Source organism: Atopostipes suicloacalis DSM 15692 (assembly GCF_900129085.1).
In the GTDB taxonomy this organism is placed as follows: Bacteria; Bacillota; Bacilli; order Lactobacillales; family Carnobacteriaceae_A; genus Atopostipes; species Atopostipes suicloacalis.
This window is the reverse complement of record NZ_FQUF01000015.1, coordinates 1-57,671: the sequence shown is the minus strand read 5'-3', so window position 1 is coordinate 57,671 and position 57,671 is coordinate 1. Positions and strand designations below refer to the sequence as shown.

Here is a 57,671-nt window from a genome sequence, read left to right as displayed (position 1 = left end):
ATTTTACTGTCGGTATAACAAAAAGTCATTTCATCCGTATAATGATTTTCAATTAACCAAGACAGACCAAGAGAAACGGCCTTAAATTCAGCATGATGGTTATTCCATTTACCATTCAAGGGATGAGTCAGTTGTTTTTGTCCGCTACTAGTGACTATTAAAATTCCTATACCAGCTGGTCCGGGATTTCCAGCGACTGCAGCGTCTGTAAATAATCGTATCATAAAACCACCTATAATATTTTTTAGAAAGAATGAGTCAATGAATAATAAAAATAAAGAATCATTAAAATTAAATGTTCGTTTTGAATTAGCATATGAAGTGATAAGTTATTCTATTCTTGTTATTTTAATAGGCCTTGCCTATATTTTTGCGTCCAACTTATTAGCTTTTAATTGGTATACGGTAATTTTTGGAGTATTAGCTATTTATATATATATTTTAAAAAATAAGAGTTACTTATTGATCGAGCAAGATGTCTTATCTCTTTATTATTATAACTTTTTTAAAAAGAAAACGATAGATATGAAAACAATTGATGAATTTACTTTTTATGAATCGAGCCGAAAAGTAGAAATCCGATCCAATAATAGAACGATACTAATTCTCTATTTAAAAGATAAAAATAAGAAAAAACTATTGGATTGGTTAGTTCAACATTATCCAAGTATTCCATGTTTGTTTTTTAATGAAAATGAAACAATCGGCTAGAGATTCTCTAACCGATTGTTTTTTATAAAGCCCCAAAAAATATGCTTCTATATTTTTGCTCGTCTCTCAATTTATATAATTGAAAAAATACCTTACCTTCTATTCTTGGTTTTCCTCGGTAGTTGTTTGTTTACTATCTTCTTCTGATAAAACAGTAACATCTGTCGCTTGCAAACCACGTGCACCTTCCACTGCTTTAAATTTTACTTCTTGTCCAGCTTTCAGCGTACGGTAGCCTTCCATTTCTATTCCAGTAAAGTGAACGAAAATTTCTTCTGTTTCATCATATTCGATAAAGCCATATCCTTTTACATTACTGAACCATTTAACTATGCCTGTATGTGTCATAGTAATCCCCCAAATCCAATCCGTATGTGATATGAATTACACTTTAAGTATAAAGGAAATACCTGAATCAAGTCAATTTTGTTCTTCTAAGGGCCTAACAAGCACCATTAAGTCACCTCACATTATAGAGTATTAGAATTCATTTAAAACATACTAAGAATATGTTAAAATAGTAAGGATATTTAGAGAATAATATAGAAATATTAAGAAGGGAAGATATTTTTGAAGGAAATAAAAATAGAAAATCTATCCCATTCAATTGGAGCAAAAGAATTATTTAATCAAATCAATTTTTCAATCATCAATGAGCAAAAAGTTGGATTGATTGGCCGAAATGGAAATGGAAAGTCTACTTTTTTAAAGGTACTTGCTGGTAAATTAGATCCCGAAAAAGGAAAAATTTTAAAACCTGGAGATTATCAGATTGGATACTTGAGTCAGGAGCCGGATTTAAATCCTACTCAAACCGTGTTAGAAACCGCTTTTGAAGGAAATACACCTATTATGAATGCTGTTCGTAGTTATGAGCAGTTACTTCTTGAATTAACCGAAGAACCAAATGATAAAAAAATTCAAACTCAATTTACAAAAGCACAACAGCAGATGGATACCAATGATGCATGGAATGCTGATTCATCCGCTAAACGGATTTTGTCTATCTTAGGTATTAAAGATATGGAACAAAATATTGGCTCCATGTCAGGAGGACAACAAAAAAGGGTAGCCCTTGCCCAAGTTCTGATTCAAACCCCTGATTTATTAATTTTAGATGAACCTACCAACCATCTGGATTTTGAAATGATTACTTGGTTAGAAAATTATCTAATGAATTATAAAGGTGCTTTAATAGTGGTGACTCATGATCGTTACTTTCTAGATCGAATCGTAGACAAAATTGTTGAATTAGAAAATGGCCATTTACAAGAATATTCAGGAAATTATCAAAGTTATGTATCAGAAAAAGCCGAACTAGAAGAACAACTAGCGTCTTCAGAGCAGAAGGCAAAGCAGCTTTTTAAACAAGAGCTTGCTTGGATGCGCGAAGGGGTTAGGGCACGAGGAACAAAACAAAAAGCCCGAATTGAACGTTTTGAAAAATTAAAAGGTCAAGTAAGCCAATCGGGTCAAAATTTTAACTTGAATATTGATCTGGCTTCTTCACGATTAGGAAAACAAGTGTTTGAATTATATGATGCTTCGTATTCCATTAACCATCAAGTTATTTTAAAGGACTTTGATTATATTATTCAAACACATGATCGAATCGGCATTACTGGTGCAAATGGTTCTGGTAAATCAACTTTCCTTAATCTTTTATCCGGAAAAATAAAACTAGATACTGGAGAACTTGTAGTAGGAGATACTGTACGGATTGGTTACTTCCAACAAGATAATATCAATGTTCCAGAGGATAAACGGGTCATTAATTACTTACAAGAAATTGCAGATGAGGTAGCAAAAAAGGATGGATCACATGCGAATGTTTCACAGCTCTTAGAACAATTTATGTTTCCAAGACCTCAACATGGTGCGTATATCCGATCTTTATCTGGTGGAGAAAAGCGCAGACTTTATCTTATACGTATATTAATGGAACGTCCAAATGTTTTATTATTAGATGAACCAACCAATAATTTGGATATTGACACATTAAATGTTTTAGAAGAATATATAGAAAATTTCCCAGGAGCCGTTATTGTTGTATCTCATGACCGTTACTTTTTAGATAAAATTACGGATAAACTACTTGTTTTTGAGGGTCAAGGTTTCGTTAATGAATTTTTTGGGACTTCTGATGAATATTTTGAAAGTATCGAAAAAGAAAAAGCAAAACAAAAGACAAAAAAGAAAAGAGACTATAAAGGTACTCAAGAAAGCCACCAAGAAAAAACAAAAACTAAATTAAGCTATTTGGAAGAAAAAGAGTGGGCAACAATTGAAGAAGATATTATGGATTTGGAAATAAAAATCGAAGCGCTGGACGAAGAAATTAATAATGCTGGTAGTGACTATGAAAAAATTGAGAAGTTCTATCAAGAAAAAACATCCTTGCAAGAAAAATTAAATGAAAAATATCAGCGTTGGGAATATTTAAGTGAATTTGTTGATTAAAATTATGGAGGTAGAGATCTGTGAGACAATATTTAGAGTTAGCTCAACAAATATTAGATGAAGGTGTGACAAAAGAAGATCGTACAGGAGTTGGAACAAAATCAATTTTTGGACATCAAATGCGTTTTGATTTAAATGAAGGTTTTCCTTTATTAACTACAAAGAGGGTCGCTTTTGGATTAATTAAATCTGAATTATTGTGGTTTTTAAAAGGAGATACAAATATTCAATATTTACTTAAACATAACAATCATATTTGGGACGAATGGGCCTTTGAACGTTATGTGAAAAGTGAAGATTATCAAGGTCCAGATATGACAGATTTTGGCTTACGTGCACAAAATGATGAAGCTTTTAATCAAGTCTATCAGGAAGAAATGCAGAAATTTACAGAACAAGTGTTAAAAGATGATTCTTTTGCAAAACAGTACGGTAGTTTAGGAAATGTCTATGGCGCGCAATGGCGTTCTTGGCCTACAGGAGACGGAGGAACAATTGATCAAATCCAAAAGGTGATTGATTCAATTAAAAATAATCCGGATTCTAGAAGACATATTGTTTCGGCATGGAATCCAGATGAAATAGAAGATATGGCTTTGCCTCCTTGTCACACCTTATTTCAATTTTATGTAGCGGATGGAAAACTGAGCTGTCAATTGTATCAACGTAGTGCGGATGTATTTTTAGGGGTTCCTTTTAATATTGCTAGTTACGCATTATTAACTCATCTAGTTGCCTATGAAACAGGGCTAGAAGTAGGAGAATTTGTACACACACTAGGAGATGCTCATTTATATTTAAATCATCTTGACCAAATAAAGCAACAACTTTCAAGAGATACAAGGCCTCTCCCTCAGTTGGAATTAAATCAAGATAAAAAGAGTATTTTTGAGTTTGATGTGGAAGATATTAAAGTAACCAATTATAATCCTCATAAAGGAATTAAAGCACCAATTGCTGTCTGAAACAGCTAAATAAAAGAAAATAAAGGAGTTTAGATATAAATGGGTGATAAGATAGAAGATCAATGTTGTCAAGATCTCACGACCCCTTATATGACTTTTGTATGGGCAGAAGATGAGAATGGTTTAATTGGAAATGCCGGTGATCTTCCTTGGAATTTACCAGCAGATATGAAGTTTTTTAAAGAAACGACCATAGACGGTGTAGTAGTTATGGGGAGAAAAACATATGAAAGTATCCCGAAACGTCCATTAAAAGATAGAATAAATATCGTATTAACCAGCCAATTAGATTATGAAGCTGACGGAGCTATTGTATGCCATAGTAAAGAAGATGTGTTAGATTATATCCAAGAAAAACAGTTAAACAAACCGATCCATATTATTGGAGGAGTCTCCATTTTTAATTTGTTTAAAGATGAAGTGAATATTCTTTACCGAACAATTATTGAAGAATCATTTGTAGGAGATACTTATATGCCAGAGATGGACTACAAGTATTTTCGAGTTATTGATGTGACGGAAGGGATAGTGGATGAAAAAAACATTTACCCACATCGCTTTTTCGTATATGAACGGAAAAAACTAATGAATTTATTCAATTAAAACTACTGGAGATGATTTTATGGACGAGCAAAGAAGAACTAAAAATAAAGAGAAAAATTCTTCAGTCAATTGGTGGAAATGGGCTTTTTTAGGGCTTATACTTGTGCTTATATTGTTTTTTGTTCAATTAATGGGTTCCTTTCAGTCGGTATTAATCAATAAGCCAAATGATACAGAAGTCGCATATACCGATCAAGAAATGGTTTTTACAACTTCAACCAATCGCGAAGATACAGAACAATTTATAAACACTTTCCTCACTACAGCTTTAGATGAAGAAGATAATCATTTTTATGTAGAGCTAAAAGATCAGTTACTCGTTCATGGTCAATTAGAAGTCTTTCAGTTAAATGTACCTTTTACGCTAGCTTTTGATCCTTATGTCCTTGAGAATGGAAATGTTCAGTTACGAGCAGATTCTGTAGAACTTGGTACTTTTTCTTTACCTGTAGGAGCAACAATGAGTTTGTTTGCGAATCAATTAAAAGTTCCTGATTTTATCGCTATTGATAGTGAAAAAGAAATGATTGTGATTAATCTAAATGAATTGGAGACAGAACAAAATATTGGGATCCAAATGGTACGAATTGACTTGCCAGAGGATGAAATACAAATGAATCTATATCTTCATGAAGAAATGATTATTGATAATTTTAAGAATATAAACCTTAATTCTTCAAAAGAATCGAATTAGAATTTTTATAGCTAGTGGAGTAGAAAGGATACTTTGAATGGAAAAGGCATTATTTGCTGGAGGCTGTTTTTGGTGTATGGTTCAACCGTTTGATACATTATCCGGGATTCAATCCGTTGTATCGGGGTATGCGGGTGGTCATATTGAAAATCCTACGTATGAGCAAGTTAAAAGCCAAAAATCAGGACATACAGAAGTGGTTCAAATCACTTTTGATCCAAGTATTATAACGTTTGATGAATTAGTAACGATTTATTGGCAGGTAACGGATCCAACAGATGCTTTTGGGCAATTTATGGACCGTGGAGCTAGTTATCGGCCAGTCATTTATTATTATTCAAATCAGCAAAAAGAAGTGGCTAAACAATCAAAAAGAACTCTTGAAGAAAGTGGAAAATATCAAGGCCCTATCGTTGTTACTATAGAAAAGGCGCCGACATTTTATAAAGCAGAAAATGAACATCAGGATTTTTATAAGAAAAATCCAAAACAATATCTAAAAGAACATAAAGAACGTGCGTCTTGGATGAAAAACAATGAAAAATGAAATTTTTATTTAGAAGATGTAGGTGGGGAAAAATGGAGATTAGTTTTTATCAATACTTAATGACTGAAAGAGATCCTTATAAAAAAGATGATATTATATTATTTGCAAATGAAGCATTTAATGATCGTATTTTTCCAAAACAATCAGAAGATTATGATGAAGTGAGTCGTCATTTAGAAATGAATGGGGATTATTTACCTTCTTTAACCATTTTTGATGAAGCTTGGGAAATTTATCAAACAAGATATCAGGAGAAATAATATTTTAAGCGTGACATGTTTTAAATATTTGTTATCATGGGAATGAATAATTAAATAAAGGGGAATGCATGAATGAGTACACATATTGGAGCAAAAAAGGGAGATATTGCAAAAATTGTTTTGTTACCAGGAGATCCATTACGAGCAAAGTACATTGCAGAAACATTTTTAGAGGAGGTCAAACAGTACAATACCGTTCGAAATGCATTTGGTTTTACAGGTACATATAAAGGGGTTCCTGTCTCCGTACAAGGGACCGGAATGGGCGTTCCATCAATTAGTATTTATGTCGAAGAGCTAATTAGAGATTTTGATTGTGAAATACTCATTCGAGTTGGCTCAGCAGGTGCTATTCAAGAAGATGTCCATGTTCGTGATATAGTTTTAGGACAGGGAGCAACAACAGATTCAGGGATAAACCGTCAAACCTTTAATCAACAAGTTGATTTTGCTCCTATTGCTGATTTTAACTTACTTAAGACGGCCTATGAAAAAGCATTAGATAAAAAGTATGAAGTAAAAGTAGGGAATGTTTTAACTTCGGATCGTTTTTATAATGATGAATTAGATAAGGAAAAACTTGCAGATTATGGTGTGCTAGCGGTTGAAATGGAAGCTGCTGCACTATATACTATTGCAGCTAAGCATAAAAGAAAAGCGTTAGCTATTTTAACAATTAGTGACCATATTTTAACAGGTGAAGAAACCACAGCACAAGAACGTGAAAGAACGTTTGATGAGATGATGATTGTTGCTTTAGAAACAGCAGTAGAGCACATTTAATAAAATTAATATAATATAGTGAGGAAGATATTGAGATGGGCAAACAAGGCAAGAACAATAAAGACTTTAATATAAGTAAAATGACTTATATTATCACGCTAATATTTGCACTACTTATTGGTGCAGGAGGCGCATTTATTGGAGGAAATTATTTCTCTAATCATGCAAATGAATCGGAAGAGAACTTAAACGAATTAGATTCTGAATCTGACGCATATACTCAGTATCTTTTTGGTGATTCTGATGAATTATCATCAATCAATAAAATGTTAGCCATCTTACAAACAAGTTATTATGAAGAATTAGATTCCGAAGCTCTTATCGAAGGCGCTTTAGAAGGAATGGCTAAAGCAACTGGTGATCCGTACACAGAATATTTTAATGAACAAGAGACAACAAGCTTCGAAGAAGATGTTTCGGGTTCTTTTCAAGGAATTGGTGCTGAAGTAATGAAAGATGGTGAATTTGTTCGAATCATCTCACCCATTGCGAATTCTCCTGCTGAAGAAGCTGGATTACAGCCTAATGATTTCATTGTTGAAGTAGAGGGAGAATCAGTAGCCGATCTGACAATTAATGAAGCGGTCGATTTGATCCGAGGGCCAGAAGACTCAGAAGTCGAACTCCTTATTCAAAGAGGCGACAATCAATTTACCCTGTCCGTCACTCGGGCAACAATTCCTGTAGAAACAGTCTTTCATGAAATAGATGAAGAGGATCCTACGATTGGTTATGTGAATATTGTGAACTTTAACATGCCAACCTATGAAGAAACCGTAGAGGCCATTCAAGATTTAGAAGATCAAGGCGTTTCAAAAATTATTTTTGATGTCCGTGGAAATCCAGGAGGCTTGCTCACTACCGCTATGGAAATTTCGAATATTTTTGTTCCAAATGGTGAACCAATAACCATGACACAAAATAGGGAAGATGATGAACCCGTTGTTTTAGAGGCTTCTGAAGATTTTGGAGACTTTAAATATGAGGGCGAAGCTATTTTACTTGTTGATGAAGGAAGTGCAAGTGCTTCAGAAATTCTTGCCGGTGCGATGAGATCTGTCGACATTCCAATTTATGGAACAACGACTTTTGGAAAAGGAACGGTACAAAGTGTCGTCGACTTAGGTGATGTAGATGAGTTGAAATTTACAAGTGGGAAATGGCTGACAGCAGATGGCGATTGGATTAATGAAAAAGGGATAGAACCAGATGTTGTAGTAGAACGTCCTGAGTATGCACAACTATTTGTAATAAGTCCCAACGATACATTTAAGTTGGGCCAAGCATCTTCAGAAGTTTCAAACTTAAAGAGTGTACTGCTAGCATTAGATTATAAAGTTTCAGATACAAATGTGTTTGATGATTCTGTAGTAGAAGCCATCCGTTCTTTCCAAGAAAAACATGAATTGGACGTAGATGGGACGATCACGAATGACACAGCTAGAGCTATAACAGATGCCTTAAGAGAAAAAATTGATGAAAATGATACGCAATATGAAGAAGCAGCCAAAGCGCTGAAATAATTAAACGTTTAAAAAAGCTAGCAAAGTATCTTTTAGAGATATTTTGCTAGCTTTTTATATGGATATATCAAAACAATTAATAATATATTAAGATGCTCATAGCTTCGTCTCTTGGGCATCTTTTTAAGTAAAATTTATCTATTATTTAATGAAAACACTTACAAAATAAATAAGCTTAAAAACTTTATAAATCTTGTTGCCATTGAATTAAAAAATGTTATAATACCAGGTATCATTAAAATTTTGTTAGTTTTTAGAGAGAGGAGAATTAGATTGGCAGAAATTTTTTCAAGCAATTATTTTTATTTTTTTATCGTTATGTTGGTATATGGGGTGGGTGATCTTTTAGGCGTCCTTACGAAGGCAAAAATTTCTTCAGTTTTTGTGGTCATGGTTACTTTTTTGGTACTATTTATGACTGGGATTTTTCCAGCTGATATCATCGACAGAGCGGGATTAACTTCTGTGGCGAGTATGGCTGCTGCATTGTTAATTTTTCATATGGGCACAACGATTAATTTAAAACAACTCATTAATGAATGGCGTACAGTGGTTACTGCGATCTTATCCATGCTTGTAGTAGCTTTGGTCTTATTTTTATTGGTTCCAATCATTGGTTATGAAAATGCTATTGTAGCTATTCCAGTATTAAATGGAGGAATTATTTCTACACAAATTATGAGTGAAGCAGCATCAAACGCAGGATTAGCAGTTCCGGCAGCCCTTGCTGCTATTTTATATGCAGTAAAAAAGTTTGCAGGTTCTTATCCAGCTTCCATGCTTGGCGTAAGAGAAGCGAATACGATTTTAGAAAAGTACCGTGCAAATCCTGACGATCCAATGTTTAAAAATATTGGGAATGAAACAACAGAAAATAAACAAGGGTTTGCAAATCGAAATGAAAAATACTTTACAGATTTTGTTTGTATTATGGTCACTGTTTTCTTTGGTTGGGTATCAGTTGCGTTAGGAACATTGATCCCTCAAGTAAATATGTCAATATGGGCTTTAATATTAGGTGCTGTATTAGGGTATTTCAATTTAGTTCCTGCTCGTATTTTGGATAAAGGGAAATCTACCGGAATCATTTCTGTGTTGACTTATGCGGTAATTATTCCATCTCTAGCGAATATTAACTTAGAACAGTTAGCAAATTTAGCTTTTCAAGTCATTGTAATCTTAGCGGTAACTATTATTGCCTTGATTGTCTTTTTTGCAGTACTTCCAGGTTATAAAATTATTGGTTCAAAACCTTTAGCTGCAGGAGTAAGCTTAACACAATATCTTGGTTTTCCAGCAACTTTTTTAATTTCTAATGAAGTGGCAAAGGCTGTGACGGATGATCCAAAAGAACAAGAAATTGTATTAAATCGAATTATGCCAAGTTATGTGGTTGGTGGCATGACGACAGTTACTGTCTTTTCAATTATTATTGCTGGTATTTTTGTAAACTTTATTTAATTATAAAACTAGTAAAGAAAGGAAATTTAAAAATATGAAATTTGACCCCTATATGTACCGTTATCCCTCCCGTCGAAATTTAGTCTATGGAAAAAATGGAATGGTTGCTTCAGGAAGCCCATTAGCTTCACAAGCCGGCTTAGATATTTTGAAAAAGGGAGGAAATGCCATTGATGCTGCTGTTGCGACGGCTGCGGCTTTAACCGTTGTCGAACCTTCAGGAAATGGAATTGGTGGAGATAATTTTGCAATTATCTGGTATGAGGGAGAAATTTATGGATTGAATTCAAGTGGATTTGCTCCAGAAAAAATCTCTCGTGAAGCCTTGCTTGAAAAAGGAGACCTTATTTCTTTATTTGGTTTAGATTCACTAACCGTTCCTGGAGCACCAGGAGGATGGGCGGCTTTATCTGAACGATTTGGAAATTTACCTTTAAGTGAAACTATGGAACCCGCTGCAGTTTTAGCGGAAGATGGTTTTCCGGTTGCAGCAAATGTAGCGGCTTTATGGAAGAGATATTATAATATTTATGAAGCGCAGTTAGAGCGATATCCCGTTTTAAAGACTTGGTTTGATACATATTGTCCCAATGGTCGTCCACTGGATGCTGGAGAAGTATTCAAATCACCAGCACATGCGAAAACACTCCGTGCTATAGGTGAAACAAATGCAGAAACTTTTTATAAAGGGGAAATTGCAGATGCGATTGATGCATTCTCTCGGGAAAATGATGGCTATTTACGAAAAGAAGATTTAGAAAAGTTTGAGCCAGAATGGGTTACTCCTTTATCTACAAATTATAAAGGATACGATGTTTGGGAATTACCACCCAATGGTATTGGAATTATTGTATTGATGGCTTTAAATAACCTTGAACAAATGGACCTTCAAGGAAAAGATGACGTAGAGACTTATCATGCACAAATTGAGGCATTGAAATTAGCTTTTGAAGATGGTGATGCCTATATTGGTGACCCATCCGATAAAGAGATTGAGGTTGATATAGAAACTCTTTTATCAAAAGAATGGGCGAAAAAGCGCACAGCACAAGTTACCGATCAAGCGTTAGAGCCTAAGCCAGGTGAACTTCCAGCGAGTGGAACAGTCTATTTCAGCGTAGCAGATAAAGAGGGAAATATGGTGTCCTTTATTCAAAGTTGTTACACAGGATTTGGTTCTGGTTCTGTTGTTCCTGGATATGGGATTAGCTTACACAATCGAGGAAATCAGTTTTCTCTTGAAGAAGGTCATCCAAACGAAATCAAACCAGGTAAACGTCCTTATCATACGATTATTCCCGGCTTTATCACAAAAGATGAAGAAGCAGTTGGACCATTTGGAGTGATGGGAGGACCTTTACAACCACAAGCACATATGCAAGTGGTTAGTAGTATGGTTGATTTTCATTTGAATCCTCAAGAAGCACTAGATGCTCCACGTTGGCAATGGACAAGCGGAAAAACAGTTCAAGTTGAACCTTCCTTTCCTTTCTATATTGCAGAATCACTAAAACGCCGAGGTCATGATATTCAGCTTTTAAATGAGACAATTATGATTGGTCGAGGCCAAATTATTCTAAAACAAGCAGATGGTGTATATGTAGGAGCGACTGAAGGTCGAACAGACGGCTATATTTCTGTTTGGTAGAATTTAATTTTATATAATAGAGAGGAGTCTTTTTTGAGTTAAATCAAGAACGACTCCTTTTTTAAATTGTAAATAATTTCCAGTTTTTTATATTGCGACCGTTAGTTATTAGATAGAAGAAAGTTTTTAAGAATGTTATTTTCAAGGAAATGTGTTATTATGGTAGTTGTAGGAAATGAACGTTCATATTTTATTCCACAGATATGGGAGCGGATGTAATGGGAAATCATCAATCAGATTTACCTCCACGTAGTGAGAGACATGGGGCGAAAAAAAATAATCAACAAAATAATTCATTATTAAAGGATATCGTTTCGACGCTATTATATATTGCTTTTTTATTCGGTATATTCTTTATTATTAACCGTTATTTTTATACGCCAGTGTTAGTAGATGGAGATTCTATGGAACCAACATTGCATAACGGTGATTATTTATTTTTGAATGTCTATTCAGATATTGATAACTTTGATATCGTTGTATTTCCACCGCCAGATGAAGAGGATGAAGATACACGTTACATTAAACGTGTGATTGGAGTTCCTGGGGATACAATAGAATACCATAGTGATATTCTCTATATAAATGGAGAAGAAGTAGAAGAAAACTTTCTAGATTATTCGGTTGAAGGAAAAGATTATTATTCATCTGGAAACTTCTCGTTACAATCTTTATTAGGCATTGAAGAAGTTCCTGAAGGGAAATACTTTGTTTTAGGTGATAACCGATTAAATTCTAGAGACAGTCGAAGTTTTGGTTTAGTTGATGAAGAGGTAATTCTTGGAAAAGTAGCCTTCAGATATTGGCCATTTGAAGATATAGGTTTTGTTGAGTAAATTATAAATTAAAATTTAAAACCGTGTTGGCATATTATAGCTGACACGGTAATTTTTTGACTAAGAGGGTGGTAATAATGACAAATATTCAATGGTATCCTGGACATATGGCAAAAGCTAAAAGAGAATTAACAGAGAAATTGCCGCTAGTTGATGTCGTGTTTGAGCTAGTAGACGCACGTGTCCCTGTTTCTTCAAGAAATCCAGATGTGGTCCAATTAATTCAAAATAAACCTCAAGTTCTTATTTTAATGAAATCCGATTTAGCGGATCCTAAAGTAACGAATCAGTGGTTAAATTATTATAAACAACAGAATATAAAAGCTGTACCTTTTAATGGTAAATCTAATCAAGGGATTGACAAAATCATTGAAGCTGCACGCAGTGTGTTAGAAGAAAATGCATTAAAAAGAGAAGAGAAAGGCTTAAAAGAACGAGCGATTCGTGCAGTGACTGTTGGGATCCCAAATGTTGGAAAATCAACGTTAATTAACCGATTTGCAGGTAAAAATATAACAACGACTGGAAATCGACCAGGAGTAACTAAAGCTCAACAATGGATTAAATATAAAAATCAACTAGAACTATTAGATATGCCTGGGATTTTATGGCCCAAATTTGAGGAGCCTTTAATCGGTCAAAAACTCGCTTTAACAGGAGCTATCAAAGAAACGCTTTATTATAAAGATGATATTGCGATTTTCGGGATTAATTATCTAACGAAAAATTATCCAGGAGTTTTGGCTAAAAGATATAATTTTGATTTGATGCTTGAAGAAGAATTATCTGCACCGGATCTTTTACTCCTTATCACAGAAAAACGCGGTTACTTCGACGATTACGATCGTGGGGCAGATATGCTGTTAAATGAACTTCGAGATGGAAAATTAGGCAGACTCTCATTTGAGACCTTAGAGGATATGAATATTAATGAAAATGACAATAAATGAAATCAAAGAAAGATTACAATATGTCACTGATTATGAAGATGAATTTCTATTAGCTTGTCAGGCGGATGAACGTAAAGGTGTTCAGCTAGCCGTCAAACAATGGCAAAAAAGACAAGTAGCAAAACAAAAACTTTATGATCGATACCAGAGAATGAATCAATTAGAAGAAAATTATGCGACTACTTATTCACTTATCGCTGGAATTGATGAAGTCGGACGAGGACCTCTTGCCGGACCTGTTGTTGCAGCAGCGGTAATTTTAGATCAAGACAAACAAATTTTGGGCTTGAATGATTCAAAAAAATTATCCTTAGCTAAGCGAGTTGAACTTTTTACAAAAATAAAAAAAGAAGCAGTCGCTGTAGGGATAGGTGTTGTTTCTGCAGAGGAAATTGACAAGTATAATATTTTAGGTGCTACAAAAATAGCGATGAAGAAAGCAGTTTCCAACTTAAACAAACAACCTGAACTTTTGTTAGTGGATGCGGTCCAACTTCAGACGCCAATTCCACAAGAAACAATCATTAAAGGCGACTTAAAAAGCAATAGTATAGCCGCAGCCAGTATTATTGCAAAAGTTACCCGAGATGAGATGATGGTTGAATACGGTAGAGAATTTCCTGGATATGGTTTTGCAAATAACGCAGGATATGGTACGAAAGAACACTTAGAAGCAATGAAACGCTTGGGGATTACTCCTATTCATCGTCGTTCTTTTTCACCAGTTAAAAAATATATTTAAAAAAGTTAAAATAAAAAAAGAAAATCGACTTTTTTTGCTAATTATATATATAGTAGATAATTTCAAAGAAAGAGTGATTTTCATGCAAAAATTTATAACTGTAAAAGAGTGGCTCTTTGCTTTAGGTATTTATCCCTCTTTACAAGCGATTGAAAAATTTAGTTTGTTTTTTGAGATGGTAGAGTCTTCAGCAAAAACAAAACATCCTGAAGAAAATTTACCACCTTCACTATTTAAATCCGGAAAAATTAAGAAGCTTTCACAAAAAAAGAAAGCTTCTTTTACGTCTTTTTTAGAGACATTGGATCTATCTAAAGAAATGAAAAAATATGAAGAACAAGGCATCCGATGGGTTACTATTTTGTCAGAGAATTATCCTTTTACTTTAAAACAAATTTTTTCACCACCTGTGGTCTTATTCTTTAAAGGGAATTATGAGTTGATTGAAAAACACACTTGGCTAGGAGTTGTTGGGGCTCGTTCTTGTACGAATTATGGCTTAGAGGCTACTGAGCATATTTTAGACTCACTTATTTTAAAAACGGATAAAGAAATAGGTGTGATAAGTGGACTAGCAAAAGGGATTGATACAAAAGCTCATCAAGTAACTCTAAACGCAGCTGGAAGCACAATTGGTGTCATTGGGACTGGTTTAGATCGATACTATCCTTTTGAAAACCGGATGCTTCAAAGAAAAATGATAGAAGAACATCTTGTCGTGAGTGAATATCCGATAGGCTCTAAGCCATTAAAGTTTCACTTTCCTGAAAGGAATCGTATAATAGCTGGGCTGAGCCGCGGAATATTAGTTATTGAAGCGAAAAAAAGAAGTGGCAGTTTAATTACTGCCTATAATGCTTTAGATGAAAGTCGGGATGTTTTTGCTGTTCCAGGATCTATCTTTGATCAAACAACAGAAGGTTGTCATCGCCTTATTCAATTAGGTGGTATTCTAACTAAAAATAGCGATGATATTTTGAAAGAATGGATGTATATATAGTAGAAACTTTTTCAAAATAAAAATAAAGTAGTTGACAAGTCTTATTCATATGTCCTATGATATGTAACGATTTTATAAAAATGAATAAATAATATTAAACGAATAAAAAGATTTATGTAGAAAGGAGTTTTTATTTGGCTTATAAATATCTAGTTATTGTGGAATCACCAGCTAAAGGGAAAACCATTGAACGTTATTTAGGAAAAAATTATAAGGTTATTGCTAGTAAAGGCCATGTTCGTGATTTGCCTAAAAGTCGGATGGGAATTGATTTCGAAAATAATTACGAGCCAGATTATATCACGATTCGAGGGAAAGGGCCGGTCGTTAAAGATTTAAAAAAATATGCAAAAAAAGCAGAAAAAATATATTTAGCCGCTGACCCGGATCGTGAGGGTGAGGCGATTGCATGGCACATTAGTCATGCTCTAAAGTTAGATAATGAAGATAAAAATCGAGTAATATTTAACGAGATTACTAAAGATGCGGTTAAAGATGCCTTTAAGAGTCCGCGCGCTATTGATAAAGATTTAGTGGATGCCCAACAAGCTCGACGCGTTCTTGATCGAGTGGTTGGATATGAAATTAGTCCAATTCTTTGGAAAAAAGTAAAAAGTGGCTTAAGTGCAGGCCGAGTACAATCCGTCGCCTTAAAAATAATTATTGATCGCGAAAAAGAAATTCGCAGTTTTAAACCAAAAGAATATTGGTCAATAAATGGTGAGTTTAAAAAAGAGAAAAAATCTTTTGAAGCATCATTTTACGGTATAAATTCTAAGAAAAAAGATTTACCCAAGCAAGAACAAGTATCTGAAGTTATGGATAAAATCGATAAGGATCGTCCTTGGACGGTAGCTGAAATTAAACGAAGTAAAAGACGTCGAAACCCTCAAAAACCTTTTACAACCAGTACGCTTCAACAAGATGGAGCCAATCGATTGAATTTCCGAACAAATAAAACAATGCAAGTTGCTCAACAATTGTATGAAGGGGTTTCAATTCAAAGAAATCAAACAGTTGGTTTAATTACGTATATGCGTACAGATTCAACTCGTATTTCGGATACAGCTCGAAATGAAGCGGTAAGTTTTATTGAAGAAAATTATGGAAAAGAATACGTAGGAACAAGTAAAAAAACTGCCAATAGTAGTAATGCTCAAGATGCACATGAGGCGATACGTCCGACAAGTATAAGTCGTACTCCAGAGTCTATTAAGAAATATTTATCTAAAGATCAATATAGATTATATCAGTTGATCTGGAATCGATTTATTGCAAGTCAAATGAAGCCAGCCGTATACAATACAATGCGTGTTGACTTGATACAAAATGGTGTGACTTTTCGCGCAAATGGCTCTCAGTTGGCATTTGCTGGTTTTACAAAAGTTTATAAAGATCGTGCAGCTGAAAAAGATAATATTTTACCTGATTTAAACGAAGGTGAAGATGTTGATTTAGTTAAGCTTGACCCTAAACAACATTTCACACAACCTCCTGCTCGTTTTTCTGAAGCTACCTTGGTTAAAACGCTAGAAGAAATAGGTGTAGGACGTCCGTCAACCTATGCACCGACATTAAACACTCTTCGACGCCGTTATTATGTAACGATGAAAAGCAAAAGGTTTGAACCTACAGAACTAGGGGAAATTGTCAATGATTTAATTGTTGAATATTTCCCACAAATTGTCGATGTTACATTCACGGCAGATATGGAAGAACGTTTAGATGAAATAGAAGATGGCAAACAGGACTGGATTGAATTGATAGATAACTTCTATAAACCTTTTCATAAAGAAATTGAGAAAGCAGAAGAGGAAATGGAAGAAATCGAAATTAAAGATGAGCCTGCTGGTTTTGATTGTGATGTCTGTGGGCACCCAATGGTTATTAAAATGGGACGTTACGGGAAATTTTATGCATGTTCAAATTTCCCAGAATGTAGAAATACCAAACCAATATTGAAAAAAATTGGGGTAACTTGTCCAACTTGTAAAAAAGGTGAAATTGTAGAACGTAAAACAAAACGTAATCGTCTGTTCTATGGATGTGAACGATATCCAGACTGTGACTTCTCTTCATGGGATAAACCAATTGGAAGAGACTGTCCAAAATGTGACGAATACCTAGTAGAAAAACGTACACGTAAACAAGTCCAAGTAGTTTGCTCAAATTGTGATTATGAGGAAGAACCACAAAAATAATTAAAATGGCTGAATAAAAATTCTTTATTTAAAAGATAAATAATAGAATGATTTATTCAGCTTTTTTTATCTGTGATAAGAGAGAGAAGTCGATAATTTTTCATTAAAATTTCATATGGTTTTATCTCTCTTTTAAACAATGTATAATAAAATAATGAATAGAAGGACTTTTATATAAAAGAGATAAAATTGGGAGGTGCTCGTTTGCTTTCAAATGAAGAATTAATTCAAGAGTTTAGTGCCTATTTAAAGTATGAAAGAAATTACTCGAGCTTAACAGATGATGCCTATTTAGAAGATATTAGGGATTTTGTCGAGTTTTTAGAAGAAACAGGCGATTCGAACCTATTAGAAATTGATCTGACGGATACAAGAATTTATTTGAGCGCATTGACCGATGAAAAATATAGTCGAACATCTATATCTAGAAAAATCTCTAGTTTACGTGCTTTTTATCAATATCTTTTGAACCATGATTTTATTGATGAGAACCCATTTTCCTACCTTTACTTAAAGAAGACGGGTTTACGTTTACCGAATTTTTTCTATGATGAAGAAATTGAACTTTTATTTGAAGCGGCGTCTGGAACGAAACCTCTGGATTACCGTAACAAGGCGTTATTAGAAGTTTTATATGGAACAGGGATTCGTGTTAGTGAATGCCAGCATTTAAAATTAGAAGACATTGATCTAAATTTAGGGGTTATGCTTGTTTTAGGAAAAGGAAACCGTGAACGTTATGTTCCTTTTGGTGAGTATGCAAAAATAGCTATTGAAGAATATATTGAAAATTGTCGTTCTCTACTAATGGAAAAATACCATAAAAAACATGATTATCTATTTATTAGTCAATATGGCGAACATATTTCAGTTTCAGGGATCCAATATGCATTGAATCAATTAATTAAAAAAACGAGTTTAACTTCTTCTATTCATCCTCATAAACTGAGACATTCTTTTGCGACACATTTACTGAACAATGGAGCGGATATGCGAACGGTTCAAGAATTATTAGGACATAAAAGCTTATCTTCTACTCAAATTTATACTCATGTAACAAAAGATCATTTATTAAAAGATTATAAACAGTTCCATCCTAGAGCTTAAAAGTTATAAAGCTCTATATTAAAAGGAAATTTATTAGTTGGAGGAGATTTAATGGTTAAGTTTCATGCAACAACAATATTAGCTGTTCAACACAATGGAGAGGCTGCAATGGCTGGTGATGGACAAGTCACAATGGGAGAATCCGTTATTATGAAAGGAACAGCCCGTAAAATTAGAAAAATTTATGATGATCAAGTTATTGTAGGTTTTGCTGGAAGTGTAGCGGATGCGTTTACCCTTGAAGATAAATTTGAAGGAAACTTAAACAAATATAGCGGAAATCTAGAAAGAGCAGCTGTTGAGCTGGCTCAAGAGTGGCGTTCTGATAGAGCAATGCGTGAACTCGAAGCTTTACTTATTGCTATGAATAAAGATAAGATGCTTTTAATTTCTGGTACAGGTGAGGTTATTCAACCTGACGATGATATTTTAAGTATTGGATCTGGCGGAAATTACGCTTTAGCCGGAGCTCGCGCCTTAAAACGACACAATAAAGAGCTAACCGCTGAAGAGATTGCCCGAGAAGGCTTACAAATCGCTTCTGAAATCGATATTTTCACAAATGAAAATATTATCACTGAAAAATTATAAGAATTGGAGTGTCTATATTTTGCAAAATACAAAAGAATTAACACCAAAGGAAATTGTGAAACGTCTAGATCAATATATTATTGGTCAAGGTGAAGCAAAAAAAGCAGTATCGATTGCATTAAGAAACCGATATCGTCGTCAATTAATTGAACCAGAAATGCAAAAAGAAATTACCCCTAAAAATATTTTAATGATTGGGCCTACTGGTGTAGGGAAAACAGAAATCGCTAGACGCTTGGCTGATATTTTATATGCGCCTTTTCTTAAAGTTGAAGCTACAAAATTTACAGAAGTCGGATATGTGGGGCGGGATGTAGAATCTATGGTACGAGACCTAGTAGAAGCTTCCATTCAGCTTGTTCGCCGCGAAAAACGGAGTGAAGTACATGCACGCGCAGAAAACGAAGCAGTTAAACGTATTGCTAAAGCTCTAGCTCCAGGAATCCGCAAAGAAAAAACACAACAAAGCTCAAATCCTTTCGCACAATTTTATCAAAGCATGGGGTTAGATCCTAATCAAATGAATTTGGGAGCAGAAGAACCTGAGGAAGAAGTTACAGAAGAAATTTCTTCAAAAAGAAGTGAATTAGTCGATCAAATAAAGCGCGGAGTATTAGATAGTCGTGAAGTCGAAATTCAAGTCGAAGAAAAACAACAAAAAGCTACAGGACCAATGAACGATCAGTTCGAACAAATGGGAATTGATTTATCGGATACACTTGGTGCCTTTAAATCACCAAACAAAATAAAACGTACTATGACAGTTAAAGAAGCTGTTGGAGTTTTAACAGAGGAAGAAGCCGATAAATTAATTGAAAGTGCGGATATTGAATCTGAAGCTATTCAGTTAGCTGAAAACAATGGAATTATTTTCTTAGATGAGATTGATAAAATTGCTTCTAAAGATGAAGGAGGACAAGCACAGATTTCTCGTGAAGGGGTTCAAAGAGACATCTTACCTATCGTTGAAGGTTCTGTCGTCCGAACAAAATATGGTAATGTGAAAACAGACTACATTTTATTTATCGGGTCTGGTGCTTTCCATACTTCTACACCAAGTGATTTAATCCCAGAATTACAAGGTCGTTTCCCGATTCGTGTAGAATTAGATGATTTAACTGCAGATGAGTTCATCAAAATCTTAACGGAACCTAAAAACTCATTAATTAAACAATACCAAGCACTGTTAAGTACTGAAAATGTGGATGTTAACTTCACAATGGATGCAGTAGAAGAATTAGCTAACATTGCTCAAAAAGTGAATGAAGAGACAGATAATATTGGTGCTCGTCGTTTGCATACCATTTTAGAGAAGTTATTAGAAGAATTATTATTTGAAGCAAGTGATATGCAAATGGGAGAAGTCAATATTACGAAAAAATATGTTCAAGATAAAATTGGACATATCGCTGAAGATCATGATCTATCTCAATACATTCTATAATAATGGTAAGGTGAAAAGAGTCGCTAGTTTATTCAAAAACCTTGGATAAACTAGCTTTTTTATTGATTCCATCAAAAAAAGCGCTAAGGAATCAGCAAAGTTCCTTAACGCTATAAAATCTAGATAATTAATCTTTTTTTGAACTACGTAATCCAAAAGGAACTTTACTTTCTGTTCCGTCTCTAAGTCGATTAATATTTTCTCTATGAAGATAAATAATTAATAAAGCAACTATCCAAATAATCGTAGAGAAAATAGGGTCATTTATGAAAAAAGAACCAATGGCAGCAAAGAATACTGCCAGAATACTTGAAATACTTACAATGCTTGTTGTAAATAATAAAATTAAAAATACTCCTACAAAAATCAATAGAAAAATTGGGTGTAAGGCTAGCGCAACTCCTGCAGAGGTAGCTACTGCTTTTCCACCTTTAAATTTAATATATAATGGAAAGACATGACCTAGGATTGCAAAAATTCCAATAAATATAGGGTGAATGTCACTTCCTAACCAAATTGGCAGATAGGTAGCAAGAGTTCCTTTCATTACATCAATGATTAAAGCAAGAGTCCCAGCTTTTGCGCCTAAAATACGAAAGGTATTGGTTGCTCCTGTATTTCCACTTCCATATTCGCGGATATCTTTATGATATAATAATTTTCCAATCCAAACGCCCGATGGAATAGAGCCTAATAAATAGGCAATTATCATTAGAACAAGAATATTCAAATTAATCTCTCCTCAAAGTAAGGGGCTAAATATTGATAAATAACTCCTCAAAGCGATATATATAGTTTACCATGATTTAAACCGTACTTTAACAATTATTTCAAAAAAAGAGGGAGAAAGCTTATTAAGCCAGTTGTTAGAATAAAAGTTGACAATTTTATGGTATAATTGTAAAGTATGCTTGTTGAATGAGAACAAGCGTTTCAATTAGATTAAATAACTGAATAAATTAATAGTTAAATTTGTAGAAGGGGTGCATCATTAAATGGCACAACAAAAATATTCCGATTCTTCTATTCAAATTTTAGAAGGTTTAGACGCTGTAAGAAAACGTCCTGGTATGTATATAGGGTCAACTGATTCACGAGGTCTTCATCATCTAGTATATGAAATAGTAGACAATTCAGTGGATGAGATTCTTGCAGGCTATGGCGATACCATTGATATTACAATTTTTGAAGACAATAGTATTTCTGTAAAAGATAATGGAAGAGGTATGCCAACAGGAACACATCAGTCTGGAATTCCAACCTTACAAGTCATCTTTACTATCTTGCATGCAGGTGGAAAATTCAGTGAAGAGGGTGGCTATAAAACTGCAGGAGGACTTCATGGTGTAGGAGCCGCTGTAGTCAATGCATTATCTGAATGGCTAATCGTATCTGTTCAAAGAGAAGGCTATGAATATACTCAAAAATTTAAAAATGGTGGAAAACCAGACGGAAACGTTAAGCGTAAAAAAATTAAAAGCAAAGCCACCGGTACAACCATTCACTTCAAACCCGATCCAGAAATCTTTAAATCAATAAAATTATCTTATGATACAATCTCTGAAAGAATGCGCGAATCTGCGTTCTTACTTAAAAAGACAAAGATTCGTCTGACAGACACTCGTTCAGATGTAGAAGAAGAATTCTATTATGAAGATGGGATCAAATCTTTTGTTGAATATTTAAATGAAGATAAAGATACATTAACTCCCATCGGTTATTTTGAAGGAGAAAATAATGGAATCGAAGTAGAATTTTCTTATCAGTATAATGATGGATATACAGAGAACTTCTTAAGTTTCGTAAACAATGTACGGACACGAGATGGCGGGACACATGAAATAGGTGCAAAAACAGCCCTTACAAAAAGCTTTAATGATTATGCTCGCCAAGCAAACTTATTAAAAGAAAAAGAAAAAAACCTAGAAGGCTCAGATATTCGTGAAGGAATCGCGGTTATTCTATCCGTACGTATCCCTGAAAATATCCTTCAATTTGAGGGCCAAACAAAAAACAAACTAGGAACCTCTAGCGCTCGTTCAGCTACTGAAGCTGTTATATCCGAACAATTAGGCTTTTATCTCGCCGAAAATGGAGAGATGTCCCAACAAATTATTCGAAAAGCTCTAAAAGCACGAGAAGCACGAGAAGCCGCAAGAAAAGCAAAAAATGCCACCCGAGATGGGAAGTCAAGACGTCAAAGAGATGCTTTAATCTCTGATAAACTCACTCCCGCCCAAGGTCGAAATGCGAAACGGAATGAGCTTTATTTAGTTGAGGGAAATTCAGCAGGAGGATCTGCAAAACAAGGACGAGACCGTAAGTTCCAAGCTATCCTTCCATTAAGAGGGAAAGTCATCAATACAGAAAAAGCTTCAATAACGGATATCTTCAAAAATGAAGAAATCGCAACAATGATTTATACCATTGGGGCAGGGGTAGGTCCGGAATTTGATATTAAAGACTGTAACTATGATAAAGTAATTATTATGACAGATGCGGATACCGATGGTGCGCATATTCAGACTTTACTCTTAACTTTCTTTTATCGTTACATGCGTCCGTTGATTGATGCAGGAAAGATTTATCTTGCTCAACCTCCTTTATACAAGGTAACTTCTGGTTCAGGAAAGAAACAAAAATCTTCCTATGCTTGGACGGATGAAGAGCTAAGTCAAACGACCAAAGAATTAAAAAAATATTCTTTACAACGATATAAAGGTTTAGGAGAAATGAATGCTGATCAATTGTGGGAAACAACAATGGATCCAGAAAGACGTACCTTAATTCAGGTGACTATTGATGATGAAGCTCAAGCAGAACGTCGTGTTTCTGTATTAATGGGTTCAAAGGTTGCTCCACGTCGAGATTGGATTGAAGATAATGTTGAGTTCACAATGGAAGAAGAAGGCAGCATTCTAGACACGGAAGAAGTTCTCGAAGAGAATGAAGAAGACTTTCAGCAAGAAAGGTTAGATGTTTAATGGCAGAAAGCTCAGGAATTCAAAAAATAACACTCGAAAATGTCATGGGGGATCGCTTTGGACGGTATTCGAAATATATTATTCAAGAGCGAGCGATTCCGGACATTCGAGATGGTTTAAAACCTGTTCAACGTCGAATTATATTTGCGATGCAAGAAGAGAACAATACTCATGACAAAGCCTACCGTAAATCAGCAAAAACAGTAGGGAATGTGATTGGTAATTATCATCCGCATGGAGACACTTCAGTTTACGATGCAATGGTTCGTTTAAGTCAAGAATGGAAAATGCTTGAACCTTTAGTCGATATGCAAGGAAATAATGGGAGTATGGATGGAGATCCTGCCGCTGCCATGCGTTATACTGAAGCTCGCTTATCAAAAATTGCGAACGAATTAGTAAAAGACATTAATTTAGATACAGTGGATTTTATTTTAAATTTTGATGATACAGATGAGGAACCTACTGTTTTACCTGCTAAGTATCCAAATTTACTCGTAAATGGTGCAACAGGGATTTCAGCAGGATATGCAACGGATATTCCCCCTCACAATTTAGGAGAAATCATTGATGCTACGGTACATCTAATTGATCATCCGGAAGCCCATCTAAAAACATTAATGAAGTATGTCAAAGGCCCTGACTTCCCAACCGGTGGGATTGTACAGGGAGCAAAGGGCTTAAAAAAGGCCTTTGACACGGGGAGAGGGCGAATTGTTATTCGCTCGAAGACAGAAATCGAAAAGATGCGCGGTGGGCGCGAACAAATCGTGATTACAGAGATTCCTTATGATGTGAATAAAAGCAGTCTAGTCAGTAAGATTCACGATATACGCATTAATAAAAAGATTGATGGGATAGCGGATGTCCGAGATGAAACAGACCGCGCAGGGTTAAGGATTGTTGTCGAGCTGAGAAAAAGTGTTAATGCAGAAGGTGTATTAACGTATTTACTTAAAAACACTGACTTACAGATTTCTTATAATTATAATGTTATCGCTATTGATGACAAGCAACCTAAACAATTAGGCTTAAGAGACATTTTAAATAGTTATTTGAATTTTAGAAGAGAAGTAGTTACTCGTCGTACGAATACTCTTCTTAAAAAGGATACAGAGCGAGAACATATAGTAAAAGGACTAATCAAAGCAATCTCTATCCTAGATAAAGTAATTACTACAATACGAGAAAGTAAGAATAAATCCCATGCAAAAGTCAACTTGATTAATGACTTTGAATTTAGTGAAAGACAAGCCGAAGCTATAGTGAATCTTCAACTTTATCGTTTGACCAATACAGATATTACAGAGTTAGAAAAAGAAGCGAAGGATTTAGAAACACGCATAAAAGAGTACAATGAAATATTAAACAATAAAGAGAAACTTGATCAAGTCATTAAAAAAGAGCTAAAAGATATTAAGAAGAATTATGCAACTCCACGATTAACTCAAATTGAAGATGAAATTGAAGAGCTAAAAGTAGAAAAAGAAGTCTTAATATCTGAAGAGGAAGTTATCGTTACCTTGACAAGAGAAGGGTATTTAAAACGTACAAGTTTACGCTCTTATCAATCCTCTTCACCTGATGATATAAGTATTCGAAATGGAGACCATGTCCTATTTGCTGAAAAATTATCTACCTTAGATCAAATGATTATTTTTACAAGCAAAGGAAAAGTGATCAATCGTCCGATCCATGAACTTCCCGATATTCGTTGGAAAGATCCTGGTCAACATCTATCTCAAAGTATTTCTTTTGAGCCGTCTGAAAGAATTGTTGTGGCTTATAGTTATAGGAAATTACCGAAAGAAGATACTTTTGTTTTAATTACCCGAAATGGAAATATCAAACAAACAAAAATATCTGATTTTGCACCTAAAAGAAGTTATAAAACTCAAAGCTTTACAGCTATTCGTTTAGAGGATAAAAGTGATGAGTTAGTAAATGTATATGAAGCGAATCATGAGACAACTTACGATGTATTTTTAGTCAGTCATCGCGGTTATGGTTTACGTTATTCACTTGCTGAAGTATCTACTTATGGTACGAATGCAAAAGGAGTAAGATCTATGAATCTTAAAGACGGAGACTATGTAATTTCGGGCTGCATTTTTGAACCTACTGAGAAAAGCGTTCAAGTAATGCTGGTAACACACCGAGGAGCTGTAAAGAAAATGAACGTGATTGATTTTGATATTATATCAAGAGCAAAACGTGGATTATTAATTCTTCGAGAGTTAAAAGCAAATCCTCATCGAGTTGCTTTAATGTTTAGCGTTATGAGTAATGATGAAAAAATTACGCTTGTTACAAATAAAGATCATGAATTTACTATCCAACCTAAGGATTATGGAATAAGTGATCGTTACAGCAATGGTTCTTTTGTTTTGGATGAAGAAACGGATGGTCATCCTGTCTCTTATCGAAGAGATGACTTAATTTATGAAAAGACTGAAGAAACCGATAATAATTAAATCGTTCTATAAAAGAGGGTGCTATTGAATGGTTAATCATTCATTAGCACCCTCTATTTATTCACAAAGATTGTGAAGGTATAAACGACTCCACCCATTCTCAATAGATTATCATTTAATACGCTTACATGTTGTAGTATTAGCATTTTGTTATAATTCTTATTAAGAATTAATGGCAAAACGGGTTGAATTTACCCCCTACTATGTGATAAAATTAATATGTTGTTAGAGAGACAAACGGATTCAAAAAAATAAATAAGGAGTTGTAATTATGCAAAAGTCAATAGATTCTACCTCTTATGATAAAGCATGGGATGGATTTAAGGGTAGTAAGTGGAAACATAATATAACTGTTCGTGATTTTATTCAAAAGAACTATACCCCATATGATGGTGATGATACCTTCTTAGAAGGCCCAACAGAGAACACTTCTCAATTATGGGATCAAGTAATGGATTTAGATCGAAAAGAAATTGAAGCTGGAGGAGTATTAGACATGGATACAGATGTGGTATCCTCTATCACTTCTCATGGACCAGGTTATTTAGACCAAGAAAAGGAAACGGTTGTTGGTTTTCAAACAGACGAACCCTTTAAGCGTTCTTTTCAACCTTATGGTGGTATTCGTATGTCTGAACAAGCAGCAGAATCTTATGGCTACGAAATTAATCCTGAAAAAGTTCATATTTTTAGTGAGTATCGTAAAACACATAATCAAGGAGTCTTTGATGCCTATACACCTGAAATGCGTGCGGCACGTCGATCAGGTGTTATCACAGGATTACCTGATGCATATGGACGTGGACGTATTATCGGTGATTACCGTCGAGTCGCTTTATACGGAATAGACTTTTTAATTGAAGAAAAAATGAATGATAAAGACCACTGTGGTGGCGGAGTCATGTCTGAAAAAATTATTCGCCAAAGAGAAGAATTATCTGAACAAATTAGAGCTTTACATGAAATTAAGGAATTAGGACACATTTATGGTTTTGATATTTCACGTCCTGCTGAAAATGCTCAAGAAGCTTTCCAATGGTTATATCTTGGTTATTTAGCAGCTGTTAAACAACAAAATGGTGCAGCTATGTCATTGGGGCGTACTTCAACCTTCTTAGATATTTATATTGAACGTGATCTTGAAAACGGTACTTTGACAGAAGTAGAAGCGCAAGAACTAGTTGACCATTTCGTTATGAAATTACGTTTGGTTAAATTCGCACGTACACCAGAATATAATGAACTATTTTCTGGAGATCCAACTTGGGTTACAGAAGCTATTGCAGGTATGGGTATGGATGGACGTCATATGGTAAGTAAAAACAGTTATCGTTTCTTACATACATTAAGAAACTTAGGTCCTTCTCCAGAACCAAACTTAACAGTCTTATGGTCAGATAACTTACCACAACACTTTAAAGATTTTTGTGCAAGAGTATCAATCGAAACAAGTGCAATTCAATATGAAAACGATGATGTTATGCGTCCAATCTATGGTGACGATTATGGAATTGCTTGTTGTGTATCTGCTATGGAAATTGGAAAACAAATGCAATTCTTTGGTGCTCGTGCAAACTTAGCGAAAACACTCCTATATGCAATCAACGGTGGGGTAGATGAGGTTTCTAAAGCACAAGTTGCTCCAGCTTATGCTCCAATCACTTCAGAGTATTTAGACTATGATGAAGTACAAGAAAAATATCAAGAAATGATTGATTGGTTATCTGGACTATACATCAATACATTAAATATTATTCATTTTATGCATGATAAGTATAGTTATGAAAGTTCACAAATGGCACTACACGATACTGAAGTATTGAGAACAATGGCAACAGGTATTGCAGGATTTTCAGTAGCTGTTGACTCACTATCTGCCATTAAATATGCGAAAGTAAAAACTATTCGAGATGAAAATGGTTTAGTCGTTGATTATGAAATCGAAGGAGATTATCCAAAATACGGAAACAATGATAATCGTGTTGACGATATTGCTATAGAGCTTTTAGAACGATTTATAACAAGTGTCAAAAAACATGAAACTTATCGTGATTCTGTTCATACAACTTCAATCTTAACAATTACTTCAAACGTTGTTTATGGTAAGAAAACAGGGAATACACCGGATGGTCGTCGTGCTGGTGAACCATTTGCTCCTGGTGCAAATCCATTACATGGTCGAGATGAAAAAGGCGCTCTTGCTAGTTTGAACTCAGTCGCTAAACTACCTTATGAATTTTCATTAGATGGTATTTCTAATACCTTCTCAATTGTTCCAAATGCTTTAGGAAAAACAGAAGATATTCAAATTAGAAATCTATCAAATATGCTAGACGGTTACGTGAACAAAGGTGGACATCATATAAACGTTAATGCATTGAACCGAGAAACTTTAGTGGATGCAATGGATCACCCAGAAGAATACCCACAACTTACTATTCGTGTTTCAGGTTATGCTGTTAAATTTATTAAACTAACACGTGAACAACAAATGGAAGTTATTAGCCGTACATTCCATGAAAGTTTATAATTATTAGCTGGAAATAGAACGATTTTATAAAAAATTAGTGTAAGGATGATGAATCAATATGACAGAAGATACACTTGGATATGTACATTCTATAGAAACATTTGGCTCCGTCGACGGACCAGGAATTCGGTTTGTTGTGTTTATGCAGGGGTGTCGACTAAGATGTGCTTTCTGTCATAATCCTGACACTTGGAACATTGGTGGAGGAACCCCTTATACTGCTCAAGAATTAATTGACCAAGCCGTTGATTATCAAGCATATTGGGGAGATGAAGGTGGAATTACAATAAGTGGAGGAGAGCCTCTTCTACAAATTGACTTTATTTTAGAACTATTTAAGTTAGCTAAAGAGAAAGGTGTTCATACCGCAATTGATTCGTGTGGAGGACCATTTACTCGTGAAGAGCCGTTTTACAGCGTGTATGATGAGTTAATGCAGTATACTGACTTAGTTTTAATGGATATTAAACATATTAATAATGAATTCCATAAAAAATATACGATGGCTGAAAATACAAATATTCTTGAAATGGCTCGTGATTTGGCAGATCGTAATATTCCGATGTGGATACGACATGTTTTAGTTCCAGAACACTCAGATTTTGATGAAGATTTAAAATCTCTAAGTAGCTTTATTCAATCTTTAGGTTCAGCAGTTAAAAATGTAGAGGTTTTACCTTATCATAAGTTAGGTGTATACAAATATAAAGAATTAGGCATTCCATACCGGTTAGAAGGTATTGAACCTCCAACAAAAGATCGAGTAGAGAACGCAAATCGTATTCTAATGACCAATCAATATCAAAATAAATAATCTTTAACTCTAAGATTAAATAGAATGAATGAAGGATATAGGAAAACCTGTATCCTTTTTTATATCCATTTTTGAAAACTTTCAACGTTTTATTCTTAAGCGAAAAAATCATTCTCAATTTGCCTTATTAGCTTTAAATGAGTATAATGTTATAAATATGAGAATTTGATGAAGTTAATTTTATAGCTTTTTCATAAGAAAGAAGGTTCAAGCATGTCGATATACAAAAAAATGGTAAAAAGATTTGGAATTTTATTTTTTATATTAGGTTTTTTATTGAATAGGGGAACTGAGGTGAGCGCTCAAGAAAAGGTATATATTATAGGAACCGATACGACTTATGCTCCATTTGAATATGTCGATGAAGAAGGTGACTTTGTAGGAATTGATATGGACTTGTTAGAGGCTATCGCTGAAGATCAAGGTTTTGAATACGAACTTCGAATCTTAGGGTTTAATGCTGCAGTACAAGCACTTGAAAGTAACCAAGTAGATGGAGTTATTGCAGGAATGAGTATCACAGATGAACGTAAAGAAGCTTTCGACTTTACAGATCCTTACTATTCTTCAGGCTCACAGTTTGCTGTTTTAGAAGACAGTGAAGTTGATTCATTAGAAGATTTAGAAGGTAAGATTGTAGCTGTTAAAACAGGAACTACTGGTTTTGATGTTGCAACTGAATTATCTGAAGAATATGGCTTTACATTAAATGTTTTTGAAGATTCAGTTAATATGTACGAAGATATGCAAGTAGGAAACTCGGTAGCCGTGGTTGAGGATTATCCAGTTATGTTGTATGCCCATTCCACTGGACGCATTCGCTTAAAATTTATTGGGGAACAACAAGCTGTTGCAGATAATGGCTTAGCTGTAAATAAAGGTGAAAATCAAGAGCTATTACAAATGTTTAATGATGGTTTAGCTAATTTAAGAGCTTCTGGTGAATATGAAGAGATTATTGCTCGTTATTTAGGTGAGGAAGCTTTAGAAGAAGAAAATAAGAACCAAAATATAATAGTTCAATTCATAAATAACTTAGAACCTTTAATGGAGGGTTTATGGCAAACAATTTGGTTGTCTTTTGTGTCATTCTTTATTGCATTAATATTTGGAGTCATTATAGGGTTAATGCGAACGAGCGATGTAAGCCTATTGAATATTCTTGCTCAAATTTATATAGATATTATGCGAGGTTCTCCTTTAATTGTATTAGCTTTCTTTATTTATTTTGGTATTCCGCAAATGACAGGCTTAAAATTCAATGCGAATATAGCTGGAATAATTACATTAAGCTTGAATGCGACTGCTTATATTGCAGAAATAGTTAGGGGCGGTATTCAAGCGGTAAATAAAGGACAAGTTGAAGCTGGTAAATCTCTTGGGCTAACCAATAGCATCACCATGCGTCGTATTATATTGCCGCAAGCTTCAAAAATAGCTATGCCTTCATTAATTAACCAGTTTGTTATTACACTAAAGGATACTTCCATTCTATCTGTAATTGGTATTGTAGAATTAACTCAAACAGGTAAAATTATTATTGCTCGAACTTATCAGTCGGGAAGTATTTGGCTTATTATAGGAGCAATGTATATTATTTTGATCACAGTTTTAACGAAATTATCAAATCGATTAGAGAAGGAGCTATAATAATGACCATTATTAAAGTAGATAACTTACAGAAAAGTTTTGGTGAAAATGAAGTTTTAAAATCCATAAACTTAGAAGTAAATAAAGGTGAAGTAATTTGTATTATAGGTCCTTCAGGTTCAGGTAAATCTACCTTTTTACGATGTTTAAATGGATTAGAGTCGGTAAATGGAGGACATATTAAAATAGATGAGAATGATTTAACAGATCATTCAACCAGGATTGATATTATTCGACAAAATATAGGAATGGTTTTTCAACAATTTAATTTATTTCCACATTTAACAGTTGCTGAAAATATAACATTAGCACCCGTTGAATTAAAAAAAATGTCTAAAAGCGAAGCCTATCAACGGGCTTTAGATTTATTGGAAATGGTTGGTTTAGAAGAAAAAATTGATGATTACCCTGATTCTTTATCGGGTGGACAACAACAACGAGTTGCTATTGCACGAGCTTTAGCAATGAACCCTGAAGTTATGTTGTTTGATGAACCGACCTCTGCTTTAGATCCAGAAATGGTTGGAGAAGTTCTAGGTGTTATGAAAAAGTTAGTAGATGAAGGAATGACTATGGTCATAGTTACTCACGAAATGGGCTTTGCACGACAAGTAGCAGATCGAGTTATTTTTATGGATGATGGTTATATTGTCGAAGAAAATGTACCAGATAAGTTATTTGATGAACCTAATGAAATAAGAACTCAAACATTCTTAGACAAAGTTTTATAATTATATTTTAAACATCTTTGTAAGCTGAAGGTAAACTCCTTATTCTTATAAAGATGTTTTTATTTTAGAAAGTTTTTATGACCCGATTTTTTAATAGATTAATTGCTAAAATGCACATTTTGTTTTAATCTATATAGTAAGAAAAGTAAAAATAGGAGTGATAAAAATGAGTAAACTTTTAGTGTTTGGTCACCAAAACCCTGATACAGATACCATTGCATCTGCTATAGCTTTAACATATTTATTGAATGAACTTTCTATTGCAGCAGAAGCAGTCGCATTAGGTAAACCTAATGCTGAAACGAAATATGTACTGGATTATTTTCGAGTAGATCAACCTCGGATTATAGAAACGGCATCAAATGAGACAGACGCTGTTGTGTTAGTGGACCATAATGAAAAACAACAGAGTGTATCAGATATCAATGAAGTCAGTATAAAAGGTGTCGTTGATCATCATCGCATTGCAAATTTTGAAACTTCAGATCCATTGTATTATAGAGCTGAACCTGTAGGATGTACAGCAACAATTTTATTAAAACTATTTAAAGAATATGAGGTTACCATTCCTAATCATATTGCCGGGTTAATGCTTTCCGCAATTGTTTCTGATACCTTATTATTAAAATCACCAACCTGTACTTCAGAAGATGTACGAGCAGCTGAAGAACTAGCTGATATTGTTGGTGTATCTTTAGATGAGTATGGTTTAGAAATGTTAAAAGCAGGAACAGACATTACTTCAAAAACACCTGAAGAGATTTTAAATGATGATGCAAAGACATTTCCTATGGGAAGTGAAACAGTGCGAATTGGCCAAGTAAATGTGGTAGATATTGAAGACATTCTTGTTCAGAAAAAAGATATCCTGGAAACGATGCGACAAGAAACAAGAGAAAATGATTACGATTTATATGTTCTTTTAGTTACAGATATAATTGAAAGTAATTCAGTAGCGATAGTAGATGGTCCAGCATATCGTCAATTTGAAATAGCTTTTGAAAAACCTCTTCAATTGAATACAGTGGATTTAGAGGGCGTTGTTTCACGAAAAAAACAAGTTGTACCACCATTAAACAATGCTTTTAAAAGAGAGAACTAGATGGAAATAGTAAAAGACGTAGATAACTTTACTTTATCTACGTCTTTTATATTTTATAGATTGTCGAATGTATAAAAACCTGGTTCTTTATCTAGTAATTTCGGAGCAACTTGTAAAGCACCATTTGCAAAAATATCTTTCGATTGAGCTCGATGGCTAATTGTAATTTCTTCATCTAATGCAGCAAAAAACACATCATGTTCTCCAACAATTGTTCCAGCTCGTACGGAAGAGACTCCAATTTGATTTTCTTTACGTTTTTCTAGTTTTTCATGGCGATTATAAACTGCTTTAGCGTCTCTTCGATTAGGAACCTCTTTAATCGTATCTAAAAGTAAGTTTAAGGTCCCGCTAGGAGCATCTACCTTTTGATTGTGGTGTTTTTCTAGTAATTCAATGTCATAATCATCAAGTAATTCAGTTGCTAATGCTACAAGTTTTGTCATGACATGAACTCCATAACTCATATTCGGGCTGAAGAAGACTGGTTGTTTTTCAGCTTTTCTTTTCGCTTTTTCAATAATTTTCTCTTTTTCACCTGTGGTTGCAATAATTAAAGGTAACGTCATTTCTTCTGTCTCTAGCATTTCGAGAGTTAAATTAGGATGTGAGAAATCAATCACGACATCTGCCTCAGGAAACTCTTTAAAACTATGAACGGTTAGATAAGGTGTTTCTTCGCCTTCTGGAACCATAACTGCTTCAATTTTATAACCACGTTCTTTTGATAAAGCTGCAACTCGTTGTCCCATAGCACCATAACCTACTAATATGATTTTCATAGATGATTGATCCCTTCTTTTAAAGACTGATATGAATCGATTAAATGAGTAATCACTTGGCCTTCTAAACCAACTAGCGGAAGACGTAATTCGTATTCACCAAATCCAATATGGCTAACAACTGCTTTAATTGAAATGGGATTTAGCTCTGCACCAATAGCATCCGTAAAAGGGAAAAGAAGGTTATTTAGTTTTACCGCTTCTTTAGGGTCGGTCTGTGTTAGTTCATAGAGCTTTTGATGTTCGCTAGGTAGAACATTTGCTACCACTGAAATTAAGCCTCTTCCACCTGCAGCATAAAAAGGAAGGGCTGTATCATCATTTCCTCCATAGAAAGCAAAGTCTTCATCTACTAAGTTTTGCATTCTTGTCAAGTTTGCTAAATCACCGGTTGCATCTTTCAATCCAACAATATTCGGTATTTTTGCTAACTGAGCAACTGTATCTGCTTCTAACGACATACCTGTACGAGCAGGCACATCATATAAGATGATTGGTAGGTCTACAAGAGCCTCAGCAATAGCTGTAAAATGCGCGATAGCACCTTCTTGAGTTGTTTTATTATAGTAAGGTGTAATCATTAATACACCGTCTACGCCAAGTTTCTTAGCTTCTAAGGAATTATCAATAGAAGCTTGTGTATCATTAGATCCAGTACCTGCAATCACAGGTATTTCTTTATTAGCTACCTCAACAGCCGTTTTTATTGTCTGTCTTTTTTCAACATCCGTTAATGTTGATCCTTCACCTGTTGTTCCATTAATTATAAAAGCTTGAATATCATTATCTTTTAAAAATTGCAAATGATTTTTTAAGCTCTCTAGATCGATTTCGCCATTTTTAAAGGGTGTCGTAACAGCAGCAGAAACCCCTTCAAATAATAAAGTCATTTTAATATTCCCCTTTCGAGTTTTAATCTATTTTCTTCACAAAAAATTATTTTGTCTCTTCTTTAAGCAATTGATTCAATATTTGTACAGCGTTAAGAGCAGCACCTTTTAAAATATTATCACTTACTGACCAAACATGAAAAGTATTTTCTAAACTATTATCCTTACGAATGCGACCAACGATAATATCATCTTTGCCTGCAGCATCAATTGGCATAGGGTACTCTAAATGATCAGGATCATCTTTTAATGTAATACCTGGTTTATTTCTAAACACCTGTTTAACTTCCTTAACTGTAGGACTTTCTTCAAATGTCACGTTCATAGCAATAGAATGTGAAGATTTAACGGGAACACGAACACATGTAGCCGTGACGGGTAATTCAGGCAAGTCTAGAATTTTACGTGTTTCATCAATCATCTTTTCTTCTTCTTTAGTATATCCATTTTCTAAAAAATCATCGATATGAGGAAGAACATTATCATAAATGGGGTATGGATAATTTAATGGGTCTTCTCCACGCTCCCCACGGTTCAAGTCTTCAATCCCAGCCCAGCCAGATCCTGAAACAGACTGATATGTGGTATAGGCCACTCGAGTTAATCCAAAAGCATCTTGAAGAATTTTTAAAGGAGAGACTGATTGAATGGTTGAACAATTTGGATTCGCAATAATTTTCCTATCTAAAGAAGGGTGATTGACTTCTGGAACAATTAAATCAATTTCAGGATTCATTCGCCAAGCACTCGAATTATCAATAACGACTGCTCCGTTCTCTTCAAAAAGAGGAGAATAATGTAAACTTGTTTGGCCTCCAGCAGACATTAAGACATAATCAAAGGGCTCTTTAGTTGCTGCTTCAGTTAATTCCCGTACAGTTAACTCATAATCTTTAAATGGTATTTTTTTTCCTGCTGATCGTTTTGAAGCAAAGAGTACAAGTTCAGAGATTTCTATATTTTTGGTTTCTAATAATTGTAGGATAGTGGAACCCACTAACCCAGTTGCACCTATTACTGCTACTTTTGTCATAAATAATACCCCCATATGTTATAAATTAAAGGATTCGCAAAGAATATGTGTTGCTTTTTGATCATTCTCTGCATCAATTAAGAATGTAATACTAATCTGTGAGGTCGTCACTTGTGAAAAAGGAATCTCATTCTCAATTAATGTACGGAACACTTTAGAAGCGACTCCATGCATGTCGCGCATCCCTGCACCAATGACTGATAACTTAACAAATTCTTGGTTAATTATAACTTCGAGCTCTTGGTAGGACTCTTTTAAAACACTTGTCAGAGCTTCAATTTGAATTCGGTCATTATGTTTTGCTGTAAAGCTAAATTGCAAGTGTTTTTCATCATCAATTTGAGAAATCATATCAATATTGATTTCACTTTCATCTAATAAATTAAACAAATCATTCAATAATTTAAAGTCCGTCGTAGGGTAGGAGAGTGAGACTTGAATAACATCCTCATCTAAAGCTACCCCCGTTACAGCTTTTCTTTCTAACATTTTATCATCGGGCATGATCCATGTTCCTTTCTTATCTGATAATGTTTTTCCTATATATAATGGAATGTTATTATTAAAAGCAATTTCTACACATCTGGCTTCTAATACTCCAGCGCCAAGTGAGGACATTTCCATCATTTCAGCGGCGGAGATTTTGTCTATTTTTTTAGCATTTGAATAGACTCTTGGATCGGTACTATATATTCCATCGACATCTGTATAAATTTCACAGGGAATCTTTAAAATAGAAGCAATAGCAGCAGCTGTAGTGTCCGAACCACCACGTCCTAAGGTCGTCAATTCACCAAATTCATTAAATCCTTGGAAGCCAGCTACAATAATAATATCATTTAATTTAAAAAGTTCTAAAAACCGCTCAGCTGAGATAGAAGCAATTTTACTTTTTAAATGATGTCCAACGGTTTGAATTCCTGCTTGATAACCCGTTAAAGATTTAGATTTTATACTAAGTTCTTTTAAAGCCATTGAAAGATAAGCAATAGATTGTTGTTCTCCTGTTGTTAACAACATAGCCAAATCTTCTTGATTAGGATTATTTGTAATTTGCGCAACATTTTTAAGTAATTCGTCTGTCATTTTTCCCATCGCAGAAACTACAATAACAAGCTGTTCATCATGATCTACACGCTCTTTTAAATAAGCAGCTATCTTTTGAATTTTCTCAAAACTGCTGATACTTGATCCTCCATATTTCAGGACTGTGATATTACTTTTCATATGAATCAACCTCTTAATATTATTTTTTAGAAGAAAGATATGTATGATGAAAAATAAAGAGATAAATAAAAAACAAGCCGGAAACTTCCGCACTTGTTTAATAAATATATTTATTACAAGGGAAGCTCATCAACGCTAAATGCTCTGACAGTTTGCAAATTATTCATTTACAACCCAACACTTTATAAGCTGTAACTTGTAAAGTGTTTCGGCAAATTTCCCTTTCCATATTTGTAAATTACAGTTCAAACCCAAATACGTACTATTGTCCTTTGCGCCTCATCCAAAGAATATCTTTATTCAATTAAAGACAATTTAACAAAAATACGAATCAAAGTAAACTTAAATGAAAAATTATGGTTTTAGTGCTCTGGTTTTAGAACGAATTTTCCATAAAACGGATGATTTCTCGAAGAATCCGAAAGTTCCTTGACAGGTAAATAACAAGGTGCTAGAGTAGTCTTTGATGCTAATTAAATATATTTTGTTAGGTGAGGCTCCTATATGGATATATGCTACTGCCCAAAAATGTCGAGAGACGCCAATGGGTGAACAGGATAAGCCGAAATAAGGCAATCTTAATGTAGCTAAATTTATATTTTAACGACATATAGTGCTAAAACTCGACGAATGACGGATAAATTACATTAAAAAAATATTTTTTCTTGATTTCTGAATTTCGAGCCTGCACTGATATTTTTAGTGTGGCCTTTTTTTAATTAAAACACAAATAAATGACTAGAAGGATGCTTAGCAGGAGTGAAAAAAGTGAATAACAATAAAGAAAGAACATCCAGAATAGATTATGGAATCATACTCTGTATTATGTTATTAGCAATTATCGGCCTTTTTTCATTATATTCAACAACAGTAATGATTCAGGGCGAAGGAATAAGGATGACCCTAATGCAGTTCATTTGGTACATAATAGGTACAGGAGTAGCAGCAACAGTGATGCTCTTTGATTCTGAGCAACTTTGGAAAATAACGGATTACTTATATTGGATAGGAATTGTTGTATTAGTCCTTACCTTAATTTTTTATGATCGTAGCTTAGCGGCAACTGCAGGAGCTAAACGATGGGTCAGTATACCTATAATAAACTTTATGCTGCAGCCTTCGGAATTTGTTAAATTTCCATATATCTTAATGTTAGCTAAAACTACAACTTTGCATAACACTAAATATATAAATCGAACCGTAAAAAGTGATTTTCTCTTACTAGGAAAGTTAATTTCATGGTCAATTCTACCTTTATTTTTAATTATGTTACAACCAGATTTAGGGACTACTTTAGTCTTTGCTGCGATTCTCGGTGGAGTGATTCTGTTATCGGGGATTCAATGGAAAATTTTGCTACCCATTATATTATCTGTTTTATTAGTAGCCGTTGGAGCTGTTTATTTAGTAGTTTATAACCGAGATATTTTAAAAAATTTGTTTGGGCTTCGTGAATACCAATTCTTGAGAGTAGATACATGGCTTGACCCTTATCACGATACAACAGCTACTTCTTATCAGGTCACCCAAGGATTTAAAGCAATAGGGTCTGGGGGAATTATTGGTAAAGGTTTAGGGGTTTCTGAAGTCTATGTTCCTGTTCGAGAATCCGATATGATTTTTACAACAATAGGAGAGAACTTTGGTTTTTTAGGGGGTTCCTTTTTAATCTTTATTTATTTTGTCCTTGTATATAATATGGTGAAAATTGTTTATGATACAAAAAACGAATTTTATGCCTACATTGCAACAGGAGTTATAATGATGATTGTGTTCCATGTGTTAGAAAACGTAGGAATGAATATAGGTTTATTACCGGTAACCGGGATTCCACTTCCTTTTGTTTCTCAAGGAGGATCTTCTTTACTTGGAAATATGATTGGAATTGGATTAGTCATGTCTATGCGATTTCATCATCGCTCTTATATGTTTTCTGGTGAAGGTGAAGATTTTCACTCTGGAATATAGAAGAGATAAACGAGTAAAAATGTGCTAGAACTAGTTGTTATTAACAACGACGTAAGTTTTACTCGTAAAAAAAATCTTTTAAAACCCATTACAGAAGCATTTGTATTAGTTTCTAATCACAACTAATTTCGTATATTAAAATTCCTCTTATCCTAAATGTTTACTTAAGGATAAGAGGAATTATTTTATATTTTAGCGAACTTCTTCATACAGAGACTCTCCGATATTATTTAATCGTTCTTCCCATTCATTTTCTGTAAGATTGTGTTCTGTTACGTAACGATTTCTAGGGTGCTTTCTACATTCAGCTGTACAGCCTCGAAGATATTTATCTTCATTTTCTTTACTCATAAGGACTTGTTCATTACAGTCTGGATTTGCACAGTTCACATAACGATCACAAGGAGTTCCATCATAATGATCTTTTCCTACAATAGTAGGATCTACTTGATTAATTGGTACGGATATACGTTCATCAAAGACATACATACTTCCTTCCCAAAGTTCACCTTGAGTTTCTGGATCTTTTCCGTAAGTATCAATTCCACCTTGTAATTGACCTACCTCTTTAGCAAGGCCTTCTCTTAGCATCCAGCCAGAGAATTTTTCACAACGAACGCCTCCAGTACAATAAACAACGACTTTTTTATCCATGAATTGTTCCTTATTTTCTTTTACCCAATTTGGTAAATCACGGAAATTTCTAATTTCAGGGCGTAGGGCTCCTTTGAAATGACCTAAATCATATTCATAATCATTTCGTGTATCCAAAACAATTGTATCTTCATCTAATATTGCCTCTTTAAATTGTTGAGGTTTTAAATATTCTCCCGTTATTTCATCAGGATCAATATCCTCTTCGAGGCTCAATGAAACAATTTCTTCGCGATAACGTACATGCATTTTTTTATGCGCATAATCATCTGCTTTATCTTCCTTAAACCATACATCTTCAAAGCCTGGAAGAGAATGTAAAAATTCTTTATATTTTTCAGTTTGTGCGATTGTACCTGAAACAGTACCATTAATTCCTTCTGCACCAACAAGAATACGTCCTCTTAATCCGATACTTTTACAGAATTCGAGGTGTTCATCTCTAAAAGTTCCCGGATTTTCAATCGGCTCATATTTATAGTAGAGTAGTACTCGATAATCTTTTGACATAATAAATATTCCTCCTTGTAGTTGCAAGCTACAAAAAATAGTTTGATTCTTTTTACATTATATAACTATAAAGCATGAGATACAAACGAATCAAGTAAAGTGTACAATTCATTTGAAAAAAATAATGAAATCAATGTACTATTAATAATTTATTTATTATCACTTAAGCATTATAATTTTAAATAGTACAGATATCAGGTAAAGTATAATTAACACATTAATAGATATGTACATAATATGTTTAAAAAGGAGAAGATAATGAATAAAAAAGGACTTATAATTTTTTCGAGTTTATTTTTGTTAGCAGCGTGTGATAATGGGGAGACTACAGATCCAAAGGAAGAACCTGTACCAGAGGAAACGATAGTAGAGGGGACTGAAGGGGAAAACGAAGTCCCAGAGCCAGAAGTAGAAATTCCTGCTCATACATATAACAGTTTAGTAGATGAGACCACTTTTACAGAAGAACCTGGCTTACAAGCCTGGGAAGATTACAAGGCAATCATCGATGACGTTGATCTTGGTGAAATAAGTATTATTAATGGGGAAGATCCTAATTTTGATGAATTAAATGGAACTACTAGCGAAGAAATCCAAGATCTAGTGGATTCTATTGGGATAAGAGAAGATGTTTTTCAAGATGAAGTAGAAGTTAGTGAAAACGAAAAATTAACTTTTTACCGTTATCCACCTGCAGAAGATAGTGAACATACAGAAACAGCTCAATTTTTAGCAGAATTAACTTTTTACTATGCAGATGATAATCTCATGTTCTCATCGATTACACCCGGATTTTATTCCGTAGAGATGACTGATCTTCCATCTGCCAACGATCTCATGACATTGATGACCGTATCCGAAATAGAAGATTTAAATCCAAAAGTCTATACAATTGCTGAGATGCAAATTAACGATGAAAAGATTCAGCAGGTGATGACACCAGCGATGGATGTTAATGAAGAGGGAAGTGAGGAGCTGATGGCTTTTTACTTCTTTACCAAGGATGATGAGATTATTCAGTATGCATATCTTCCTTTTGAGATGGTCAGTCAAGACTTTCCTACCAACTCAATTTTACTGTATTATCAGTTAGTTCCTGAGCTAGAAAATTTGTAAAACTTTTATAGAAGTTTTCTAATTACGAATACAACAAAACACAAATGTGTTGACTACATTTGTGTTTTGTTGTATTATACTATTGAATAAAAATAAAGGAGTGCTTTAAATGGCAACTATAACGGTTAGAGTATCTGAATCTGAGAAACAATTTTTAGATGCAATGGCAAAGTTTGAAGGCAAAAGTTTGTCTGAATTATTAAAAACAACCACCTTAGAAAATTTAGAAAACAGATATGATGCAATTGTTGCAGAGAAAGCATACGAGGAATATCTAGTTGATCCAGTAACTGTAGATCATGATGATTTAATGAAAGAATTAGAGTTATAGGATGAGGGAAACTTATAAACTAAAATACTCTCAACGGTTTGTTAAGCAAATTAAAAAGATGGATAAATTTGTACAGAAAAATATTATGAATTGGCTTGATTTGAATATTCAAAATACAAATAACCCTAAAAATCATGGTAAAGCTTTAGTTGGTAATCACAAAGGAAAATGGCGCTATCGTATAGGAAATTACCGCGTGATATGTGTTATTGAGCAAGAACAATTAATTGTTCTTGCTCTTGAAGTCGGTCATCGTAATAAAATTTATAAATAATTATAAAAAGCATTTCAACAGCAACAAGCTAGAAATGCTTTTTTAGTATATATAGAAAATCTATTGATGAATAATATTTATAACTAACTTTAAGTGTATGTTGGTTAATAATGACGTAAAATGTAGCAATAAAGTCTTTAATTCATATTTAATAGATATCAAAGAAATATATTAGAAAAGATAGGTGCTTAAAATCAAAGATACATTGACCATTTATAAGAATTTTATACATATAACTCAGTATAATATATATTATGTAAACCTAATTAATAAAAATATAAATCCCCATCTAAGTTTCATTTGAAATACCTTTTACCCCTCTTTTTGCTCTCTTTTGAGATAATTTTGTAACTTTACATCGTTTTTTTCTCTTGTCAACGATCTTTCCTCTTATTACAGATTAAATTCTAAGAAAAAATTACTTTAATTTTCTCTTAGAAAACTTTCTGCTAATAAACTTTAATATTTTATAACACATCATCTTTAATTATCGATACTATATCTTTAATAATTATAATTAATAATTTCAGAATCTTAAGACGTCTCTGAGCTCATTTCAAATTTGATTGTTGGTGTCTATCCACCAGATCCTCTTAAAATGCTTGGAATAGTTGGAAATATCCCTTAAAATTGACTATCAACTACTAATCTAGATTTTGTATTTTATCTCAGGTATTTTACTTTTTAATAAACTTAGTATTTATAGTAATTCTCGAAGGAATAATTATACGAGAATTACTATTTTTTTATATGCAGATCCTGGAGATTCATTATAAAGTGAATTAAGATTAATTTTTTACTGTTTTCTTTTCTTTTTCAATAGCTTCTAAGGCTTCTGTTTTGCTTCCAGTTGTAGATCTAATCGAAAAGGCAAGATTCACAATATGACCTGACATTCTTTCAAATGAAAATAAGATGGCATAAAGTATCTTCGATACCCCAACAGGATACTCACCTGAATTTAGACGTACTACATGTTCGTTTCGAGCAAATGATATTAATTTCTCAACCTTCTTTTGAAGTTCTGCAATTTCACTAAAATGTTCTGTTTCACGCGTTCTAAATGCATCAAACCCTAAGTCAAACATATGCGAAATAAGTTCATAAATTTCACTAAGCTCTTCTTTTGTCTGATCTAAAAACTCCCAATCATTTTCCTTCATATCGCTGGTTCCATTAAGTAATATGATTGCATAGTCACCAAGTCGCTCGATATCATTGGTTACATTATGCAAGCTCCCCATTAGCTCTTCATTGCTAGAAGATTGGGTAACTCCTGAAATTTTAATATAATAGCGAGAAAGACTGATTGCTAAAAAATTAATTCGCTCTTCAACATCGTTGATTTGTTTCTTTTCACTCAGGTCTTCATTAATTAATGCTTTAAAAGAACGATCCATATTTTCCTTTGCAAGAGTTGCCATATCATAGGTTTCTTTTAATGCTTGTTCAATTGCCATGGAAGGTGTTTTCAAAAAACGGTCATCAATATAGGCTAATTCTTGCTGGTCTTCACCCTCACCCTTATCCTTGAACATTTTATTGACTAAATCTACCAGCGGATCAAGAAAGAAAAGCAATACTAAAGTATAAATCGTGTTATAAATAAAGTTATAAGTTGCAAGACTAAATTGAGGTCTTCCAGGGAATAAATTTTCAAACAATCCAACAATAGGCTCTCTGAAAAGAAGCAAAATAATCGTAAAAGCTAATGCTCCTATTGTACTTGTGATCAAATGAAACAGGGCAATTCGTTTCCCTTTGGCATTCGTGGTCAAAGAAGCCATAATCCCATCGGAACAAGTTCCAACATTTGCTCCCATCACTAGAAAGAATGATTGATCTATATTTTGAATAACTCCTGTAGCTAAGAAAGCAATGAAAACTCCGGTTGCTGCAGTTGATGATTGTATAATACCTGCAAAAAGAATTCCTAATAATACGAGTAAAAAAGGATTTTGCATAATGTCATATTTAAATACTTTAGAAAGTTCGATACTTAAAGTCGAATCTGCGCCACCAAGTGCCACTTCCATAACTTCCATTCCAATAAACAGCATCCCAAATCCGATTAAAAAAGGAGCAAATTTATTAAGCATTGCATTTTCAGTAGAGAAGATTATCATAACACCGATAAATGCTAAAGAGGCAAAAACATAACTAATATTAAAGGCTCCGGTACTTAGTCCTGAAAGAGCAAATATAAATGCCGTAAGAGTAGTACCGACCTTTGATCCTAAGATAAATCCAGCCCCCTGTTGGACGGTTACAATATTTGCATGGGCAAGTCCAATAGTCATAATTGAAGTGGCAGAAGATGACTGAACAAGTGCTGTAGCCCCTATTCCAATTCCGTAATTAATCCCTCTATTTTTATCCATTTTTTTAAAAAGATTTCGGATTCCTGATCCTGCATTTTGTTCTAGACTGGAGCTCATTAATTTCATACCATACATAAATACAGCAACTCCGCCTAACATAAACAGTACATCCATTAAAATTTCCATGATTTTTCTCCCGCTTTCTCTCCTGTTTTTTCTTCTGGTTAATTATTCCTCTCTTTCACTTTTGATTCCATTTCATATCTTCTTATAAATAATTTCCTGAATAAAGATGGCGCTTTCTTTATTTTTAAAAAGAAATCACTAAATTTCAGACGAAGACTAACCGTTCTAAAAAAATAGCTTTCGTTTTCTAGTGCTTACTATTGAAATCAATAATTATAAAGAGTTATTTTTACTGTAAATTAATTCTGCAAACGGTCCATACTTTTTAACTTCCTCTAGACAAAAATGCTTCAAGCCTTCCTCTTGAGAAAACAACGGTATCCCTTTCCCTAATAATACAGGAGCAACTTGGATAATCATATAATCAACCATTTCATTATCTAAAAGAGGGGCTAATATCGTGTTTCCTCCAACAATCCAAATGTTTTTATCTTGTTCTATTTTCTTCACAAAATGAACTACATTTTCGTTCTTAGGAATAAAGGTTTCGGCTGGCAAATTCTCAGAATGTGTAAATACATAATTTTTAGTTGTTGGATATATCCTACTAATATTCTCCATCTGTTCAATTTCCTCAAATGTTCTTTTACCCATGATTGTAATGTCCATACTCTTATAGAAGCTTTCGTAATCCGTTTGTGTAACTGTTCCAGATTGATGAAGCCAGTCAAGACGATGGTTCTTATCAGCAAGATAACCATCTAGTGTCACACAACCATAAAAATATATACTCAATTTTTAACACTCCTTTAAGGTACCTTAAATTGTTAACAACAAAATGGTAATCAGACTTTATTAATCAATATATTGTTATTTTTAAAAAGTAATTATTCTATTAATAAATAATTATATACTAAGAAAGATTGCGTTGATAGTAGATCGTTCGATAATGCTTAGTTTATTTTATTGAAGAGATTCAGGAACATTTATTTCCTCATAAATAATTTGCTGTTCTGCTATTGCAACTGCTTTTTTTATTTCATCAGATAGGCTTGTTTTAACAACTCCGACATCCCCATCTTCTAAGTTACTCACAATATGTTCGCCACCATGAAAATTATCGTCCATCGTATCATTTGCTTCATTTTCAGCAGCTCTACCCAACTCTTTTAATGTTGAGGTTAAAACAAAGTTCCCCTCTTTCTATTCGCCCTCTTCTGATTGGTCACGACCAACTCCAATAACTCAAATATCTTTGTTTGCCCTGATTCTAATCGATTACGCGTCTCAGTATTTACTCCATTTCCTGCATTACCTGCCGCATGAAAAATAACATCCACATCATTAGCATACATCGCACTCGCTGTTTGTTGGGCAAGGCCAGCATCAGAGAACGACTCAATTTATTGTGCATCAACTTCTATCGCAGGGTCTATGGATTTCACTCCCGCTTCATACCCCGCCTGAAACTTTTCAATATTTATGTAACTTGGCCCCAACTAAATCAATGATTTGGCTATATCCTTTAAACGATTTCTGTTATTCTAGTACTAACATATTGTATGGAGGTTCATCATGATCAAATTCGAACAAAAATTGCGTGGGAATGTTTCATTAAGCGTGAATCCAATTGGGTGTAAACAAGAAATTCAAAATCAAATAAACTATGTAAAAGAACAAGGAGCCTATGAAGGACCTAAAAAGGTGTTAATCATTGGTGCTTCCTCTAGTTATGGTTTAGCTACACGGATTAGCTTAGCTTTTGGTGCAGGAGCTGACACGATCGGTTTATCTTTCGAAAAAGGACCTAAATCTGAGAAAAATTTAGGCACAGCGGGTTGGTATAATAATATTTACTTCAAGCAAGCTGCTGAAAAAGAAGGATTAATTGCGAAGAATTTCGTTCAAGATGCTTTTAGTCACGAAACCAAACAAGACGTCATTCGTTATATTAAAAAAGAATTTGACGGCAAAGTTGATTTAGTTGTTTATAGCTTAGCTTCAGGGATACGTTTTGATCCGGATACTGGTGAACGAATATCCTCTGTAATTAAATCAATCGGCCAAGAAGTTGTGGGACCAAATGTTAATATGCAAAAACAAGAGTTTTATGAACAAACATTAGAACCGGCTACTGAAGAGGAAATTGAAGATACAGTGAGTGTTATGGGTGGCGAAGATTGGTTACTGTGGATGAAAGCTTTAAAAGAAGCGGATGTCCTCGCTGAAGGTATCCAAACTGTTAATTATTCCTATTTAGGTTCCGATTTAAACAAACCCTATTATGGAGAAGGTACATTGGGACAAGCGAAAGCAGATTGCGAAGTAAAATCCGCAAAAATTAATGAGCTTTTAGCAGACATCAATGGAAAATCAACTATTGTTGTAGCAACAGCTGTCACAACAAAAGCTAGTTCAGTTATCCCCTTCTTTCCTGTTTACTGTATGGGGCTTTATCGAGTGATGGCCGATAAAGGGACGCATGAAACACCGATTATGCATCAAGATCGTATTTATCGAAAGATGCTTTATGGCAATCATCCCGAATACGATGAAGAAGGCCGTCTCCGTCCAGATAGTTGGGAATTAGACCCTGAAGTACAAGCAGAAACAGAGAAGCTAATTAATAAAATTAATGCCGATAATTTTAACACGGACCTTACGGGTTATAGTATATTTTTAAAAGAATTCGCAAACTTAAGCGGCTTTCAAGTTGAAGGATATCAAGAAGAAGAAATTACACTGGAAGAATTACAAGCATTAGAATATTAAAAAAATAGATAAAAAAGATATTAATTTATAAAAATAGGACACTCCTTTAAAAGAGTTGTCCTATTTTTAATTTATAATCAACGTTCGATTTCTACAAATTCAAACGTTTGTCCTCGATCATCAGAAACATAGGAAGCTTTTGCATCTTTTTGATAGTCTCCATCAGCCCCTTGATTTACATATAAGATTAGTTGCCCATTAGATTCGATAGGCATTTCCGGAAAATCAAAGGGCTCAAATTCTGCTCCATTTTGTGTAACAGAGACTGAAGGAAGTTCAACCGGCTCAAAGGTCACCCCACCATCTGATGTTCTAAATAAATCAGCTTCATTTCCACCATTATGAGATAATGCAATAAATCCAAGTTCTTCGTCGATGAATGTTAAACCTGCAGCAATTCCTGCCCGATCAAGAAAAGGAGCTTCATTATGCATGGTCCAGGTAAGCCCTCCATCTTCCGTTTTTCTTAATCCATAAAATCGACTGCCTAAAGCAGCATCAATTTCCACAAGTTGATAACCAATCTTTTCATTTAGAAAATATTCCTCTGCGATCGCTTCTTCTGGAAAATAATTTGGATCTGCTTCTTGGGCTTCTTCTTTAGCTTTTTGTTCTACGTATTTTTCAATAGCTACAGGATCGTAAGAAACAAAATTAAATTTTAAATATGCCAGTTCAGAACCATCAGTTTCATGTATCTTAAAGGAATACCCCACATAATCGTCAGTACTATAAGGTATATCAAGGAGACCTTCTTCATTATAGTATTGATTTTTCCATTCCATATTGTTGGGGCTTACTTCAAAACCCGCATAATTTAATTCAAAGAGTTCTACATCTAATTCTTTAAATATTTCATCTAAAGGGATCACTTCTAAACCATCTATTAAAGGTTGAAGTAACTTGTCTTTATCATAAGTAGCTTCTAGGTAATTGTCTAAATAAATCTGGAGATTTTGGTTTTTCTTTTCATCATAAGACAATAAAAAAGTATCTGTCTCCCCTTTTGTATTTTTACCATATATGAAACCATAAAATTTAGTGATTTGTCCCTCTTTAGTAAAAGAAAGATCGACTTCATTTGATAGATATAACTCATCAGGCAATTCAACTTTCTGATTTACATCTTCAATCAGTCCGAGTAAACCATCCTCATAAATATTTTTACGAGTAAAAGGAACTTCTCTTTCTGAACGGATCTGCTGAATAACCCATGACAATTTTCCATTATATGGAATAGCACTTTGGTAAATGTCATACCCGGTATACGAAGTGATGAAAATAAACGCCAGCACTGTCAAGCCAAACCACCATTTACTGGTTTGTATCATTTTAAGTGAATCCTTTGAAAGTTCTATTTGATTTGACTTCGATTTTTGCTTTCGCATTTTGAAAAAAGAATAAATAAACCAAATAATAAGAAGGGATAACATAAAAATGATGATCGGCACTCTTCTTTTAACACCACCATAACGTGCAAGCTCCGCTAAATAGTAACAGGCTAGCCCATAGATAATAATAACCAAAGGATTTAATATGATTGCTCGTTTAATATCTTTATTCTTTCTCATTAGTTTCCTTTCTACTTAAAATCTCTAATTAAAAATGAAAAAGACAAGACATGACATCTTGTCTTTTATTCATAAGTTTTAATTTGCCGGTTCTTTTAATTCGACCCCTATTGTTGGAGCGTCTGGACTTTGGAAAGGATAACGAGAACCTTCAGCATGTCTTGCTATTCTTACGGCATGGTCACTCATTCGTTCTAGACTAGAAACAATATCCACAAACATAATACTATCTGAAGGACGGCCCACGCCTTGATTTAATAGATCAATGTATTTATCACGTAGTTGCTCTTCTAAGGCATTAATTTCTTTTTCTCTTTCCATAACCTTATTTGTTAATTCACGGTTATTTGTTATAAAGGATTCTACAGCTTCTTTAATATTTTGTTCAATTAAAGTAAACATACGGAGGACGTCTTCATCGAATAAAAATTCCGACGCTTCGCTATTTTTGGCTGATTTCTTAGCTAGTATATTTCCTTCCTTCACATTAGTTAAAATATGTACTGCATGATCTCCAATACGTTCTAAATATTTGGTGACTTCAACTAACGTAGTATGTTCATTTGAATTTTTTAATGGAAGTTCAGTTGTAGAAATTAGCATTAAATATTCGGTTAATTTCATATCAATTTCATTGGTAATTTCCTCGAGTTTAGATGCTTTATCAAAATCTTTTTCATCTCGATTTTCAAAATATTTATAGGTTGTATGCACTTCATCCATTACAATTTCACTCATGTGTTCAATTTCTAATTTAACTTGATTTAAAGCCATAGTAGGTGCTGATTGAATTAAACTTTGATCTAAACGAGTATCATCATAACTGAGGATTTCTGGTTCGCCAGGAATGATTCGCGTAACAAAGTCTGCAATTTGATTGATAAACCACATTTGAACGAAAACATTTAATATATTAAATAACCCATGTGCAAAAGCAATCTGCATAGCAGGACTTAAATTTAAATAATCTGCAATAATAACGATAAGCGATGTAAAAGGATTTAATAATAACATAACAATAATTGTACCCACTAAGTTAAAAATAACATGTGAGGCAGCAGTGCGTTTGGCAACAATACTTGTTCCTAAAGCAGCTAATACAGCCGTAATTGTCGTTCCAATGTTACTTCCAAATAATATGGGCAAAGCAGCATTTAAAGTCATTGTCCCATGTAAGAACATTTCTTGAAGAATACCAATTAAAGCACTGGAACTTTGAACAACAAGAGTTAAGACCGTTCCTACAGAAACGCCTAATAATGGGCTGTCAGAAAACTTAATCATAAGTTCTTTGAATTGAGGAAGATCTTCTAATGGAGCCATTCCCGAACCCATCAACTCTAAACCAATAAAAAGTGCTCCAAAACCCAAAATAATTTTACCAATATTTTGTATAATTGCTTTTTTAGAAAAGAAAATCATAAAGGAACCAACAGCAATAATAGGTAAAGCATAAGATCCAATATCAATACCGATAATAAAGGCCGTAATCGTTGTCCCAATATTTGCTCCCATTATAACACCAATAGCTTGTCTTAAAGACATAAAACCGGCACTAACTAAACCAACTGTTAATACTGTTGTAGCTGAACTACTTTGAATGAGAATAGTCACTACCGCTCCAGCTAAAATAGAACGTAAAGGTGTTGAAGTAAAAGTATTTAAAATAGAACGCAAATTATCGCCAGCAGCTTTTTGCAACCCCTCTCCCATGAAATTTAATCCAAATAAGAAAATTCCCAAGCCGCCTAGAAATTCAAATAGCATATCTTGAATGTTCATATCTTTCCTCCAATAGTAAATTACTTAATATTTGATTGCTATAACTATACAGTCTCTTTAATTATATCGTTTTTGCACATTAAAACAATGCTATCATCAAAAATAATTCAATATAAATTCATACTTGTTCTTGTCTTAAAATAATTCAAAAAAGCTATTCAAAAAGATGAATAGCTTTTAAATGTTATTTAATTAGGGGTATTTATTAATCAAATTTACGAAAGACATAAACAATTTTTCCAATAACTTCTACCTGTTCAAACTGTTCTTTGGAGTAAGTTAAGGTTTCAAAACCATTCAAATGTGAGAAAGGCTCAAGATAAATCATAGAATCTGTCTTTTTGAATAGCAAGATTCTATAATTATCCTCCATTTTAATAATAAGGATACTTCCGCTATCTAAATGTAAGTTTTCAGCTTTTGTAGCATCTAAAACAACCACATTATCTCCACTGTTGATTCGGCGATTAAAAGAATCGGTCCGAACCTCTGTGACAAAATATTTATCCGGATCTTCTTCTAAAACATATTGTGGAACTTCTATTTGAGGGATAGACTCTTTCTCAGAAGGTGAAAGAATCTTATCTTGATAGTTCACATTTAAAGTGCCAATAATATTTATTTTAGCTGTATTATGAACATCTTCTGTAATAAAATAGGTTGGTGACTCTTTCAATCCTAAAAGATAATCAGTAGAAACTTCAAAATAAAGCGCTAATTTCTTTAAATCATTTGCTGGTGGTAATGCTTTATCTGCTTCCCATTTTGAAATGGTGGTATAAGTTTTATAACCTAATTCATTCGCTAGCTCTTGCTGGCTTTTTTTACGATGAATTCTTAATTCTCTAATTCTCTCTCCCGAAGTTATCATTTAATCATTCCTTTCATTTGAACTAACGAAAATATTTAAAAATAACAACAATTTAAAAAGTCTGCTGACCTGTTGTTATTTTTGTTTTAACCATTATATTCTGCAGACAAAGTCTCAAAAAAACTCTTATTTAGTTTTAGATTATTTCTGAGCAAAGATAAATTATATTGATTTATTTTACATTCGACTAGGCATTTCTAACAATTTCTATTTTTTCAAATGTTTGTGTAAACTCGACTGGGGGTAGTTTTGGTCCAAAAGGAATAACTTTTGAAAAAAAGCCAAAACTAAAAAATGATAGCACAATGACGGCAAACATTCTTTTATTTAAAGATTTTTTCATGCTAGAACCTCCTATCTATATTTTGAAATTTATTTATAATAATCGATGGGAATAACTTTTTGCAATAAATGGTTAATTTCTTTAATTTCTAATTGCGTCATTACCTTAAATTTAATATTATTTTGTATTTCGAAAATACTGAGGGCTAGTTGGTTACTTTTTTTAGCTTCTTCTAAATGTCCAAGTTTTCTAAGAACAAAACCCTTAGTGTGGTATAAATCTCCAAGTAAATACATGGAATCTTCTATAATAAGTCTTTCAATTGCTTGAATGATATAATCTAAAGCTTTTTTATCTTCATCATATTCTTCCAATGTTAAGGCATAGTTAAATAATAGTTTTGTTTGAACCATATAATCAATATTATCTTCTATCATACTAACAGCATGTTGAAAAACATTTAACGCTTGCTTAAACTCATTACCTTGATAATAGATAACTCCAATGGCATTTAAAATCTCAATGGCAAGTTCGTCTTCTAAATTAAGCAATGGTATTTCTGTCAATATTTTTAAAGCTTTATCTTTTTGATTGTATAATTTATCTTGTAAAGAAGCATTCATCCAAGTGAAGAAGGCTTGATCATTTTCATTGTTTGTATTATTGATGAGTATTTTATTTTGTTCTAGAATTTTTTCAATATAATCATAATCTCTTCTGGTTAACGCTCTTCTTATATTTCTTTTAAGCTCATCTATTTCATTATCATATCTTGTCTTATACGCTAAAGTACTAAGTTCTTTATCATTAAGTTGTAAACGACTTCCAAGTTGTTGTAATATAGAATTTTGAGGTACGATATCTCCTTTTTCAATTCGACTAATTAAAGCTTGAGTACATATTCCTTCAGAAAGTTCTTTTTGAGTTAAACCTAGTTCTTTTCGTTTAGATTTAATTAAACTTCCAAAATCCATATCGTTCCTCCTTTACTTTTTCGAATATAATTATATATTAACAAATATTCAAAAGCAAAGCTTTGACTTTTCTTTTATTAAGGTTTAGCTCTTTTATGTGATAAAGTTTGTGTTCATGGAATATATAAAAGCCCAAGACATCTTGTCTTGAGCTTTTATAAAAATATTAAATTTGTTTATTTTTAGACATTGGTCAAATCTTCTTCTTTAATCACTAATCGAGTAATAATGAAACCAGCAATATAGGAAATAAGTAACCCGATCCCAAAATGTAACATAGAACTTGTTCCTTGCATAAGCGGAAGTGCTACCCATCCGGATGGTCCCCAAGCACTGGCAGTAACGCCCATCATCATCACATAAGCTCCACCAAAACCAGCACCTAATCCAGCTGTAACAAAAGGTTTACCCATGGGAAGAGTAACCCCGTAAATAAGCGGTTCTCCAATCCCTAAAATTCCGGCTGGTAAACCACCGGCAATAACACCTTCCATTCTTTTATCATTGGCTTTCTTTGCGATCATATAAATAGCAATAGCGGCACCAACTTGACCAGCTCCCGCCATAGCTAGTACTGGGAATAAACTAACCCCACCTAATGTTTCTAGTTGGATCGCATAGATAGGAATTAATCCATGATGTAATCCTAGTAAAACCATTGGCAAGAAAACAGCGGCTAGAATATAACCGGATAAAATACTGACTATCGTATTTTCAGAACCTATAAAAATACTGAGGAAAGAAACAAGCCAATCTGATAAAACTCCTGATACTGGCATAACAATGAACACCATAATTAATCCTGCAATAAGCAAGGTAATCACTGGTGAAAGCATAATATCTAATACATCTGGTATGCGTCTACGGACGAATTTCTCTATCTGAGCTAATATCCAAACGCCAATAATTACACCGATGATCCCTCCCTTACCTGTTGTCAATATGGAGTTCAGAGGTTCTTCGGCATCATATAGACCAAAGTGAGTAGATAAGTCAATTAGTGGCGCAGCAATGGACATTGCTCCAAGCATACCACCTAATGCTTCAGTTGCTTTAAACTCTTTAGCTGCATTTACCCCAGTAAAGACTGCAAAATAACCTAAAAAACTATTACCAATAAGAGCAAAAAATGTTTGTGTAACTTCCCAGAAAGCACCATTTATAGTTCCTTCTCCAAGCATTGTTCCAATCAAACTACTAAATCCTTGGAACAGTCCTGCAGCAATAATAGCAGGAATCATCGGTATAAAGATATTAGCTATCGTTTCTAGTGTTTTTTTACCTCTACCTTTACTTTGACGATCTTTTATATCTTGTTTGGTATCCCGCCAATCTTCTGTTTCAGTCTGAGCCTCTGGGTTTTCAGGAATTTTATGTTCGGTCACTAATAATTCAGTAAGTTTTCGAGCTGTCCCAGGACCAACAACAATCTGAAGTGTTTCTGCATCAACTACTCCCATTACGCCTTCAATATTCTCAAGTTGTTCTTGGTTCACTTTACTATCATCATTTAACTGAATACGCATGCGTGTCATGCAGTTTGTTGCAGAGCGAATATTATTTATTCCACCTACGTTTTGTAAGATATCATTTAACAAGTCTTCGTTTGTTCTTTTTGCCATCTGTAATTCCTCTTTTCTTTAAGAATTTTTGAAAGTGGCCTCTACTCTTTTAACTAAACAACACCCCTCCTTAACTTTTATATAAAACGCTTTCTATAAATTGTATTATAGCATATAAAAGATATAATTTCATATATTACTAGTTAATTATGAAATTTTGTACCTTTTATTTAAAAAAGCTCAAAAATAAAATCTTGAGCTTTTTGGAGGATTTATCTACATCATTTATTATTTGGGATTAGAATTAATTTATTTAATAAAATGGCAACTATTGCACTAACAGCTATCGCGAACTCAAGAAATACTGAATAATTTGTGGTGCTGATTCGATAACTTCATTTGGTAATAAAATTAGCCCCATCGTAAGTATTAAAGGAATCCCTACAATATAAATAGCCCAATTAGTTGTTTAATCCTCTCGATCTCCTTTTATCTTTTATGAACTAGATGGCCTTGAACATAAACTTCTTTAATATTTGCCTGTGTAGATAGATATAAAATCCGTTGTAAAATATATTCACCTTGAGGAATATTTTTCCCATATTCTCCTACTTCTTGAATAAATTCTTCTGTTTCATGCAAAGCAATTTCTGGTGATTCATCACGATAAAAATCCAGAGTTCCTTCTTTATCATCCATCACAACTTTCCCAACTAATGCACGCTATACAGGTTTTGCAGAAATTTTAACCAATTCTAGATTAGTTTTTTTATGAATCGTTCCAAAATATAGCGCAGTTGTTGTCCCTCGTGCCAGTAATTGTTGAATAAGATCTGAATAAACAAGACGTGCAAAATCTATATCTGCATATTTCGCTTCAAGCGGAAAGCTATGTTCATCCAGCCATACATCTAAAGGAGCATCTAAAGCAATACCTGCCTGTGGCCACTGTGGCGCATGAAAATAAGAATCTAAGATGACTTTTGTTATTTCAGTCATAAAGTAATAAACTCCTTTGTTGATGAATTATCTGTACTTTAGCATAGGAGATCATTAAAAATAAACGATAATTATATAAAATGGATATTCATTACTTTAAACGATATAAAGAAGAACTATTTACATATTTAAAAAATATGATTCGTGTTCTTTATAAAAAAATAAAAATAACCTCGTACTTTAATGTACGAGGCAAAAATTTCATTTAATTTTTAAATTAGTTTAATACTTTTTCTATTGCTTCCATAAAGAAAGACAGAAATTTAGTGTGATCAATTTGAATACAAACTTCTGTGGAAGGATTTTTCTGATTTAGTTTTTCGTAATTTCCAATCGTGCGACCTTTTGCAGGTCCTTTCAATTCAACGGTTAAATCAATCGCTAATGTTTCAGCTAATTCTGGATATAAGGCAATACCGACAGCTAGAGGATCATGTAACGCACAACCGTCAAAACCTAGTTGTTCTTTATAAGATTTAAAGTAATAGTCTGTCATTTCCGCTATTGCTTGACTGTGGTTAGTATTATATTTCCACCATTCCTCTGTTTCTTTTTGAGTAAGTATTGTTCGCATTGTGACGTCAAGGCCTACTATTTTTAAAGGTAAATTACTTTCGAAAATTGTTTTAGCTGCTACTGCATCTTCTATAATATTTGCTTCTGCAAAGCTCGTTACATTCCCAGGAACCGTCAAGGCTCCTCCCATAATGACAATTTCTTCAATTTGAAGAAAGGCTTCAGGATTTTTCTTATAGGCATGGGCTAGATTTGTTAACGGGCCTACACAAACAATTTTCAATTCTTTACCATACTTAAGCGCCGCTTCTATCAAATAGTCAACAGCCGTTTCCTTTTCGGGTTTATATGCTGAAATTTCAATTTGGATATCACCGATTCCATTTTTTCCATGAATTCGAGAAGTGACTTCCCGACGAATGTATTTTTCATCAGATAGACTATGGAGAGAACCTTTATATACTGGAATATCTGCTGTATTGATTAATTGAAGAATATCCAATGTATTCTGTGTCGCCTCATTCAGATCAATATTTCCATAAGTTGTGGTGATTCCGATTACTTCTGCTTGCTCATCTCCCATAGCGTATAAAATCGCTAAAGCATCATCAATTCCAGTATCGACATCTAAAATTATTTTTTGCAATGACTACCCATCCTTTAAATTCTTTTTATATGAATTATATTTACCTTTAGCTCGTCTATTTCTACTTATTTTTTTATTTAAAGAGTTTATACTAATGTATTCTCTTCAAATGAGATAGCTAACCCAATAAAAAAAGCTACTAATCTATGCTAAAGTAGCTATAAATTAGCAGTTTCTTTATTTAGTTTTTAACTAATGTTTGATATATTCGGAAATTAATTTAAACGTATTTTCTAAGGCATCTGTGTGTGTTCTTTCCATCCCATGACTACTTGAAACACCAGGACCGATTAGTGCAGCTCGAATGTTAGCTCCACCGCTTAGTGCTGCGGATGCATCACTACCGTACATTGGATAAATGTCTACTGCAAAGTCTAAATCTTTGTCTTTTGCATGATTGATTAATTGCGTAGTTAAATCATAATCATAAGGACCAGATGAATCTTTTGCACAAATAGAAACATCAAATTCTGTACAAGCTAAATCAAGACCAATTGCTCCCATATCTACAGCTAAAAGTTCAGTAATATCTTCAGGAATCCAGGAAGCTCCATGCCCCACTTCTTCATAAGTTGAAAATATAAATTTCAAATTTGTAGCTGGAACAATATCTTTTTCTTTGATTATTTTTAATATACTGACTAAAAGTGCAACGGAAGCTTTATCATCTAGAAATCTTGATTTGATAAATCCAGAATCTGTTACAACCACTTTAGGATCATAAGCAACGATATCACCGTTTAGGATTCCAAGCTTATCGACTTCTTCCTTATTCTTTACGGCTTCATCTAATTTAACAACTAAGTTGTCAATATCTCGTTTCTTAGTAGAAGCATCTTTGTAAACATGGATGGATGGAGATTTTGATAAAATTGTTCCTGTATAAACTTTATCGTCTCGAGTGATAATTTCACAATACTCCCCATCAAGTGTGGGTGTTAAAGGACCACCTAATGTAGTAAGAGCCAAAGTTCCATCGCTATTCACGGAACGAACCATCAAACCTAAGGTATCCACATGAGCACTCAGACCGCGAGTTTGGGATGAGTCTTGACCGTCTACTTGAATAACTAAATTTCCTTTAGGGGTTCTTTCTGTTTCATAACCAATTTCTTCAATGCTATTTTTTAAAAAATCTATTGCCTTTTTTGTATAACCGGTAGGACTATTAATAGATAATAATTCAACTAAAAACGAAACCGTTTCTTCTTTATTAAACATATATATTTAATCTCCGTTCTGTTTTGTGAGTTAATTCATTGTAAAGCTATTATACTTGAACTACTCCACCTTAAATCCTTTGGATTTTGAAGATAGAGATTCCTAAGAACTCCAACCTACTGGTCGGATTTTGATTAGGCTAACCCCGTAGTCCCTACGGTCTTGGAAGCTAAAATTCTTAAGGCTTCCTGTTTCAGATTTATGCTTGCGTTAATATCCCTGTCCTGATGAGCATGGCACTCTGGACATTTCCATTCACGAATAGTGAGATTCTTAACGGCTTTATTTTGATAGCCACACTCAGAACACAGTTGACTGGACGGGAAATTCCGTGCAACAACGACAAGTTCTTTCCCGTACCATTTTGCTTTGTATTCAAGCATGTTACGAAATTCTGCCCAACTCACTTCTGAGATGGCTTTGGCTAATTT

Annotated in this window: 52 protein-coding genes, 1 pseudogene and 2 riboswitches (1 of these 55 running past the window's edge); of the genes and pseudogenes, 31 read left to right on the top strand and 22 right to left on the bottom strand. The window is 33.8% G+C overall.

Features of this window, described 5'->3' with window-relative positions; all coding sequences use genetic code 11:
* Positions 1-224: the 5' portion of a ribonuclease HI family protein gene (locus tag BUB96_RS05875; protein WP_073297745.1), read on the bottom strand. Its footprint begins 184 nt before the window's first position; 224 of the gene's 408 nt are visible here — the first part of the coding sequence; it begins with the start codon at positions 222-224; the stop codon falls past the left edge of the window.
* Between the two features lie 37 nt (positions 225-261).
* On the opposite strand from BUB96_RS05875, the gene BUB96_RS05870 reads away from it, so the two are divergent.
* A complete protein-coding gene (locus BUB96_RS05870) occupies positions 262-711 on the top strand; it encodes an EbsA family protein (protein WP_073297744.1) in 450 nt (149 codons plus the stop codon).
* A gap of 99 nt (positions 712-810) precedes the next feature.
* On the opposite strand, the gene BUB96_RS05865 is transcribed toward BUB96_RS05870, so the two are convergent.
* Positions 811-1,059: a cold-shock protein gene (locus BUB96_RS05865; RefSeq protein WP_073297742.1), complete on the bottom strand. Its 249-nt coding sequence runs from the start codon at positions 1,057-1,059 to the stop codon at positions 811-813.
* 222 nt (positions 1,060-1,281) lie between these two features.
* Here BUB96_RS05865 and BUB96_RS05860 point away from each other — a divergent pair, with 222 nt between their 5' ends.
* The 18 genes from BUB96_RS05860 to hslU all read left to right on the top strand — a co-directional run bounded on the left by BUB96_RS05860 (position 1,282) and on the right by hslU (position 20,526).
* Positions 1,282-3,171 (top strand): ABC-F family ATP-binding cassette domain-containing protein, encoded by a 1,890-nt coding sequence (locus BUB96_RS05860; RefSeq protein ID WP_073297739.1) that lies wholly within the window; start codon positions 1,282-1,284, stop codon positions 3,169-3,171.
* 20 nt (positions 3,172-3,191) lie between these two features.
* Complete coding sequence (locus tag BUB96_RS05855; RefSeq protein WP_073297737.1) at positions 3,192-4,136, top strand: thymidylate synthase; 945 nt, start codon at positions 3,192-3,194, stop codon at positions 4,134-4,136.
* 39 nt (positions 4,137-4,175) lie between these two features.
* Positions 4,176-4,739 carry a dihydrofolate reductase gene (locus BUB96_RS05850; RefSeq protein WP_234945808.1) on the top strand — a complete coding sequence of 188 codons (564 nt, stop codon included), beginning with the start codon at positions 4,176-4,178 and terminating at the stop codon, positions 4,737-4,739.
* Between the two features lie 19 nt (positions 4,740-4,758).
* Positions 4,759-5,433, top strand: a complete 675-nt coding sequence (locus BUB96_RS05845; protein ID WP_073297735.1) for a YpmS family protein — start codon at positions 4,759-4,761, stop codon at positions 5,431-5,433.
* A 37-nt stretch (positions 5,434-5,470) separates the two neighbouring features.
* Complete coding sequence (gene msrA, locus BUB96_RS05840; protein WP_073297733.1) at positions 5,471-5,980, top strand: peptide-methionine (S)-S-oxide reductase MsrA; 510 nt, start codon at positions 5,471-5,473, stop codon at positions 5,978-5,980.
* A gap of 32 nt (positions 5,981-6,012) precedes the next feature.
* Entirely contained in the window at positions 6,013-6,240 is a 228-nt protein-coding gene (locus BUB96_RS05835) for a YozE family protein (RefSeq protein ID WP_073297731.1), read from the top strand.
* A gap of 72 nt (positions 6,241-6,312) precedes the next feature.
* Positions 6,313-7,023: a purine-nucleoside phosphorylase gene (gene deoD / locus BUB96_RS05830; RefSeq protein ID WP_073297729.1), complete on the top strand. Its 711-nt coding sequence runs from the start codon at positions 6,313-6,315 to the stop codon at positions 7,021-7,023.
* Between the two features lie 35 nt (positions 7,024-7,058).
* Positions 7,059-8,546: a S41 family peptidase gene (locus tag BUB96_RS05825; protein ID WP_073297727.1), complete on the top strand. Its 1,488-nt coding sequence runs from the start codon at positions 7,059-7,061 to the stop codon at positions 8,544-8,546.
* Positions 8,547-8,819: 273 nt separating this feature from the next.
* Entirely contained in the window at positions 8,820-10,007 is a 1,188-nt protein-coding gene (locus tag BUB96_RS05820; protein WP_084136902.1) for a hypothetical protein, read from the top strand.
* A 34-nt stretch (positions 10,008-10,041) separates the two neighbouring features.
* Positions 10,042-11,655 (top strand): gamma-glutamyltransferase family protein, encoded by a 1,614-nt coding sequence (locus BUB96_RS05815; protein WP_073297725.1) that lies wholly within the window; start codon positions 10,042-10,044, stop codon positions 11,653-11,655.
* Between the two features lie 218 nt (positions 11,656-11,873).
* Positions 11,874-12,491: a signal peptidase I gene (gene lepB / locus BUB96_RS05810; protein ID WP_084136900.1), complete on the top strand. Its 618-nt coding sequence runs from the start codon at positions 11,874-11,876 to the stop codon at positions 12,489-12,491.
* A 77-nt stretch (positions 12,492-12,568) separates the two neighbouring features.
* On the top strand, positions 12,569-13,441 hold the full coding sequence (ylqF, locus tag BUB96_RS05805; protein WP_073297721.1) for a ribosome biogenesis GTPase YlqF: 873 nt from the start codon (positions 12,569-12,571) through the stop codon (positions 13,439-13,441).
* Positions 13,422-14,183: a ribonuclease HII gene (locus BUB96_RS05800; protein WP_073297719.1), complete on the top strand. Its 762-nt coding sequence runs from the start codon at positions 13,422-13,424 to the stop codon at positions 14,181-14,183. Before ylqF ends, BUB96_RS05800 begins: the two co-directional genes overlap by 20 nt.
* Positions 14,184-14,265: 82 nt before the next feature.
* On the top strand, positions 14,266-15,183 hold the full coding sequence (dprA, locus tag BUB96_RS05795) for a DNA-processing protein DprA (protein WP_143274285.1): 918 nt from the start codon (positions 14,266-14,268) through the stop codon (positions 15,181-15,183).
* A 134-nt stretch (positions 15,184-15,317) separates the two neighbouring features.
* Positions 15,318-17,384 (top strand): type I DNA topoisomerase, encoded by a 2,067-nt coding sequence (gene topA / locus BUB96_RS05790; RefSeq protein WP_073297717.1) that lies wholly within the window; start codon positions 15,318-15,320, stop codon positions 17,382-17,384.
* Positions 17,385-17,588: 204 nt separating this feature from the next.
* Positions 17,589-18,491 carry a tyrosine recombinase XerC gene (xerC, locus tag BUB96_RS05785; RefSeq protein WP_073297762.1) on the top strand — a complete coding sequence of 301 codons (903 nt, stop codon included), beginning with the start codon at positions 17,589-17,591 and terminating at the stop codon, positions 18,489-18,491.
* Between the two features lie 51 nt (positions 18,492-18,542).
* On the top strand, positions 18,543-19,082 hold the full coding sequence (hslV, locus tag BUB96_RS05780; RefSeq protein ID WP_073297715.1) for an HslVU peptidase proteolytic subunit: 540 nt from the start codon (positions 18,543-18,545) through the stop codon (positions 19,080-19,082).
* Positions 19,054-20,526, top strand: a complete 1,473-nt coding sequence (gene hslU / locus BUB96_RS05775; protein ID WP_084136897.1) for an ATP-dependent protease ATPase subunit HslU — start codon at positions 19,054-19,056, stop codon at positions 20,524-20,526. Before hslV ends, hslU begins: the two co-directional genes overlap by 29 nt.
* A gap of 127 nt (positions 20,527-20,653) precedes the next feature.
* Here hslU and plsY read toward each other — a convergent pair whose 3' ends face one another.
* The gene (gene plsY, locus BUB96_RS05770; RefSeq protein ID WP_073297711.1) at positions 20,654-21,256 is read right to left on the bottom strand and encodes a glycerol-3-phosphate 1-O-acyltransferase PlsY; all 603 of its coding nucleotides are present in this window, start codon (positions 21,254-21,256) and stop codon (positions 20,654-20,656) included.
* Between the two features lie 265 nt (positions 21,257-21,521).
* Between plsY and parE the strand changes: the two genes are divergently transcribed.
* The 7 genes from parE (at position 21,522) to BUB96_RS05735 (ending at position 32,811) form a co-directional block, all read left to right on the top strand.
* Positions 21,522-23,510, top strand: a complete 1,989-nt coding sequence (parE, locus tag BUB96_RS05765) for a DNA topoisomerase IV subunit B (RefSeq protein ID WP_073297709.1) — start codon at positions 21,522-21,524, stop codon at positions 23,508-23,510.
* The gene (gene parC, locus BUB96_RS05760) at positions 23,510-25,984 is read left to right on the top strand and encodes a DNA topoisomerase IV subunit A (RefSeq protein ID WP_073297707.1); all 2,475 of its coding nucleotides are present in this window, start codon (positions 23,510-23,512) and stop codon (positions 25,982-25,984) included. The genes parE and parC overlap by 1 nt, the downstream gene beginning before the upstream one ends.
* A gap of 271 nt (positions 25,985-26,255) precedes the next feature.
* Entirely contained in the window at positions 26,256-28,514 is a 2,259-nt protein-coding gene (pflB, locus tag BUB96_RS05755; protein WP_073297705.1) for a formate C-acetyltransferase, read from the top strand.
* A gap of 58 nt (positions 28,515-28,572) precedes the next feature.
* Complete coding sequence (pflA, locus tag BUB96_RS05750) at positions 28,573-29,328, top strand: pyruvate formate-lyase-activating protein (protein ID WP_073297703.1); 756 nt, start codon at positions 28,573-28,575, stop codon at positions 29,326-29,328.
* Between the two features lie 294 nt (positions 29,329-29,622).
* Complete coding sequence (locus tag BUB96_RS05745) at positions 29,623-30,978, top strand: ABC transporter substrate-binding protein/permease (protein WP_234945807.1); 1,356 nt, start codon at positions 29,623-29,625, stop codon at positions 30,976-30,978.
* A gap of 2 nt (positions 30,979-30,980) precedes the next feature.
* Complete coding sequence (locus BUB96_RS05740; RefSeq protein ID WP_073297698.1) at positions 30,981-31,709, top strand: amino acid ABC transporter ATP-binding protein; 729 nt, start codon at positions 30,981-30,983, stop codon at positions 31,707-31,709.
* Between the two features lie 166 nt (positions 31,710-31,875).
* Positions 31,876-32,811, top strand: coding sequence for a manganese-dependent inorganic pyrophosphatase (locus BUB96_RS05735; RefSeq protein ID WP_073297696.1), 936 nt, complete (start codon positions 31,876-31,878; stop codon positions 32,809-32,811).
* Positions 32,812-32,864: 53 nt separating this feature from the next.
* On the opposite strand, the gene dapB is transcribed toward BUB96_RS05735, so the two are convergent.
* Genes dapB through BUB96_RS05715 form a run of 4 tightly spaced genes read right to left on the bottom strand, consistent with a single transcriptional unit; the run spans position 32,865 to position 36,743 of the window.
* Positions 32,865-33,593 carry a 4-hydroxy-tetrahydrodipicolinate reductase gene (gene dapB, locus BUB96_RS05730; protein WP_073297693.1) on the bottom strand — a complete coding sequence of 243 codons (729 nt, stop codon included), beginning with the start codon at positions 33,591-33,593 and terminating at the stop codon, positions 32,865-32,867.
* A complete protein-coding gene (gene dapA / locus BUB96_RS05725) occupies positions 33,590-34,483 on the bottom strand; it encodes a 4-hydroxy-tetrahydrodipicolinate synthase (protein WP_073297691.1) in 894 nt (297 codons plus the stop codon). Before dapA ends, dapB begins: the two co-directional genes overlap by 4 nt.
* Before the next feature lie 46 nt (positions 34,484-34,529).
* Entirely contained in the window at positions 34,530-35,516 is a 987-nt protein-coding gene (locus BUB96_RS05720; RefSeq protein ID WP_073297689.1) for an aspartate-semialdehyde dehydrogenase, read from the bottom strand.
* Positions 35,517-35,534: 18 nt separating this feature from the next.
* Positions 35,535-36,743: an aspartate kinase gene (locus tag BUB96_RS05715; protein ID WP_073297686.1), complete on the bottom strand. Its 1,209-nt coding sequence runs from the start codon at positions 36,741-36,743 to the stop codon at positions 35,535-35,537.
* A 114-nt stretch (positions 36,744-36,857) separates the two neighbouring features.
* Positions 36,858-37,034: riboswitch (Lysine riboswitch) on the bottom strand.
* A gap of 185 nt (positions 37,035-37,219) precedes the next feature.
* Positions 37,220-37,385: riboswitch (M-box (ykoK) riboswitch) on the top strand.
* 126 nt (positions 37,386-37,511) lie between these two features.
* Between BUB96_RS05715 and BUB96_RS05710 the strand changes: the two genes are divergently transcribed.
* Positions 37,512-38,711 (top strand): FtsW/RodA/SpoVE family cell cycle protein, encoded by a 1,200-nt coding sequence (locus tag BUB96_RS05710; protein ID WP_234945806.1) that lies wholly within the window; start codon positions 37,512-37,514, stop codon positions 38,709-38,711.
* A gap of 192 nt (positions 38,712-38,903) precedes the next feature.
* On the opposite strand, the gene trhO is transcribed toward BUB96_RS05710, so the two are convergent.
* A complete protein-coding gene (gene trhO / locus BUB96_RS05705) occupies positions 38,904-39,875 on the bottom strand; it encodes an oxygen-dependent tRNA uridine(34) hydroxylase TrhO (RefSeq protein ID WP_073297684.1) in 972 nt (323 codons plus the stop codon).
* A 258-nt stretch (positions 39,876-40,133) separates the two neighbouring features.
* On the opposite strand from trhO, the gene BUB96_RS05700 reads away from it, so the two are divergent.
* The 3 genes from BUB96_RS05700 to BUB96_RS05690 all read left to right on the top strand — a co-directional run bounded on the left by BUB96_RS05700 (position 40,134) and on the right by BUB96_RS05690 (position 41,596).
* Positions 40,134-40,991, top strand: coding sequence for a hypothetical protein (locus BUB96_RS05700; protein ID WP_073297682.1), 858 nt, complete (start codon positions 40,134-40,136; stop codon positions 40,989-40,991).
* 109 nt (positions 40,992-41,100) lie between these two features.
* Entirely contained in the window at positions 41,101-41,322 is a 222-nt protein-coding gene (gene relB, locus BUB96_RS05695) for a type II toxin-antitoxin system RelB family antitoxin (protein ID WP_073297680.1), read from the top strand.
* Position 41,323: 1 nt separating this feature from the next.
* Positions 41,324-41,596, top strand: a complete 273-nt coding sequence (locus BUB96_RS05690; RefSeq protein ID WP_073297678.1) for a type II toxin-antitoxin system RelE family toxin — start codon at positions 41,324-41,326, stop codon at positions 41,594-41,596.
* A gap of 788 nt (positions 41,597-42,384) precedes the next feature.
* Here the strand turns inward: BUB96_RS05690 and BUB96_RS05685 are convergent.
* From BUB96_RS05685 to BUB96_RS10625, 4 genes are all read right to left on the bottom strand, one after another.
* Positions 42,385-44,103 carry a Na/Pi cotransporter family protein gene (locus BUB96_RS05685; RefSeq protein ID WP_073297676.1) on the bottom strand — a complete coding sequence of 573 codons (1,719 nt, stop codon included), beginning with the start codon at positions 44,101-44,103 and terminating at the stop codon, positions 42,385-42,387.
* A gap of 213 nt (positions 44,104-44,316) precedes the next feature.
* The gene (locus BUB96_RS05680; RefSeq protein WP_073297674.1) at positions 44,317-44,838 is read right to left on the bottom strand and encodes a dihydrofolate reductase family protein; all 522 of its coding nucleotides are present in this window, start codon (positions 44,836-44,838) and stop codon (positions 44,317-44,319) included.
* Positions 44,839-45,006: 168 nt separating this feature from the next.
* Entirely contained in the window at positions 45,007-45,207 is a 201-nt protein-coding gene (locus BUB96_RS10630) for a hypothetical protein (protein ID WP_073297667.1), read from the bottom strand.
* A 17-nt stretch (positions 45,208-45,224) separates the two neighbouring features.
* A complete protein-coding gene (locus BUB96_RS10625; protein ID WP_143274284.1) occupies positions 45,225-45,446 on the bottom strand; it encodes a BMP family ABC transporter substrate-binding protein in 222 nt (73 codons plus the stop codon).
* Positions 45,447-45,618: 172 nt separating this feature from the next.
* Between BUB96_RS10625 and fabV the strand changes: the two genes are divergently transcribed.
* Entirely contained in the window at positions 45,619-46,815 is a 1,197-nt protein-coding gene (fabV, locus tag BUB96_RS05665; protein WP_200789048.1) for an enoyl-ACP reductase FabV, read from the top strand.
* Positions 46,816-46,892: 77 nt separating this feature from the next.
* Here fabV and BUB96_RS05660 read toward each other — a convergent pair whose 3' ends face one another.
* The 10 genes and pseudogenes from BUB96_RS05660 to BUB96_RS05615 form a co-directional block, all read right to left on the bottom strand.
* A complete protein-coding gene (locus BUB96_RS05660) occupies positions 46,893-48,386 on the bottom strand; it encodes a WD40/YVTN/BNR-like repeat-containing protein (protein WP_084136891.1) in 1,494 nt (497 codons plus the stop codon).
* Between the two features lie 78 nt (positions 48,387-48,464).
* A complete protein-coding gene (locus tag BUB96_RS05655; protein ID WP_073297665.1) occupies positions 48,465-50,168 on the bottom strand; it encodes a Na/Pi cotransporter family protein in 1,704 nt (567 codons plus the stop codon).
* A gap of 205 nt (positions 50,169-50,373) precedes the next feature.
* On the bottom strand, positions 50,374-51,039 hold the full coding sequence (locus BUB96_RS05650) for an XRE family transcriptional regulator (protein ID WP_073297663.1): 666 nt from the start codon (positions 51,037-51,039) through the stop codon (positions 50,374-50,376).
* A gap of 187 nt (positions 51,040-51,226) precedes the next feature.
* Complete coding sequence (locus tag BUB96_RS10405) at positions 51,227-51,382, bottom strand: hypothetical protein (RefSeq protein ID WP_159431725.1); 156 nt, start codon at positions 51,380-51,382, stop codon at positions 51,227-51,229.
* Positions 51,383-51,411: 29 nt separating this feature from the next.
* Positions 51,412-52,296 carry a helix-turn-helix domain-containing protein gene (locus BUB96_RS05645; RefSeq protein WP_073297661.1) on the bottom strand — a complete coding sequence of 295 codons (885 nt, stop codon included), beginning with the start codon at positions 52,294-52,296 and terminating at the stop codon, positions 51,412-51,414.
* A 182-nt stretch (positions 52,297-52,478) separates the two neighbouring features.
* Entirely contained in the window at positions 52,479-53,918 is a 1,440-nt protein-coding gene (locus BUB96_RS05640; RefSeq protein WP_073297659.1) for a PTS transporter subunit EIIC, read from the bottom strand.
* 513 nt (positions 53,919-54,431) lie between these two features.
* Positions 54,432-54,833 (bottom strand): annotated as a pseudogene (locus tag BUB96_RS10155) (guanine deaminase); the annotation flags it as partial.
* Positions 54,834-55,074: 241 nt separating this feature from the next.
* Positions 55,075-56,019 carry a nucleoside hydrolase gene (locus BUB96_RS05625; RefSeq protein WP_073297645.1) on the bottom strand — a complete coding sequence of 315 codons (945 nt, stop codon included), beginning with the start codon at positions 56,017-56,019 and terminating at the stop codon, positions 55,075-55,077.
* Positions 56,020-56,211: 192 nt separating this feature from the next.
* On the bottom strand, positions 56,212-57,240 hold the full coding sequence (locus BUB96_RS05620) for a M42 family metallopeptidase (RefSeq protein WP_073297643.1): 1,029 nt from the start codon (positions 57,238-57,240) through the stop codon (positions 56,212-56,214).
* Positions 57,241-57,374: 134 nt separating this feature from the next.
* On the bottom strand, positions 57,375-57,671 hold a 297-nt coding region (locus tag BUB96_RS05615; protein WP_143274283.1), incomplete at its 5' end, for an RNA-guided endonuclease TnpB family protein.

What these genes read in the sequence shown, in the direction of transcription:
- dapA (WP_073297691.1), bottom strand. Translation starts at nt 34,483, where the DNA reads ATGACTTTATTATTTGAAGGGGTTTCTGCTGCTGTTACGACACCCTTT.
- ylqF (WP_073297721.1), top strand. Translation starts at nt 12,569, where the DNA reads ATGACAAATATTCAATGGTATCCTGGACATATGGCAAAAGCTAAAAGA.
- pflA (WP_073297703.1), top strand. Translation starts at nt 28,573, where the DNA reads ATGACAGAAGATACACTTGGATATGTACATTCTATAGAAACATTTGGC.
- BUB96_RS05660 (WP_084136891.1), bottom strand. Translation starts at nt 48,386, where the DNA reads ATGAGAAAGAATAAAGATATTAAACGAGCAATCATATTAAATCCTTTG.
- BUB96_RS05800 (WP_073297719.1), top strand. Translation starts at nt 13,422, where the DNA reads ATGAAAATGACAATAAATGAAATCAAAGAAAGATTACAATATGTCACT.
- BUB96_RS10405 (WP_159431725.1), bottom strand. Translation starts at nt 51,382, where the DNA reads ATGAAAAAATCTTTAAATAAAAGAATGTTTGCCGTCATTGTGCTATCA.
- pflB (WP_073297705.1), top strand. Translation starts at nt 26,256, where the DNA reads ATGCAAAAGTCAATAGATTCTACCTCTTATGATAAAGCATGGGATGGA.
- msrA (WP_073297733.1), top strand. Translation starts at nt 5,471, where the DNA reads ATGGAAAAGGCATTATTTGCTGGAGGCTGTTTTTGGTGTATGGTTCAA.
- BUB96_RS05740 (WP_073297698.1), top strand. Translation starts at nt 30,981, where the DNA reads ATGACCATTATTAAAGTAGATAACTTACAGAAAAGTTTTGGTGAAAAT.
- BUB96_RS05835 (WP_073297731.1), top strand. Translation starts at nt 6,013, where the DNA reads ATGGAGATTAGTTTTTATCAATACTTAATGACTGAAAGAGATCCTTAT.
- hslU (WP_084136897.1), top strand. Translation starts at nt 19,054, where the DNA reads ATGAAAATATTATCACTGAAAAATTATAAGAATTGGAGTGTCTATATT.
- BUB96_RS05815 (WP_073297725.1), top strand. Translation starts at nt 10,042, where the DNA reads ATGAAATTTGACCCCTATATGTACCGTTATCCCTCCCGTCGAAATTTA.
- dprA (WP_143274285.1), top strand. Translation starts at nt 14,266, where the DNA reads ATGCAAAAATTTATAACTGTAAAAGAGTGGCTCTTTGCTTTAGGTATT.
- BUB96_RS05620 (WP_073297643.1), bottom strand. Translation starts at nt 57,240, where the DNA reads ATGTTTAATAAAGAAGAAACGGTTTCGTTTTTAGTTGAATTATTATCT.
- dapB (WP_073297693.1), bottom strand. Translation starts at nt 33,593, where the DNA reads ATGAAAATCATATTAGTAGGTTATGGTGCTATGGGACAACGAGTTGCA.
- fabV (WP_200789048.1), top strand. Translation starts at nt 45,619, where the DNA reads ATGATCAAATTCGAACAAAAATTGCGTGGGAATGTTTCATTAAGCGTG.
- BUB96_RS05715 (WP_073297686.1), bottom strand. Translation starts at nt 36,743, where the DNA reads ATGAAAAGTAATATCACAGTCCTGAAATATGGAGGATCAAGTATCAGC.
- relB (WP_073297680.1), top strand. Translation starts at nt 41,101, where the DNA reads ATGGCAACTATAACGGTTAGAGTATCTGAATCTGAGAAACAATTTTTA.
- parC (WP_073297707.1), top strand. Translation starts at nt 23,510, where the DNA reads ATGGCAGAAAGCTCAGGAATTCAAAAAATAACACTCGAAAATGTCATG.
- BUB96_RS05870 (WP_073297744.1), top strand. Translation starts at nt 262, where the DNA reads ATGAATAATAAAAATAAAGAATCATTAAAATTAAATGTTCGTTTTGAA.
- deoD (WP_073297729.1), top strand. Translation starts at nt 6,313, where the DNA reads ATGAGTACACATATTGGAGCAAAAAAGGGAGATATTGCAAAAATTGTT.
- BUB96_RS05645 (WP_073297661.1), bottom strand. Translation starts at nt 52,296, where the DNA reads ATGGATTTTGGAAGTTTAATTAAATCTAAACGAAAAGAACTAGGTTTA.
- BUB96_RS05640 (WP_073297659.1), bottom strand. Translation starts at nt 53,918, where the DNA reads ATGGCAAAAAGAACAAACGAAGACTTGTTAAATGATATCTTACAAAAC.
- BUB96_RS05685 (WP_073297676.1), bottom strand. Translation starts at nt 44,103, where the DNA reads ATGGAAATTTTAATGGATGTACTGTTTATGTTAGGCGGAGTTGCTGTA.
- BUB96_RS05720 (WP_073297689.1), bottom strand. Translation starts at nt 35,516, where the DNA reads ATGACAAAAGTAGCAGTAATAGGTGCAACTGGGTTAGTGGGTTCCACT.
- BUB96_RS05865 (WP_073297742.1), bottom strand. Translation starts at nt 1,059, where the DNA reads ATGACACATACAGGCATAGTTAAATGGTTCAGTAATGTAAAAGGATAT.
- BUB96_RS05655 (WP_073297665.1), bottom strand. Translation starts at nt 50,168, where the DNA reads ATGAACATTCAAGATATGCTATTTGAATTTCTAGGCGGCTTGGGAATT.
- BUB96_RS05825 (WP_073297727.1), top strand. Translation starts at nt 7,059, where the DNA reads ATGGGCAAACAAGGCAAGAACAATAAAGACTTTAATATAAGTAAAATG.
- BUB96_RS05690 (WP_073297678.1), top strand. Translation starts at nt 41,324, where the DNA reads ATGAGGGAAACTTATAAACTAAAATACTCTCAACGGTTTGTTAAGCAA.
- BUB96_RS05850 (WP_234945808.1), top strand. Translation starts at nt 4,176, where the DNA reads ATGGGTGATAAGATAGAAGATCAATGTTGTCAAGATCTCACGACCCCT.
- BUB96_RS05845 (WP_073297735.1), top strand. Translation starts at nt 4,759, where the DNA reads ATGGACGAGCAAAGAAGAACTAAAAATAAAGAGAAAAATTCTTCAGTC.
- BUB96_RS05700 (WP_073297682.1), top strand. Translation starts at nt 40,134, where the DNA reads ATGAATAAAAAAGGACTTATAATTTTTTCGAGTTTATTTTTGTTAGCA.
- trhO (WP_073297684.1), bottom strand. Translation starts at nt 39,875, where the DNA reads ATGTCAAAAGATTATCGAGTACTACTCTACTATAAATATGAGCCGATT.
- hslV (WP_073297715.1), top strand. Translation starts at nt 18,543, where the DNA reads ATGGTTAAGTTTCATGCAACAACAATATTAGCTGTTCAACACAATGGA.
- lepB (WP_084136900.1), top strand. Translation starts at nt 11,874, where the DNA reads ATGGGAAATCATCAATCAGATTTACCTCCACGTAGTGAGAGACATGGG.
- parE (WP_073297709.1), top strand. Translation starts at nt 21,522, where the DNA reads ATGGCACAACAAAAATATTCCGATTCTTCTATTCAAATTTTAGAAGGT.
- BUB96_RS05650 (WP_073297663.1), bottom strand. Translation starts at nt 51,039, where the DNA reads ATGATAACTTCGGGAGAGAGAATTAGAGAATTAAGAATTCATCGTAAA.
- BUB96_RS05735 (WP_073297696.1), top strand. Translation starts at nt 31,876, where the DNA reads ATGAGTAAACTTTTAGTGTTTGGTCACCAAAACCCTGATACAGATACC.